Consider the following 57,671-nt stretch of genomic DNA (forward strand, 5'->3'; position numbering starts at 1 on the left):
GCTTGGTTAGCAGCGCTTTGCTTATCATTTACATCCTTTTGAGCATTAGTAACTGCTTGGTGTGCATTGGTTTGGTTAGCTTTAGCCGTATTTAATTCAGTATTAGCATCATCAAGCGCCTTTTTAGCACCTTGAGTGTCCATAGCTTGACTAGCTTGATTAATTGCTTGCTGATCTTGATTGACTTGGTCCTGTGCAGACTTAGCATTTGCTTGGGCATTGTTAAGATCAGTTTGCGCCTGGTTTACAGTTTGTTGCGCATCGTTAACATTTGCTTGGGCATTATTAACGGCTTGATTGGCTTGACTAGCAGCTTGACTGGCGTCGTTAATATTTTGTGATGTCGCATCGTGTGCAGTATGTTCAGCGTTAGTTAATGTGTTTTGTGCAGCATTTACAGCTTGATTAGCTTGAGATTCTTGTTGGTTAGCATTATTAGACTCGTCTTGTGCTTTTTGCTTAGCATCACTAGCTTGATTCAGTGCAGTTTGAGTAGCATTGGCTTGATTTTGCGCTTGGTTCAAGTTGCCTTGAGCAGTGTTCAAATCGTTTTTGGCTTGAACATACTTATCTTGAGCTTGCTGTTGTGCATTTTCAACTTGTGGCTGTTGAACAGTACTTGATTGTTGAGCTTCAGTAGAAACTGTATCAGCATGAGCAGTATTAGCATTAATAGCTACAGCACCTGCTGTTACTGCTGCCATAGCAGCTGTGGTTGTAATAATCTTCTTTTTATTAGTCATAATATTTTGTCTCCTTTTATTAGATTAGTACTTCTTGTTAGTAGCAGCTAATCCAAACATAGAAATCAAAGTAGCGATTCCTAATCCGACTAAACCAGCCTGGTTATGATTACCAGTTTGTGGCAAAGTCTTAGCATTAGTGTTGTTCTTGTTGTTTTGACTAGCCCGGTATTGTTCACGAGTCATGGTTGTAGCACTGGCAACTGGTGCAGTTGTGTTAACTGAAGCAGTAGTTGCACTGTTGTTTGTAGCAACGATTGTGCCGTTTTCAACCTTTAAGCCTGGGATGACTTGACCTTGAGCATTAACAACTTGACCATCTACAATATGAGCATCACTTGGAAGAGTAGTGTTCGTGGTTGTATCAGTCTTGGTGTTATCCTTTGGTGTAGTGACGTGTGAATTGTCACTTGGCTTGTTAGTGTCAGTTTGGTGACCATCACTTGGCTTGGATGGAGTTGTTGGGTTAACTGGCTTGGTAGGGTCAGTCTTGCCTTGACTATCCTTGTTGTGATCAGTAGGCGTGGTTGGCGTCGTTGGGTTAGTTGGCGTTGTCGCATGACTGTCGCCATCCTTGTGGTCATCAGTCTTGCCCTGATCTGGCTTAGATGGCGTTACTGGAGTCTCACCATGGTCGTCAGTCTTACCTTGGTCTGGCTTGGATGGCGTTACTGGAGCAGTACCATGATCGTCAGTCTTACCGTTATCTGGCTTGGATGGTGTTACTGGAGCAGTACCATGGTCGTCAGTCTTACCGTTATCTGGCTTAGATGGAGTTACTGGAGTCTTACCATGGTCATCGGTCTTACCGTGATCTGGCTTTTCTGGATTAGTTGGAGTTACTGGAGTTTCAGCGTCGAGAACAACTAGTGGAACATTAAGTGTCATGGTTGAACCATCTGGGAAGGTAACAGTGGCGCCTTCTTGGTGGTTGCCGACGATTTGAGCGTCATTAGCAAGCTGAGTTGGGTTACTCCATGCAGCAGTAGTACCAGTTGGAATGGTATCAAGCTTAGAAGCAGCAAGCTTTAGATAAGCGCCCATAACGAGATTTTGGGTTGGATCTGCAGCTGTTGGGTTAGCAATTTCTGGAGCTGGAACATTTTCACCCTTGTGAATGGTAACCGGCTTGATTGAAACTGAGTCGTGGTAAACCTTGGCATCTGTGATCAGGGCTTCCTTGGCATTGGCTAATGCCTTAGCAGTAGCGTCAGCATGAGCTTGGGCTTTAGCTAAGTTGTCTTGGGCAGCCTTAACAGCGTTCTTAGCTTCGCTTAATTTCTTAGCTGAAGTGTCGTGGTTACTCTTAGCAACTTGCAGTGCAGCCTTAGCAGCGTCAAGCTTAGCTTGAGCATCCTCGACCTTCTTGTTGGCACCAAGAATAGCGTTTAACTTGTCGTTAGCTTGCTTAAGGGCAACTTGAGTATTAGCTGCCTTGGTCTTAGCACCAGCCAAGGTGTTTTCAGCTTGATCAAGGGCACGATCGGCATTAGTCTTAGTAGCTTGAGCATTTTCAAGAGCCTTTTGTGCATTTTGCGCCATTTGCTTAGCACTAGCCAGCTTGTTTTGAGCGGCAGTTAATTTAGCTTGAGCATCGTCCACACTAGGAGTTTCTGCTTGTACCTGTTGTAAGTTAGCCTGAGCTTGTGCAAGCTTGCTTTGAGCTGAAGCTTGTAAGCTCTTAGCTTGATCCAGTGTACGTTGAGCTTGTGCTAAAGCAGTCTGTGCTGAGTCATAAGCAGATTGAGCGTTGTTAACTGCGGTTTGAGCTGACTTAATTGCGCTAGTTTGATCAGTAGCAGTTGGAACAGCAATTTCTTGACGCCATTGACTTTGACGATACTTTTCGTTACCAGTTTCTGGGTGTTCAACATGTTGTTCAACAACCTTGGCGTAAGCACTGTCTGGATCCCATTCAGAAATGAAATGAAGCTGACCTGGATGAAGTAATTTTAATCCGCCCAGTTGGCTTGGTGTGTTGCTTGTGTCGTAATCAAAACTAACACCTAGGTAAACTTCACCATAGTTCATGTAGTAGTTACCATTGTCATCTTTATCTGAGCTGTTTGGTGTGTTATATTCAGCTGGATAACGAGTTGCTAATACATCTGTGGTGTGTCCGTAGTCATGAAGGCTATCGTTGAATAGGAGTTCGGTGATTGCTTCATATACGCTTCTTTGAAGATCGTCTCGAGTATATCCTTGATAGTCATTAACTTGCGTGTTAGTGTCAATGTCGTAATCAGATGCTGATGAGTCGCCTGATAATGATTCAGAAATAGTGGTATTCCATGCTTGTTGAACTTTATTAAGGCCATCATGATCATGTCCGTGATTATAAATGTTAAGATTGTCAGCACGGTATTGTTTGGCAACGTCCCGAGCAATTGCAATTGAACCAGTGTTGATCTTAACAAGAGGTGAACCAATTTGTGACCGAATTTCATTGATCAATTGGGCTGCATATTGAGTAGCATAGATAGTATCGGCTTCAGAAAGTACACCGTTTGAATCAAAATTAACTGCAACAGTCTTGGCTGCTGGGTCAGATTGATACTTGTTTTGACGTTTGAGTTCGTGGGATGCAGCATCTAGTGCTGTATCATTTGAAATGATTTGTTGACCACGGTGCTTCTTTAATTCGTTAATGTAGGTATCATTAACGGTGATGTGGTTTTCAACTGGAGCGTTCTTTTGAACATTGTCAAGGGCAGTCTTGGCATTGTCCAAGTTAGTCTTAGCGCTGTTGGCTGTGCTTTGCTTGGAATTGAAATCATTTTGAGCGTTGTTGACGTTAGTGTCGGCAGCGTCTTTTTGACTTTGTGCAGAAGTTACAGCTTGCTGTGCGTCAGATAAAGCTTGTTGATGGCTCTTAGCATTGTTCAAGTCAGTTTGAGCTTGGCTAACAGCGTCAGATGCGGTCTTGACGTTGTTGTTAGCTTGGGTTACTTGATCTTGTGCTTGGTTAACGCTAGCTTGAGCCTTACCAGCTTGATCTTGAGCCGTCTTAACATTCTCACTAGCCTGATTCAAATCAGCTTGTGCTTGTGAGTTTGCTTGAGAAGCTGCATTAGCGTCACTTTGAGCCTTGTCTACGGCAGCTGGATCACTAGCCGTCTTAGCAGCGTCAGATTGGGCCTGTGCTAAGGCGTCACTGGCAGCATTAACTGAATCTTGTGCGTTTTGTTGGGCGATAGCGTCTTGAGCCTCTTGTGCACTAGCGGCAGTCTGTTGGTTTTCAGCGTCAACATTAGCACTCTTAGCATTGTTCAAGTCAGCTTGTGCAGTGTCGTTAGCTGACTTAGCATCAGCATACTTTTGCCGACTTTGGTCTTGTGCCGTCTTTAAGTCGGATTGACCTTGTGTCGTTTGTGTATTGGTATTAGTGTTTACATTTGGATTTACTTGGTCAGCATGTGCAGTAGTAGCAGCTGCACCGGTTGTTACCGCCGCAGCCATGGTAGCGGTAGTAATAATTACTTTTTTCTTAGTATCCATTAGGAAATCCTCCCGAATTATAAATTTTATAACAGAAATTGACACCTACATTTTAATACTGCAATCCTAAAATGTCACTATTATCTATATAGTATAACCTTATGGGTCCTTATATTATAATCACCAATAAAAAGGAATCGTAAAAAATGGACAACATAAGTAAAAACATAATCAAATACAGAAAGTTAGCTAAACTTAGTCAAGAAAAATTAGCAGAAAGATCAGAAATTTCTGTTGGATATTTATCAAAACTAGAGCGATCAATTATTGAAAATGTAAGTGTGACAGTACTGTTGCGTATTGCTAAATCGCTTGACGTGACACTGAATGATTTAGTAAGCAACACCAACAAAACAACAGAACATCCCCGCCCAAATCAAAACGAATTAAACAAGCTATTAGATAATATGAGTTTCCAAACCAGTAAGCAATTATCACTCAACATTATTAATTCAATCAAATTACTCAAACAGTAATCGTCTCTTTTTGATGACAATATAAACAAAAGAAAAACCTCGACACGATTTCATGCCGGGGTTTAATTTTTTTAGTTATTAATTGGATCCGACGTTAGTGAAGGGTTAGTGTATTTAACTATTCCGTAATAGTATGGCTAGGAAGTTCAACCATCGCGTGACAGTTTAGATATCTACAACGACGATAACGTGGCATTCAATCACTCCTTTTGTAAATAATCAAATAGATCTTCAAGTGTCCAATGTAAGCATTGTTGAAGTTCGTCTACTGATATAAATCCCGATCGAGATTTTCTAACAAAATATTAATACCGTTGCGATACTGGTTCTATGCTGATTTACCTAATTTCATATTTTGTAATGTTTGCTCCTCCCATCTGTCTTTATTATTAATTATTTAATTCGTCATCACTAACCAATGCATCACTAGGAACTTCATTCTGATCATCTAAATTGTCATCAAAATGTGACAAAGCACTATTAAACGAACTTAAAAGATTTTTCGTTGTATTTGTCATCTTCTTCATTGACTGCTGATTTAATGACAATTGGGCTGATTGTATATACGTAATCGTCTTAAGTGAGTCGTCAATACTACGTAGATACTTTGCAATTTCTTCATTCTTCATAGTTATCCATCCTTTCTTACTTAGTAAATAATTAATGCCCTAACAACAAAAACGATTAAGTCAAACACCATCACCGCAATTAACGGTGAGAACAACGATTAACTAGCTAATCGTTGCTCCGGCTGAAATCCTGACAATAGCAAGAATGACGGAATAAATCACAGCTGGTGAGAACAAATCTAAGGTTGATTGTGAATTCATACTAGTTATCAGTTCTTTCTTCGGGTCGTCCTCAAGCTGAAGAAACATAAAAAAAGCCCGATGAAGGAGTCGCACCTTCACATTGTCAAGAAAGGACTGAAAAAGTGACAATATGTACTGACTCGGACATATAGTGAAGTCGTTGTGACTTCACATATAGATTTAGGTAGAAAGTAAAAATGGTCTCTTATAGTTATGATGTGACACCAACAAATTATCGCTTAGGTTGAGGCCACGGTATTTATAACGTACAAATAATAGAAATCAGAGAGGGATGAAATTAATCTTGTAGCGGATCATCATATAAGTAGTTAATACCCGTCACACGATGATCATTTAGAGTAAACACTTCGAGACGATGTCCGCTCATAGTAAAACCTCTATCTAATTCATATTTATCATTTGGCTTAATCGTTGAGCATTGGTACAGCATGACGCCATCATCATTACTGCCAACTTGACGAATTAAATTCTTGTGAAAATGGCCAGACAGAGCAACTCTTGCGGTTGAATCTGCCCACATCTTGGGCTCTTCAGTACTCATCAGGTTGGCGATCTTATTTAGTGCTTGGTCTCCGTGAAGTACAGCCAACATCACGTGGCCAGTTTGAAAATATTGACGTGTTCCAGTCGTCAGGTGAAAATTAGCGAACTTTTGCCACTTGATACTCATGGCGTACATCCACAAATATTGCTTGTCGTAATCATGATTACCGCCAACGGCCAAAACGTCAATGTGTTGCGTGTGTCGGTTAACAGTACGAATCAAATCGTCGAAAAAGTTGGTCGCATCACTTAGAGCCTGCTTGTTGTCGACGTGGTCAAGTTGTGCATTTTTTGTGGTTTGGGTTTTGTTCATAAAATTAGAATGGAACGTGTCGCCGCCAAAAATTAACACAACATTTTTATATTGCTTGTCACTGATTAAATCTTGCACGTTGCAAAGATACGTATAAGCAACCTCTAAATTTGTAACACCGAAATGCAAATCGAAAAGAGGAAGAACCAAGCTTTGATCTGTTATGTTGGTTGACGTTTGACGTTGAAAACGAGACGGAACAACAGGCTCAACTTTATTATTAATAACATTAATAAAATCATTAGTTGTGACAGTATCAGCAACCGGCGAAATATTAATCTTAGCGCTAACCAACGGCTGGCCTGTTGTTTTATCTTTACCCCACATCGAATATGTAAATGAGTTAAGATTGAATTTCTTAGCATCATATCCAAAAATTTGCAAAATATCTTTATCATCAAGGCTTTGTGCTGAATTAAATGTGAGAATCTTACTCGCAGTAACTGACCCATCACTCTTTTTTGTTACCGAACTAAACTCAAATTGCTTATCGGTCTTAGTTTCCGGCTGTGAATTCGTACGGTATCCATCATGGAGCACTCGGTAAATATAACGAATCTGTGTTCGTGTCAGTTCATACTTATTCATCAAATCGCTCTGTGTCAAACCTTTTTCACGGTCATGTCGAACCTCGTCTAAAAATTCTGTACTGTACTTCATAATTAAATCAATCCTTTGCTTTAAAATAGAAAAAGCAGAAGTTCAAATCGAACGACTGCTTTAAGTCCATCACTAATTCTTATCTACTTATCTATTCTCTCATCATATATATAGTAACATTAACATATACGTAGTGAGTGCCATCATTATGACAACTTTGTGACAAACTAAATAATATTAATTATAAGGCGTTTTGTCGTTGTCTTGTCACTTCCGGTCATAACGCCAAAGTAGAAAATGAGTGTGAAATCTTGATATATAAAGGTTTGGTCATATGTACGTAATTTTTGATAAAAGTATTTTACTATAGTGATTGTATATATAACTATTTTCTTAAAGTTATGACCAAATGACCAATACAGAATGAAAACATTAATATATCAGCCTTCAAAGGCTGGTCACAGTATTTTTAGGTTATGACCAAGTGACAAGACCAAATCGACACAAAAAAACGGATAGAATTCATATTCTACCCGTTATTATGATTATTTTATGCTGTCACTTTGCCATTTGTCATCCTGTCGAGCAGTTCGCCCATATTATAACAATACGCAAAGTCCAACAGTGCGCGCTTTCGAAGCCGAAAGACTGAGCGAGTGGACACACAGAGCGTCAATGCTGTTTTAGTTGTGCTCCATCCCTTAATATATAATGATTCAAGAACTGTTGCCTCGTCTGTGTCCATCAGCTTAAACGCCGACTTAATTAATGCTTGGCGTTGTTTTGCTTCACTGTATGCAATCATTTTATTTTCCGAATCGTTGCTATTACTACTACCAGGCAGTACATCCATCCGAACGCTTGAAATACTGATCGCACTGCGGATTAGCATTGTATCACGCCGAACGTCACGACTGAAAAACTGCTCAACTGCCTTAATAATTTTTTTGTCACTATTCATAATTATTTCACCGTGTGCCTTCACCTAATCACTTAATCAGCGAACAAATCGTCTAAAGCCTGTTTTTTTTCTTCTTCTGTAATGTTTGGATTATTTAACATCTGCTTTGCCTTATTTCGTTTGTCTTCGTCATCGTCGGCGTATGCGGCATGTGCAAAAGACTGTGCGACTGTTGGTTTTGTGGTTGTGATAGGGTCCGGCCATTTGACATCTGAGCGGTCGATTGTGCGCTTGTTACCGTAGCTGGATGGGTTGAGCTCAATAAAGTTTTTAAGTTGGTCACGTACTGTGTCTGTTGTTTGTGTTGGCTGGTCTGCCGTAAAGATTGCTCCGTCTTTCTTTGCAAATTTTACTAAATGGTCATTATCATATTTCTTTGATGTACTCTTTAACCAGCCTCGATATGAGCCGATATTGAGAGTTACATTGTACCCCTCATGGCCGATAATTGGCATTAGTCCGAGGCCCAACCAGACGCGAAGACTTTTTTGTCGTCCTTCACAAAGAATTTGACTGATGGAATCATGGAAGCTGCGTTTTGTTGCAACATTTCGCATACCTTCGCTTCGTGCCCAATCACGGTATAAATTATATAAGTCTGTCTTGGTAATGTATGAGGTTGGGTCGAAGACTAAACGAATTTCAGAAAAGATTTGCTTAGCAATGATTGCATTATTTGCCATTGGGTGAGCATCGATTCCATCTTCCAAGTATCGTAATGTTTCATCGTTGCTAAGCATTGAATCAATAACAATTTGCATTGCTTCACTTTGAGAATATAGAACATCATAAATGAAGGCGAGGCTTGAGTTTGCGCTGTATTGATATTTATTCCGTGCTTTAACTACTGGAATAGGATATGGACGTAATGGGTCTTGGAAAATGACTTCATCAATATCACCATTTTTTCGTGCTGTTGCTGCCGCTTGAGCTGCTTGTTGCCGCTTTTGTGTTGCTTTAATTGAACCTTGTACTAACCAATTCAAAATTCCTTCCATATTCTTTGTTTTTGCTAATTGACTTTCAATTTGTGGATTATCTTCTAGTCCGTTTGGTTTAATACGGTGACTAAAAGGCACGATTATCAACCGGTCCATGATTGCTTGGCTAGCGCTACTTTTTGGAACATCATTTGCGGCGATCCAAATACTAAACTGAGAATATAGTGTGAATGCTGATGAGTACAGATTACGAACTTTCATCGTATCACTCTTACCAGTTAATGACTTGATGAGCCCTTCGTCCAATTGGTCGCCTTTACCTGGCTCCGTTGGCGTTACAAAACGCACACCATCTAAACCAGCTAAGTCAGGGGACGCAACAGCTCCGGAAGCGCTACGTTTTTTTAGAAAAGTCGAAATGTCAGCAGTATCAGCAAATCCTGATCTATCTTGACTATCGCCACCAAGGACATGACGGATTGCAGAAAGAGCAACAGACTTACCATCGTGACCTTGACCAAAAACGATGTATAAGTGTCGGTCGGTATTGACACCAGATAGAGCAGAATCGCCGGTTGCAATCTGAAAATAATCAATCATAGACTGGTTATTCTGGAACGTTACATTTAAGAAATCATCCCATAAATTACTGTGAGCCTTTGGGTTATAGCGATAAGGAACAATTTTAGTAAATAGGTGTTTTTTATCGTGTTTTTGAAGTTCACCAGTTTGAATATTAACCTCACCATTAATAGTGTTAATTAAGTAGTTATAACTGTTGTATCTTACGTTACTTACACCTAGCAAATCTTCGGTTTGGGCTAACTTCAAAATTTGAATCATCTTTGGTTGTGTAGCTAATCCTTCGATTTTCTTTTTAATGTCTTCAAAACCGGATGGAAACCTGAGCTGGGCTTCGGTGAGTATACAACTCAAAACTTCACGTGTAAGTTGTGTTAATTGGTTTAGACTCGAATTAATCCAAACCCAACGTTGAGAATTCCATGCGCGCCATTCGTCGCGGTCCGAGTCATAAGCAACATGGCCCTCACACATATCAGCTAATCGCTGAGCCGCACCGATTTGGTCGAAGCTATGCTCTTCAAAATCCTTGAAATCATAAGTCCATGTTGATGTTAGTCCACCAATCTTAAGTGATACAGTCTGTGAAGTCTTACTATCGCTCTTCTTGTCATCGTCTTGCTTCTTTTCTTGATCTTTAGTGTCACCACGCAAAGCACTAACAAAGTCTTTAAACTGTTGTAGCACTTCAGCACTTGCAGCGCCTGCGTTTAGGCGAATGTGACCACTAACGAAAGCTTGCGCGATGGTAAAGACTTGCGCTGCAGTCGACTTTGCGGTTAAAGTGTATGTTTTAACGTTATTGTTAAGAATCGTTTGATTATCTACATTTTCAGCCATCTTTAGGCCGTCCTTTCTATCTATAAATCCGATCAGACGGCCATTTTATGTTATAATAAATATGACCTATCTGATATTTTAGTTATGGTGAAATCAAGCTAAATTTTCGGTTGGGTTTGAGTTGAGTTTGAGTTGATTGAGTTGGCATTAACTTGATTGACTCTTTTTTTATATCGTTGAGCCCACACGACATCATGAGCACATCTCCTTTCTTCTGTAAATTTTCCGGTATGATTTTACTTTATGTATTACTTATTGTTGTGTGTTCGTTCGTACATCTCTTCGTTTATTTCGTCGACTGCGTCACTTGCTTTTCAATAATCGTCGAAGTTGTTAAAGCTGTCCAGCCATTCGTCGACATATCCACCGGTGATAGCGTCCGTAGCTGCTCGCTTAAAAGTTGTGAATGATTCGTCTGTGTAGATCATAAAATCACCTCATCTTTCTAGTTCTCGTTATCATTGACGTGACGTTGTACTCTGTGCTCGTTGACATAGCGCATATCAACGTTTGTTTGCTCGTCGATGTGTGACTGGCTGTTCTTCAGCTGAGACAAATTCTGATAAACTTGCAAATTGATTAAATTATTAATAATTCTCTGATTGACGGTTCACCTTGGCTTCGTCGAGACGGTCATCAACCGCATCCTTCAGCATTTGCTTGAGGACGGTTCGATATTCATAGCTAGTATCAAAATTTGGTGTATTTTCACTGTCGACGTAAGTATACATAAAGTAATTCGTGAGATCGTTGGCTGCTGCATCACTCATGTCACCATGTTTTCTGATTTTTGCTTCGATGTGCGGAATGATGAACTGTAAATATGTATTAACGGATAACGGCTCTCTTTGCTGATTTGTCTTACCTTCCAAATTCTTTAAGTTGTGAGGGTCATAGCTTAAAATCTGCTCTAAGTTATAAAGCTTACGTTGAACAAACATCTCGATAAAATGTTTAATGTCTTTGTTATCGACGAGGTCCATAGCCATTTTAACGTCTTTGTCAATTGAAATTTGCTTCTTTTTATCATTGATTTTCACTTCGTTATAAATGCCATCGACAAGATATGAGCCAATTCGTGTATCGACTTTGTGATATTGGCAGTCGTCGGTTTGAATAACCGGAGTCACTGATAAAATCTTATGTGTTGACTGAACGATCGTCATTGCATCGCTGATTAGTTGATAATCGTCGAGTAATCGTTCATATGAGTGATTAACTGAAGTCTCAACGAATCCCCATGATGTATACAAATCATCAATAATTTGTTTAACATCATCATCTGCCAGTCCTTGACGCTCAAAACCTTGTACGTTTTCAACTCGTTCATTTTTGTGCCCATATCGCTTATTTAAAACATCGCGTTGAATTGTTCGAATTAAAAATGGGTCTGATAATAGCTTTTTGTTTTGTTCTGTCTTCTTCGTCTTAAAACTCCATTTGACATCCATTATGTATCAATCCTTTCTAGTATTCTTAATTACACTGTAACTTCTGTTCAAGCATGGCATCGTCCCTCTTACGCAGGAAATTCGTGATAAATCGAAATAATCACGGATTATATCATTGGCAAGTTGTACGAGTTACTCATCAGTTAAAGTTTGTTTTTCATTCATTTTTATTAAGTTCTTTCTATTTTAATTGTGAACAATTTAACAATATGTTAGCTCAAAAAAATCATAAGTCATGCATATATATAATTTTATGCATTGCTATTTTTTCATTTCTATAACTCATCTTCATTTTAATTTACATATTAAGTATACATCAGATTTTAATCAATTCAACTAAAAATGCTGATATGTCGGTGGTCTACGTGTGAAAGCATTATCCAATATCGTACATCTTTTATAGTTTGAAATTAAATCGAACAAGAAAAAATCAATATTATTTTCATGTATAATTTCTCTGGTTCTCTCTGCTTTTCTCCGTGTTTTTCTTGTTTATCGTTTCACATGAAACTATAAAGAAAAGGCTCAGCCCAATATCGGGCTGAGCTCATATATTGAATTATCCAACATATAGGCTTAATGTTTTTGGCTCTGGAGCCATCCAGTCGATCTCCTGACGATGACTATAAAGCCACGCCATAGCATGGTTTCGGCTGATCACATATATACGTTTACCTGATCCGGCAGGCCGTGTGATCCATCCCCCATTATCTGTGAAAATTTCAGGATATCGATCAAAGATATAATACCTGATCCATTCACGAGATTTACCATTAAAAATGGTCTTTTGGGCAATCGTGAACGGCACACAGCAGTCATTAATAGACAATAAGTCAAAGTTTGGTAATTCGTTAGTATTTTTAGGCATAGTAACATTAATCCTTTCGTGTTTGGATTTTGTTACGTGTCATATTGCTGTTACTACAATACAACAAGAAGTCTGTCTAACTTCGCTCAAAATACTAACAACCGTCGTCACAGGCGGCTTCTTATATTATACTACATCCTATATAATGAACACAAAGGACGTGATAACATATGTCGGTTAATCAACGTGGCAAAAAATGGGAGGCACGAGTTCGCTGGCGTCTTCCAAATGGCAAAGAAACAGGTGTGAGTCAAACATTTGCAAGAAAAAAAGATGCGAAAGATTGGGAACTTCAACAAAAAATAAAACACAAACAAGGGATGATCAAACAGATCACAACTTTTGTTTATGTTTTTGATAAATATTATGATACTTACAAAAAACCACATTTACGTGAAAACACACAAAAAAGCTGGAAATTTGCTAGAAAACACGCTATTTCATATTTTGGAGAACATAAGGCTATTCAGAAAATAAATAGTGATGATTACCAACAGTTTATGAACTCGTTAGATAATCTAGCGCACAGCTCAGTTCGTCTTATTAATCAGTGTTGCTCTGCTGTTTTTGAGTATGCTATACAAAAAGGCTACATTAATCGAAACCCAGCAAAGCTAGTACACGCCGGAGGCAAAAAAGAACGGCAAGTCGAATATCTCAACCTAACTCAAATTAAGCAGGTTTTGAAATATTGCAGAAACTACCACACAAGAAAAAGAGAGCATAAAAATGTTGCCGTTGGTACTCCCACATTGATTGAAGCCGCAATCTTAACGGGAGCTAGGCTGGGCGAATTGGCAGGTCTAACATGGGATAACGTGGATGATGAACACAACATATTACACATTACACGACAATTAGACACACACAGCCGCAAAGACCCAACACCACGGTTTAGATCAACCAAAACCGACAACTCAGTTCGTGACATACCCGTTCCTTCGTATCTTATAGATGATATGAAAAGGTTACGGGATGACGGGGATGTTCTCGTGTTCTATACTCAGAAAAATAAGCCGGTTAACACATCTTCAGCGAGTCGTTATACTCACCGAATGCTTAAAAAATTGGGTATCAACAATAAGAACTTTCACTTTCACAGTTTCCGACACTCTCACGTTGCCCTCCTACTATCTCAAAGCGTAGACATATACGCAATATCACGAAGATTGGGGCACAATAACATCAGAACGACTTTACAGATTTGCTCTTATTTGTTAACAGAAAAAGAAGACGAGGAAAACAAGAAGATCCTTAAAGTGTTAAATAATCTGTGATTGTGTCTCTGTGTCTCAAACGTGTCTCAACTTTCTGCTTTCTTCTGTGTTTCTCTGTGTTATTTAATAATTATTCACAAAGTGTATACTGATTTTAATTCTACAAATGTTAGCTAAACGCTGTTATATCAACGTTTATGATCGTCTCATATTAACGACAATTCACAATTTTATTATACAGTATACAGTGACATATTAGCCGTGATTAAACTCCCACTCCTTTTCTTTGCCTCGACAACCAAAACCACTTCGCTTAAACCTGCAATAATTCGGTTTCGCTCCGGGAAGTGATAAGCCACAGGTGGTTCACCCCGCCCATATTCAGAAATTACTAATCCTTGTCTGGCTACCTCATCTTGAAGGACTTGGTGATTTCGGGGGTAAGCTTGATCTAAACCCGTCCCAATCACTCCGATAGTAAGGCCACCATGTTTTAACGCCAGTTCATGGCTAAAACCATCTACTCCTTGAGCTAAACCACTGATTACTACTATCTGCCGCTTAATTACTGGTGGCAGCAATCCTCGTAAAGCGCTCTGTCCATAATTAGTTATCTGCCTAGTACCAACAACACCAATTGAAGGCTGATGGAGCAAGCTCAGATTACCACGATAAAACAATACCAAGGGCGGACAGTACGTTTCTTTCAAGGTCATCGGGTATAACGGATCCGCAATCGTAATAAATTGTTCCTGACTGTTTAAGGCCACTGCTTGATCAAGCTCTGGACTTGTCCAGTTATTTTTTAATGAAGATGCACTTCGTAAGCTAACATTTGCATGGTCAATCAAATAGTCAATATTATTAAAGCATCGCGCCTGTTGAGCACACCCCCATAGACGATATTTTGAAACTAAGCCAATTCCGCGACACAAACTTAACCGTAATAGAAAATCGTTTACTTGTAACATAAAAAAGCCTCCCTATATTTATATACGAAAGCTTTTTGAAAATGCATTTTTTAATTTAAATATTTTGGAACAGGATTAAAAGAACGCCGATGAATAGGAGTTGCCCCCATTTTTTCTAAGCCGGCTAAATGTTCTTTGGTTCCATAACCCATATTTTGTGCAAAGCCATACCCTGGATAAACATAATCATAGTCTCGCATTAAATGATCCCGGTATTCCTTTGCGACAATACTAGCTGCAGCAACGCTAATACTCTTTTGATCCCCCTTGATCAAAGTCGTCTGGGGAATATTAATTGCTAATGGGACAGCATCAACAATCAGATGATCTGGTCGATGGTGAAGGTGATTAACTGCCCGAATCATTGCATCCTGGGTAGCAGCATAAATATTCATTTGATCAATCACTGGCGCATCATTTACCGCAATGCTAACTTCAACCGCCTCTTTAACAATCCGTAAATACAAATTTTCCCGTTCATGCCTAGTTAATTGTTTGGAGTCTGTTACCCCTATCAGGTCAAAATCTGCATTTAAAATTACTGCACAAGTAACCACCGGCCCAGCCAAGGGTCCTCTTCCTACTTCATCCATTCCTGCAACATACTGACATCCCTTTTCCCAGTAGTACTTTTCATATTTAAACCGGTTATTGAACGCCTCTTTAGCTTCCTTCTCCCGTGCAAGCCGCCGCTCAAATTGCTGAATTGCCGTTTGAACACCTTTTCGCGAATCATCACGAATAGTTTGCAAGTAAGGATCAGTTGTATCTGTGATAGTTTGTAAACGGGCCTTAATTTGACTAATGGTTTCCTTATTCATTTAGTCCATCCTCATTTAGGTCAGCGGGTACTTCCAAAGTGATTGGTCCTAATTTCCCCTTTCGCAAGTCAAAAATCAACCGTTCGCTAGCCCGGTCATAATCATCACGAAAGCCCATTTTAGCAGTAATCGTTAATAGTAAATCTGGATTGGTAACCGATTCGTCCAGATCTGCATCAGTTAAGTGGTAACGTTGCTTTAACACCTCTGGCTGATGTTGCCGCAAGTAATCAAGGGCAAACAACGCTACATCATCCTTGGCGTATAAGCTATCTTTAATTGCTCCTGTTAAAGCCAGCATTATCCCCTGCTTAGGAGTAGCAAATTTATGCCAAAGGACACCAGGAGTATCGAGTAATTCCAATTCTGCTGATGACCGTAACCATTGCTGTCCGGTAGTGACTCCTGGACGATTTCCAGTAGCCGCAACGTTCTTTTTTACCAGGTGATTTAAAAGGGTTGATTTTCCTACATTGGGAACACCAACACACATTGCTCGAATTGGCCTCTTTTTCATTCCCTTGGCTTTTTCTTCTGCCAATTTATCTTTTAATATCTCTTTACTTTTAGCCGTTACAACTTTTGCCACGTTATTTTGGCGTGAATCGAGGGCAAGAACTGGTTGATTATGCTGCTCAAAGTATTTAATCCATTCATTTAATCGTTTTTGATCTGCTAGGTCCGTTTTTGTCATAATTAAAAGTTTGGGCTTTTCTCCTGCAGCTAGTGCCACTTCTGGATTTTGTGACGAATAAGGGACACGAGCATCTACTAGCTCAAATAAAATATCTACTGGTGGCATTTGTTCACGAATTTGGCGTAATGCTTTTGCCATGTGTCCTGGGAACCATTGAATTGTTGCCATTTGACTTTCTCCTTTCTTTTCTAATTCATTGCATCAATATACCGTTGCCAAGCTTCATCAAAAATTGTCATTGATGGCAAATAGTCAGCATTTTCTTCTAAATAATGCGAAATTTCATCAAAATCCTCTGAATGCTTAGGAAAAGTAGTATCCAAAAAAGCGTTGTTTGCAAACTGTTGAACTTCATCTGCACTATTCGGGTTTCGTTGAGTCATTAAAAACTGATAAAAACTCATTCTCATTTTGATTTCCTCCAATATTTATTCATTGCTTGTTGGGACCGTGATTAAAAACTTAAACCGTCCTTCTTGCATGTTAATTTCCTGAGCCGAGTACTTAAGAGAACGGTGCTTGCTATAACGGTTAAGGTCTAATAAAACTGTCTTCTTTTGTGGATTAATTGTTACCCATTTAGGAATATTATAATTCTTTGCAATATAACCCATCACAAATTTGATCGGGATATTTAACCGGCCAACCGAAAGTCCCTTAGCCCGCAACAAGACATTTCCGTTACTTAACCGTTCAGGAATAAAGTTAATGGCAAATCGCACTTTAGCCCCTAGAAACTTAGTATTCCCTGTCAGGGTAGCATACTGATCGCCAACAATAAAATCATAACGGATCTTTTGCCCTTTTAGAAACTGATTCAGGTAGTTAGCAGCTAAAGCATTCACCTGTTTTTTATTCAATTCAACCGTTACTGATGAATCGCTTGGCTTTACTGCTTTGCTAGTTGTAGTAGCAGGAGTCGGTGCAGTCGCCTTGTTCAATACAACCCCGCAACTAATTACAATCAGCGCGACTAAGCAAAAAAAGGCCCACTTCCACCAATTAATCTTTTTTTCTTCAGAATTTTTCATTTTTACCTCCGTGTGAATTCCCAGCTATCATGTTTTTGCATTACCTTAAATAATTGGTCAGCAATTTTGACATATCCCGTATGATTAGGATGGAAATTATCTTCTGTTGAAATATATTTATTAAGGTTCTTATCCTTATGATTCATAATTTCAATGACCCGCTTTTGACTGACCTGCCCTTGGTTAGCCTTTTCTTCTTCCTTGATCAGCTGTTGTTGCTGACTCTTAGTCTGATATTGACCGTATGACATCAGCTTATTAATGTTCACAAAATACATTGACTTATAATTATTCATTGTGTCTTGCGTAGTTTGGTTCCACTGATTAATTGACTTGTTGATAATTGTTACATCTGGGAAATAGGTATAGAAGGGATTATAAATACTCATCACAAAAATAGGGGCCTTAGGATTTTCCTTTCGAACTGCATTAAATAGCTTAATCAATTTTTGTTGATAAGTTTTTTCGCCGCTTTCAACACTACTGGTGACTTGCCGTTCAGAGCCCATTACGTTTTTTTCCAGGATTTGCATCAGATCATTTCCACCAACAGTCATTGTAATCACATCCGCGCTCCGTAAGTCACTACGCAATTGAGACTGCTGGTTTAACCGATCAAGAATTTGGTCGGAGCGGTCCCCTGTTACCCCGTAATTGACTGTTGTCACCTTGGTTTGGTGATAATGATGTTCAATTTTTTCCTTAATTACCCCAACGTACCCACCATTATTAGTTTCATCCCCTTGACCGTGAGTAAGGGAATCGCCTAGTGCCACCAGCTTTACATTTTTCTTTTCAACATATTTTGGTTTAACAACTTTTGAACTATTACTGGTTAAATTTGTAAAGTGGTTAACAGTATACCATCCCCCACCAATAATCAGAATAGCCAAAAGTGATAATAATAGCCATTTAGTCCACTTTTTCATCTATCTATAGTCCTTTATTTTAAAATTTTAAGAAGATAGAGGCTGGGAAAAATTTTCATTTTTCTCAGCCTCCACTTATTTTTATCAAAGATTATTCTGTATAGTATAGCAAACAACAAGCACCCATTCCAGTGTGGGTTGCAATAATTGGCACTGTCTCTCGAACAGTAACCTCGATTTCTGGATAAAGTTCTTTTAGTTTTGCTAATAAGCGTTCTACTTCTTTGCCAGCATCGACATGAGAAATTCCAATTCGCTTAACTTTCGGTCCCCGTGCCATCTCATCTAAAATCTTATCCCATTCTTTATGCATTGATTTAATGCCCCGGCCTTTTGATTCAATATGAATCTGACCATCATATATTTGAAGCATTACCTTAATATTTAATAAATTAGAAACTGCTCCTGCAAATTTACTAATTCGGCCACCAGCTACCAAATTATCAAGGTTGTCAATTGCTAAGTACAATTTTGATTTAGAAAGAACCTCTTTCATCTTAGCAATTGCATCCTCAATGCTGCCACCGTCTTCAATCACTTGGGCGGCTTCAAGGATTTCAAAGCCCATTACTTGATCGGTTGACTGGGAATCGTAGACTGTAACTTTTGTCTTTGTCATTCCAGCCGCTTGTTCAGCCGCATGGACGGTCCCACTAATTGATTCCATCATTGTAACGCATAATACTTCACTACCATCTTCGCCTAGCTTATCAAACGCATCGACAAACTTTCCAATTGGTGGTTGGGAAGTCTTTGGTAGTGACTTAGCATTCTTCATCATTTCAGGGAACTGTTCGTTTGTAATTGTTTCACGCTCAACGTATACCGTCCCATCGATCATTACACTTAATGGTATAATTGTAATGTCATATTTTTTAATTTCTTCATCAGTTAATCCTGCTGATGAGTCACAAACAATTTTTATCTTTGCCATGAAACTTACCACTCTTCCTGAACAATTTGTGCTATAATTATCTAGTATTGAGAACTAGATAATTTATTTCAAGTACTATTATACTCAATTTTATCTAATTTTGTAGGATCAATTACTATTTATTTAGTATAACAAAAATATTTTAAAAATTCATTGGTCTTTGGAAAGGGGTTTTTTGATGGATACACAAAAAGAGACAAGAGATCGGCGCACTTTATTAATAGAAATCGGTAATGCGGTTACTCATGGGATCGGGGCAGGACTATCGATCGCTGGCTTGATCTTGTTGATTATCAGAGCTGTTCATACTGGTAGTCCCATGCGGATTGTTACCTTTACTATTTACGGAAGTGCTTTAATTCTTTTTTACCTTTCGTCAACCTTATTTCATGCCTTGATCTTTACACGAGCCAAACGGGTTTTTCAAATTCTCGACCATTCAATGATCTTTGTGCTTATTGCCGCGACTTATACCCCCTATTGCTTAGTTAGTATCCGCGGCTGGTTAGGTTGGACAATTTTCGGCGTGATTTGGGGCTTATCCGTTATTGGAATTGTGTATAAATGTATTTGGTTAAAACATAAAAGTAAATATTCAACCATTATTTACATTCTTATGGGTTGGCTATGTCTAGTCGCCTTCATGCCTCTCTGGCGTGCTCTTGGGCCAGTTGGCTTCGGCTTGCTTTTACTAGGAGGACTTTCCTTTACTCTTGGCGCCCTCTTTTACAGCCGGCCAACGGCATATACCCATTTGATTTGGCATATTTTTGTCCTCATCGGCACGATATTAATGTATTTTTCAATTCTTTTATACGTTTAGTTCCCATTCTTCAAAACAACAAATCAGCTGGTCATCTTTTTCATAATTATTGTGAGTTACTAAGTGCCAACGGTCATAATCGATCGTTGGCATTTTTGTATCTCCAACAATCTGCTTATTTATCACCGTTCGTGTTAGCTTTGTCGCCATTGGGAGTAATTGCTGATAGATCGTTGCCCCGCCAATTACAAAATATTCGTTTGGATTTGCTTTAAGATACTCTTTAAGGGCAGCTAAAGAATGAACGACCTTCACTCCTTCAATATCTATGTTCTGACTGGTAAGCACAATATTTTCTCGCTTAGGCAATGGTTTATTGCCAAGAGAAGCAAAAGTTTTTCGCCCCATTATAATTGGGTGACCAGTAGTTTTTGTCTTAAAATGCTTCATATCAGCCGAAACATGCCATGGAATTGTATTATCTTTGCCAATCCAGCCATTTAAATCTTCGGCCCAGATTAAATTCAGCTCACTCATTTCGAACCACTCCTTTTAAACTGCTACGGGAGCCTTGATTGCCGGCTCATGAGTATAGCCTTCTAACTTAATATCAGTCATTTCATATTGATCGATTGGTTTTGGTTCAGCAGGTAAAATCAATTTAGGAGCTTCATGAGGTGTTCTTGTCAGCTGTTCTTTAACTTGATCAAGGTGGTTCAGATAAATGTGAGCATCCCCTAATGTATGAACAAACTCGCCAGGTTCTAGACCGCATTGATGAGCAATCATATGCGTCAATAAGGCATAACTAGCGATATTGAATGGAACCCCTAAAAAGATGTCGGCGCTCCGTTGATAGAGCTGACAACTAAGCTTTCCATCATTAACATAAAATTGGAACATTATGTGACACGGAGGAAGAGCCATGGAAGGAACATCTTCTGGATTCCAAGCTGAAACAATCATCCGCCGTGAATCTGGAGTAGTTTTAATCTGCTGGATAACGTTAGCGATTTGATCAATTGTGTCGCCTTGACTCGTCTTCCATTTTCGCCACTGACTTCCATAAACAAGCCCTAAATCGCCATACTTTTGGGCAAAATCATCATCTTCAAGAATTCGCTGACAAAATGCCTTCTTTTCTTGAAGATAGACCTGCTTAAACTCTGGATCTTTAAGCCAGCGGTGACCAAAGTCTGTCATATCTGGGCCTTGATATTCAGCACTTTCCACCCACTTCTTAAATGCCCATTCATCCCAAATATGATTCTTGTGTTGAAGTAAGAAGCGAATGTTGGTATCACCGCGTAAAAACCATAATAATTCACTCTTAATCAAGCCAAATGGGACTTTCTTGGTCGTTAAAATAGGAAAACCTTTACTTAGGTCAAATCGCATCTGATATCCGAAAACAGATTTAGTACCTGTTCCTGTCCGATCACCCTTTTGATGTCCATTTGTCAAAACATAACGAATTAAGTCTAAGTATTGTTCTTCATTTACATTTGTTGCCATCCTTATGCTCCCTTCCTTTACTCGTCAACGTATGTGCTTAAATACTCCCAACGAGCTGTCTTTTCATCAATTTTTTCTTGTATTTCATTTAGCTGCTTCTGTAACTTAGCAATTTTCGTATAATCACTTGCCGCTTCAGCCATTTCATTTTCTAATTGCTGATGCTGTTGATCAAGGGCATCTAATTCTTCATCAATATGATCCCACTCGAGTTGTTCAGCATAAGTGAGTTTTGTTTTTTCTTTCTTAGCTGGTTCTTGCTTACTTACCTGCTTTTTTGCAAGGGCTTTTTGATCATTTTTAAGCTCTTTATCCTTATCTGCCTCTTCCTTTTTAGCAGTTAAATAATCAGTAAAGCGTCCCGTATAACGTTCAATATCTCCATTCCCGTTGAAGATTAGCAAATTGTCGGCCACTTTATCTAAGAAATAGCGATCATGAGAAACCGTAATTACAGTTCCCGCAAAATTATCTAGGTAATCTTCAAGAACTGTTAATGTTCCAATATCAAGGTCGTTAGTTGGCTCATCGAGTAGTAAGACATTGGGCTGCTGCATTAAGATCTTTAAGAGGTATAACCGTCGCTTTTCACCCCCAGAAAGCTTGCGGATCAAAGTACCATGCATAAAACGAGGGAATAAGAAACGTTCTAATAATTGGGTAACGCTAAGCTTATTACCATCTTTATCAGTAACATTATCTGCAATTTCAGACAAGAAACTAATCATCCGCTTATCATTGTCAATTCCTTCTGTTTGCTGGGTATAATACCCTAACTTAACGGTTTCACCAATCTTAAGGACACCACTATCTAGGGGGATACGTTGGGCAATCACGTTTAATAAACTCGTCTTACCCGCCCCGTTTTCACCAGTAATTCCAATTCGATCACCTGCCTGAACAAGCCAATTGAAGTCATGGAGGATTTGGTGATTATCAAATTTTAAGTTAGCATCCTTAAATTGAATAACATCTTTCCCTAGACGTTGTGATCCGAGATTGATATCAATATCTTCATCGGTTTTAAGATTACCGATTTTTCCTTCTAATTCGTGGAACCGATTGATCCGTCCCTTTTGTTTTGTGGAACGGGCTTTTGCACCTGTCCGCATCCAGGCTAATTCTTTTTTATACAGCTGTTGATTCTTTTTCTCAGTATCTTTAGCCAACTCTACTCGTTCCGCCTTTTTTGCTACAAAGTCCTGATAATTTCCCTCGTAGTGATAAAGTTTACCAAAAGATAGTTCCCAGATATGATTTGTAATTTGATCAAGGAAGTACCGATCATGGGTAACAACGAGGACGGCACCCTTATAACTGCGAAGGAAATCCTGGAGCCAAACTACCGAATCAAGGTCTAAGTGGTTAGTCGGTTCATCGAGTAATAAGAGGTCTGGCTGTTGAATTAAGACTTGCGCTAACCCAACCCGTTTTCTTTGTCCTCCAGAAAGTTGAGCAATCTTTTGACTTACATCTTTTATCTTTAACTGGGTCAGAATCGTCTTCACCCGACTATCTGCTTCCCATGCATCTTCTTGGTCCATCCGTGCCTGCATTTTTGTGTAACGGTCAATTGCTTGTGGATCTTCTGGGTGTTTTGTGAAGCGTTCAAGAGCCAACTCATATTGGCGAATCGTTTCAAAGACTGGTTGTTTACCTTCAAAAACAGCTTCCATGATTGTTTTGTTTTCGTCAAGTTCGGGCTGCTGCTTTAAATAACCGATCGTGTAATCATTCGGTTTAGTGATCTGCCCGCCGCCTTCTGGGTTTACTTCCCCACTAATTACATTAAGAAGACTGGTTTTTCCACTTCCATTAACACCAATCAGTCCAATTCGATCATTTTCATTGATAATAAACGAAATATCATCAAATAAGGTCTTTTCACCGTATGTGCTGGTTAGACCCTCTGCACGCATTGTTTGCATATTATCCCTCTTTCGTTATCTCTTCTACTTTTTCTAATAAGACTGTTGCATCGTTAGCTATCTCACCATTTACCACTGCCAGCGTTAATTGCTGAAGAATCTTCCCCATCAATGGTCCCGGTTTTACCCCCGCTTCAGTAATTAATATTCGACCATCAATTGCTAATTCTTTAGCGTTTTTAATTGGTAACTTTTGATAAGCTTTTTGCAATTCTTCATCATCAATTGCCCATCCATATAACTTAGCTACTTGGTTAGCATCATGGAGGGCTGTTTCACCGGTATTAAACATTAGTGTTGGTGTAAGCGCACGTTGACGAATTGCTTGGACTGCTGGAACTACTTTTTTGACCTGCGCAATTAAATCATTTGCTGTTTTCCACTTCTTTAAGAATTTACCAATTTCTTTTTGATCAAGCTGGAGTTGTAAGCTTAAAACTGACCATAATTGAGCCTCATTTTCTAAATGCCATTGGTTAAGGATTAATAAAGCCGATAAAGCAGCTTGCGCATTTTCCAAACCTGGACAATATTGGTACAATCCAGTCGCAATAAAATCTTTTAAGCCCGCTACTGGATTTTGGCCTAGCAATAGTTTTTCTAGTTCAACCCGGATTCGTTCAACTGCAATTTTTTCTAATAATGGTGCATTTTCTTTAATCCCTTTTAATGTTGCAGTATCAATGACAAAATCAAGCTTACTTGCAAAACGCACGGCCCGCATCATCCGTAAAGCATCTTCATGAAAACGTTCATTAGGGTTGCCAACTGCTTTAATAAGATGTTTTTGCAAGTCTTCTAATCCGTCAAACAGATCAATAACTTCCCCATCTTCACGTAAGGCGAGGGCATTAATCGTAAAGTCTCGACGCTGGAGATCTTCACTTAATGAACGAACAAAAGTCACTTTATCAGGACGGCGGTAGTCTTGGTAACCTGACTCGGTTCTAAAAGTAGTTGTTTCATATCCCGTTCCATGGTCGAGAATCATAACTGTACCATGTTCAATTCCGGTATCAACAGTATGGTTAAAAATCGCCTTTATTTCACTAGGGTAAGCACTCGTTGCTATATCTATATCATGAATCTCATCATGCAAGATAGTGTCACGGACACAACCGCCAACAAAATATGCTTCGTAGCCAGCCTCCTCTATTTTTTGTAAGACAGGGCGTGCTGGTTCAAATATAGCTGGTAATTGTTTTATTTTCATTTAATCATGTCCTCATTTTGATAATCAAAGTTGATTATAACAAATTAAGTTACTACTAAAAAGAGACAGGAAGAGTAAAGAACGGCTAAAAGCGTTAACATTTCCTGTCTCATTTAAATTAAAAATTATTTGTAATCTTCATATTGGTCATAAAGATCTTGCATTTCAGTGTCTGTTGGGACTAACCGGAGATAGTGTTCCAATTCATCCATTAACTTATCAGTTTCACCATTTTCGCGGTAGTAATTAATTAGTTCTTTTAAGAATGTTGGATTTTCACTGTATGCCGGCAAAGCAGCTTCATAATATTTTCCGGCTAATTCAAGCTGATCAGTTCGTTGATATGAACGCGCTAGATTCCAATATAATTGTGGATCTGTTTCATCTTCTTTTACCAATGGACTCAGGAGCTTAATATTTGCCTCATCATCGTGTTGGTGAAGCAAGAAATTACTATATTGCAAGGTGATCGTCATATTCTCTGGAGCAAGTTCATGCGCCTTTACCAAGTATTTCTTCATTAACTTTTGATCGCCAAGGTGGCTGGTAATTTCAGCTGCTAGTGAATAGAGGTATTCATTGTATTGATCAACACTGAGCCCTTCTTGGACAACTCGTAACGCCTGCTGATACTTATTTTCCTTTTCATATGCCTTTGCTAGTTCAGGATAAGCAGACGCATATTGGTTATCATCATTGATAAGATCCTCTAAAGTTTTTATTGCCTTTTCCGTATCTCCTAATTGAAGTTGGGTCAGCCCCTTTTGGAAACGAATATCACTAGTCTGATATTCCGGTTTAACCTGATTGAAGTATCCTAAAGCCTTCTTAAACTGACCGCTCTGAGCGTAACAGATACCTAGACGTCCAGCGATATCAACTTTCGCAAAGTCAGTATATCCGTTTTTAATTAGTTGGAAGTAATATTGGATTGCTTCAGAATATTGGCCAACCATAAAGTAAAATTCACCAAGCGCAAATTCAACAGCTGGTTCATCGGGAGCCAACGCGTAAGCTTCTTTTAACTTTTCCTCTGTCACTTCAAATTCTTCTTCAGTCTGATATAAATCCGCGGCAACCAGTAATGATTGAACATAAGCTGGCGAGTCTGGTTTAATCTGGGCTAAGTATGATAAAGCTTCGTCATTATGTCCTTCATCAATCGCAATCGTCGCTAAATTAGTCTTTAATTCATCTTCATCTGGATAACGATCTAATAATTTTAAGTAAATCGTTCGTGCCTGTTGAAGAAAGCCCAATGCATACAATTCCTCCGCAAGGCTAAATAACATATCATCATCATCATTAATTAGTGCGAGTTTAAATGAATTTTGGGCTTCTTTTAACTTTCCTGCTTCTAATTGATCAAGCATTTGTTCTGAGTAGGTCATATTATGCCCTCCTTTTACTATCACTTTTAAATATATCACAATCGATGATTTTAAGCATTGAACAGGCCTTTAAAAAGAAAAGAGACTGGGAAGAGTAATTCTTTCCTAGTCTCTTTTTAACATTTAACTGTTAATTACTTAACAGCGTCCTTTAAAGCTTTACCAGGCTTGAATGCTGGTACCTTGCTTGCAGGAATGTTGATTTCTTCTCCAGTTTGTGGGTTGCGGCCCTTACGTGCAGCACGTTGACGTACTTCGAAGTTACCGAAGCCGATCAATTGAACCTTTTCACCCTTAGCTAAAGATGCTTGAATTGAACTGAAAACAGCATCTACAGCTGCAGTAGCATCCTTCTTGGTTAAGCCAGTTGCAGTAGCAACATTGCTTACTAATTCTGCTTTGTTTGCCATGTTGTTTCACCTCCCACAAATAACGAGAGTGTTAAACTCACGTCTGTGAATGTTAATTTTGAGTGGTCCAAAATTAACGAAATAACTACGAGAAGTTCGTATCATTTCATTGTTAAGATTAGCATAGTGAAAGCCTGCTGACAAGCGGTTTTCTCAACTTCTAGCCGCATTTTTAATGTTTTTTCATTTTACAATGAATTCTTTAACTTTTACTGCCGTTGACGCTTGATTAAATGGATCGGTGTACCAGAAAAGTCAAAGGCCTTCCGAATTTGATTTTCCAAATAACGCTCATAGGAGAAGTGCATTAACTCTGGATCATTAACAAAGATAACAAATGTTGGTGGTTCGGTTGCAACCTGTGTCCCATAGTATACTCGCAAACGCCGACCATTTTGTGTTGGAGTCGGATTGGCAGCAATTGCATCCATTAAAACATCATTTAAGACTGCCGATTGGATCCGTTGACGGTGATGTTGATATACTTCTTCGATCAATCCCGGTAATTGATTTAACCGTTGCTTTGTCTTCGCCGAAACGAAAATAATTGGTGCATAACTGAGGTACTGGAATTCTTGCCGAATCAGATTAGTAAAATCTGTCATCGTTCGGTGGTCTTTTTCTTTTAATGTATCCCACTTATTAACGACGATAATAACCCCACATCCTGCTTCATGAGCATATCCAGCAATGTGCTTATCTAATTCACGAATACCTTCTTCTGCATTTAGGACAACAAGTACAACATCACTATCATCAATTGCCCGCATGGAACGCATTAATGAATAACGCTCAGTGTTCTCATAAATTTTTCCTTTTTTACGAATTCCAGCAGTATCAACCATTGTAAATTTTTGTCCATCCGCTGTTTCAAATTGAGTATTAATGGCATCACGGGTAGTGCCGGCAACGTTAGATACAATTACCCGGTTCTCACCTAAAATTGCGTTAACCAGTGATGATTTCCCCACATTAGGCCGCCCGATAAAGCTGAAGTGAATGGAGTCATCTTCATCATTAGCGGCGTTATCAGGAAATTTTTTAATAACAGCATCCAAAAGGTCACCCATTCCAATGCCGTGAACACTTGAAACTGCATATGGCTCCCCTAAACCAAGAGAATAGTAATCATAAATATCACTCCGCCGTTCTGGATTATCGACTTTATTAACAGCTAGAACTACTGGTTTATTAGAGCGATATAAAATTCGTGCTACTTGCTCATCAGCATCAGTCACTCCGTTCTCTACATCGGCAACGAAGATTATTACATCTGCTTCATCAATAGCAATTTCTGCTTGTTGACGAATCTGTGTCAATAATGGTTGATCTGATATTTCAATCCCACCAGTATCAATCATGCTAAAATGTTTTCCTAACCATTCAGCATGAGCATAAATACGGTCTCGAGTAACTCCAGGAGTATCTTCAACAATTGAAATCCGTTCTCCTGCAATACGATTGAATAATGTTGATTTTCCAACGTTTGGACGACCAACAACTGCTACGATTGGATTTGCCAATCTTTCCACCTTCTTTCATTTTATTTTAAATGATTAAAGAGGGAGTGGGAAAGAAGTCGCTTGCGACTTCGTCTTCCCACCCCCGCAAGGATGGCTAGGCGTTCCAGCCGTTGATTTATCAACGTTCGGAATCCAGCCAGCTACCGCGCTACTGTATAAATACCTTTAAAAAAGTAAAGAGACTGAGTTAATTCCCAGCCTCCCCTTAAAAGATAATTAATTTAAGAAACTAGTTCCGTAGGTCCTTAAGCTTGTCACCAATTAAGTCACCCATTGAGAAGCCACTTTCTTCTTCTGGAGCATTGTTCATGAAGCTCCGGTTGTTATTGTTACGACGTGAACGACGACGACCACGGTAGTTTTCACCGTTGTTATTGTTGTTTTCGTCTTCCTTTGGACGTTCTTCAAGAGCCTTCATTGATAAGCCAAGACGTTGGTGTTCAGGATCAACATTGATTACCTTAACTTGTACTTCTTGACCTGGCTTAAGAACATCTGCAGGTGTAGCAATGTGCTTGTGTGAGATTTGTGAAATGTGAACTAAACCTTCAACACCAGGGAATACTTCAACGAAAGCACCAAAGCTAGTCAAACGCTTAACAGTACCAGTTAATACGCTGTCAACTGGAGCCTTTTCTTCAATATCATCCCATGGTCCTGGTAAAGTTTGCTTAATGGATAATGAAATCCGTTCACGTTCAGGGTCAACGCTTAATACCTTAACCTTAACATCTTGACCAGCAGTCAATACATCAGAAGGCTTGTCAACGTGATCGTATGAAATTTCAGAAACGTGAACTAATCCATCAACGCCGCCAAGGTCAATAAATGCACCGAAGTTGGTCATCCGTGCAACTTTACCTTCAACAACATCACCTGGTTGTAATTCAGCAAATACCTTTTCAGCAGCCTTTTCGTGTTGAGCTTGAATAATTTCCTTGTGTGAAAGAATCAAACGGTTTTCGCTTGGTTCGATTTCAACAATCTTAAATTCAAGTTCTTGACCCTTAAATTGATTAAGGTCTTCAACATAGTGATCAGTAATCATTGAAGCAGGGACGAAGCCACGAACTCCAGCATCAACGACTAATCCACCCTTAACAGCTTGAGTGACTTTGGCGGTAATGTGTTCACCTTCATCAAATTTCTTTTGAATGTCATCCCATACCTTACGGGCTTCAAGACGACGGTGAGAAAGAAGGTAGCTACCATTTTCCTTATCGTTACCGATTTTAGAAATGACAACTAAGTCTAATTCGTCACCTACTTTTACAGCATCATTGATGTCTTCAACTGGCTTGGTTGATAATTCCTTAGCAGGGACGACACCTTCAACCCCTGCATCTTTAATACCAACGATAGCTTGACGATCGTCATCGATTGCCAAAACTTCACCCTTGACAACATCGCCCACCTTAACTTGTTCAATGCTATCAAGCGCTTCTAACATATCGTTTTTATTTTCGTTGTTTTCAGCCATTAAAAAAAATCCTCCTTGCAACAATCAACTCTAAAAGATATTTTACTAAAATTTGTTTCACATTTCCAGTATTTAGGCTAATTCATCTTGTGTTTTTTTAATTATTTTACTGATTTCACTCACAACTTCATCAATTGTCATATTTGTTGTATCTAATTTGATTGCATCGGGTGCTTGTGTAAGAGGTGAAACTTTTCGCGTTGAGTCTTTTTTATCTCTTAATTCAATTGCTTTTTGTAATTCTTCAAGCGACGTTGTATTAATCCCTTTTGCCTGGTTTTCAGCATATCGCCGTCGTGCCCGTTCATAGGCACTCGCTACCATAAATATCTTTACAGGTGCTTGTGGTAAAACAGTTGTACCAATATCCCGTCCATCCATCACGATTCCACCATTTTCAGCAATTTGCCGCTGTTGCTTAGTCATCTCTTCACGAACAGCTGGAACTGCCGCTACAGCAGATACATTTGCCGCTACTTTCGGCAACCGGATATCATGAGTCACCTCTTTGCCATCCAAGAAAACTCTTTGTTCAATTTCACCAGGTTCAAAGTCAATTTTTATTTGCCGAGCAATTTCAGCAACCTTTTTATCATCTTTTGGATCAATGCCCTGATTTAATACTGCTAAAGTAACAGCTCGATACATTGCGCCAGTATCACAATAGACATAATTAAACTTTTTTGCTACTAATTTAGCGACCGTACTCTTTCCTGCTGAGGCCGGACCATCAATTGCTACTTGCAATCCCTTACACATTATTAGTTATTCACTCCTCTATTTTCAATCCAATACACTACTTTATCAGAAAATTGCTGCTAATACTCTATTTTTAACGATAACGGTTTGTATTTTCTGTATTATTATTGTAGCGATTATAGGTTTGGTTATTGTTATAACGCTGCTGATAACTACTGTAGCGATTAGGAGTAGTCCGGTTTTGATACCCATTACCATAACGATAACTACTACTATATCGATAATAGCTACTACTGCTTTGCGGAGCACTATAACTTTGGCTGGTTTGCGTCGAACTTGATCCCTCAATACTTGAAGAAGAGGATTCACTACTACTTACACTAGATTCCTTCTTTGAATGCTCACTAGAGGTACTCGAACTGTGAGATTCTTTTTTTTTACTATTTTCAGAACTAGCAGCTACTTGTTCAGTTCTCACCGGATGATTAAAGGACTGTTTATTATTAATCCAATAAATAAGTGGTGTAGCGGCGAGAACGATAATTAACACGATTAAGATCGTAGTAATCATTGAATTATGCGATCGTTGCTTACGGTGTTCTGTTCGTGATAAATGGCCATCACTATCAAGGTCTTCGTTATCTGTAAACTTTTTATCCCATAATTCATCATTAGCTCGTCGGCTCTCTTTCCGTTCCTCACTCAAAGTAATCATGCCTCCTTATTTTGAGAATTAACATTCTGATTGTATCGCAAACTTTTGATGATTGTCTAGCAACAACATGAAACTTTAACTTTCGGTAATATTTAATAAGGCTTTTAAGCGGTCTTCCCATCCTACTTTATTATTTTCAGAAAGCGGCTGAATTACCGGCAAAATCAGTTTAGTTGCCCAATCTGAAAGCTCATAATCACAACAAAATTCATTTGAACCATCAAATTGCTCACCAAAGTATGTTAAAAGATATTCTCGTTTACAACCATTCTCTTTGATATAAGCAACCATTTCTTGCAATTCTTTTTCGGTTTGAATTTTACGTCGTTCGAACATCGTAATTATTTGCTGCGGTGTAAAAGAATGTTCAAGATAAAACTCAAATAAAGATGCTTGCTCCCCCAAAACACTTGCTGATAACTTACCATTCTTAATCTGCTCTAGGACTGTAACTAGTGGGACATCCACGCTTGTTAATTGCCGTTGAATCATTTCATCCCCATTTGCATATAGAAGAACTGCCAAACTCTGCTTGCCATCACGCCCAGCCCGACCGATTTCCTGTAAATAATTTTCTAAATTACTTGGCAAATGATAATGAATAACGTAACGAATATCATTTTTGTCAATTCCCATCCCAAAGGCACTCGTTGCACAAATTACCTGTAATTCATTATTCATAAATTGATTTTGAATTCGAAATCGTTCAATTGGAGCAACGCCAGCATGATAAGCTGCCACATTTAAATCAGTTTGGTTTTCAAGCCATTCTGCCATCTGAGAAGCCAGCTTACGACTTGCAAAGTAAATAATCCCGGGACCAGTGAATTTTTGAACTAGTTTCAGAAGTTCACCATCCTTTTCCTTTTGAGTAGCGATGGACTTAACAGCTAAAAAAATGTTAGGACGGTCAACAGATTTAATTACCTGATAAGCAGTCGCCATCCCCATTTTTTTCAAAATATCCTGTCGAATACGAGGGGTAGCAGTTGCCGTCAACAGCAATGTTGTCGGCGATCCTAATTGCTGCCGAACTTCCTTTAGCAATAAATATTCAGGACGAAAATCAGGACCCCACTGTGAGATACAATGGGCCTCATCAATAACCATTAACGCAATCTTATTTTTCTTAAGCGCGGTTAAAACTTGCTGGTTATCAAGCATTTCCGGAGAAGTAAATATAAATTTAAATGATTTCAAATTACGGAGAACACTTGCTCGCTCTTTTCCGACAAGCTGGCCGCTTAACATAATGACTCGTTTTTCTCCCTGGTGATGAAGACGGTCAACCTGATCCTGCATTAGTGAAATCAACGGTGAAACAATGAGGATCGTTCCTGGTAATAAATAAGCTGGCAATTGATATAAAAGGGATTTCCCGGCACCAGTGGGAAGAATCGATAAAGTGTCTTTTCCTTCCAGTAAGGCGTTAATTGTCTCTTCTTGGCCTGGACGAAAATCCTCAAAGCCAAAATGATTTTGTAAAACATCTAGAATTTCTTGCTTATTTTTCATTTGTTATTCCTTGAAATATTTGATATAGGCGGTATTCATAAAAACTGGCAATTTGCTCGTCAAATTTCCATGCGGTCGGTTCGCCCTTATAGAATCGACTAAGTTCGTCACGCTTACTTTCTGGCAAAAGGATATCCCAATCTAGCTTGTCAGGAATAAGAATTGCCGCTTCCAAGAGATGCTCCCTAATTGTATTTTCTTTCAACCGTCGCTCTTGAGCAATCAGTTCAATTGGCTCTCCCTGGGTATATAAGTCAAACGTTACTTGGGCACTCCGGTTTAGTGGACTCTCATTGATCAGCGGAAGGAGCAATTGTTGCAGTGGACCAGGAAAATTACGAGCATAAGCGCTAACCGCTAACATCTCGTCATGACGTAAGTACTGGATATCGTCGATTTTTATTTTCAATTCTTGAGCTGCTTGATTAATTGTCCATCCTGATCGCTGATAACCAATCATGACATTAAAAAGGTCTGTTGTCATTCGTGGATCTTCACTTTCCAACGCGTTGCCAAACCGATGGAGATCAGTATAGAGAGTCTTAACCAGATCGTGATGATAATTTTGTCGAAACCACTGCTTCACCGCAACCATTTCACCATATGAAATCGCCAATGGAACATACTTTCTTTGATGATAAGAGAATTCTGATACAACTTGAATAGCTAAAAAAAGTCGTCGGATTATTCGTTGCGTATTGGTTAACCAGTACCAGTCGTAAAACGATGGGATGTAGAAACTCTCTTCTTCGTTTTTTAAAACTTTCGCGCCCTCTTCTGTAAGAATTGCTTGGGATTGATCATCAATCGCTAATAGTTTATCAGCAACAAGTTGATTAATAAGCTGATCATATTCTTGCCGATTCAGTGTTCGATCTGCCCCTAACCATTCTAAGATTCCATATTGTCGCGCCCAAAAGAGGGTTGCGACTGTTCGCCGGCTTCGCAGAGTGTTTTCAATTACACGAATTCGCCGTGGCTGGTGATAGCTAAAAAAGCGCAATAATTTATTCACGGATTTCACCCCCTATATATTTATATACGTAATTTATTTAAAAATTCTACCATAAAAAATAAAAGGCCAAGAAAAATCTCAGCCTCTTAATTTATCTTTTTAGATCATTCTATGCTGATCTAGCCATGAACGTAACCGACCCGCAATAATTGTATATACAATTGTAACAACCAAACCCTTAATAATGTTAAAAGGCAACACACCAATCGCCACTAACTGGGATACTGGTAATGTCGACTTCCAGTTCCAAACCGCCATATATAAAGGCGTAAGGATCCACAAGTTCAACAGAGACATTAAGACAGTCAATATTACTGTTCCCAAAACAATTCCAGTAATCGCTTGTCTTTTCTTACTCCAGTTATGATGACGCCATACCCAGCAGAACGGAAGCAGAAGAGCGAGGGATGAAATGAAATCGCTGGTAACTCCAATTAATTCAGCTGGAGAAAAGCCGTGAATCATTCCATGAATTAAACATTTAATTGCGGCGATAATAATTCCACCAACTGGCCCATAGATATATCCCCCTAGCAAAACAGGGACATCAGAAAAGTCCAGTTTAAGGTAGGGCGCCATCGGCAAAACTGGAAACTCAAAAAACATTAAAATAAATGCTAAGGCACCCAAACATGCTATACCTACCAATCGTTGAATACGTTGATGCGTTACTGTCATTAATAACAACCTCCATTTGAGATTGTCTCCATTTGGCATCCTGTATTAAAAAGCGTTGCTGACTTAACATTTGTTTGTCAGCAACGCAAATAAACCATTTAAAGATTATTTAATACAGAAATCTTCTTTATACCAGACTGTACTGTCGGCTCTGGAATTACACCAGATCAACCATTAACAATGGGTTGCGGGCTGTCACCGCCGGTCGGGAATTTCACCACGCCTTGAAGACAAACGTTTTATATTTTTACAAGTCCTATTCTAATAGGCTTTTATTGTCATGTCAACGTTTATAGTTTGGCTCTTTTTCCGTAAAATCCAAGAAGTTTGCCCCATAGCCGCCCCCCTCAGATCATTTCACAAATCCAATTTTACTTCTTTAGCAACTGCACTTCTTCAGGCTTTAATGCACGGAATTCACCCGGCTGAAGACCATACAAATTTAATGGTCCATATGTTTCACGATGAAGTTTAGTTACCGGATGTCCTACTGCTTTAAACATATTCTTAACTTGATGGTTTCGTCCTTCATGGATTGTTAATTGAACAAGACTTGTCTTCTTGGCACGGTCAACATTCAAGAGCTTCGATTTAGCCGGTTTTGTCTTTCGACCATCGACGACCACCCCTAAACGTAATTGTTTTAACTCATCATTTTTGACGATTCCTTCAACCTTAGCAACATAAGTTTTTTCAACTTCATATTTAGGATGCATCAGTTTATTTGCCAAAGCACCATCATTTGTTAGGAGAAGAATTCCGGTTGTGTCATAGTCTAATCGGCCAACTGGATAAATGCGTTCATCAATATCAGCATCATGAATAATGTCAACGACTGTTCGCCGTCCCTTATCATCATGAGCACTTGAGATAACTCCCCGCGGTTTATTTAGCAAGTAGTAAACGTGTTGTTCATGATGAATTGGAACCCCGTTTACTACAATCTCATCGTGAACGCCAACTTTGGTCCCAAGTTCAGTCACAATCTTGCCATTAACTGCAACTTTCCCTTGAAGGATAAGTTTTTCTGATGCCCGACGAGAAGCTACTCCTGCTTCCGCCATCGCCTTTTGTAATCGTTCCATTAATTATCGTCCTTTCGTTCTTCTCGCGCTTGTAACGCTTCGAGGAAAATATCACCATTAATATTACTCATTTCTAATTCATCTTGATCAGGTAGCGGTGGAAGTTCATCCAAATCGCTTAACCCGAAATAGTTTAAGAAAGCCGGAGTTGTTGAATATAAAAATGGCCGGCCAGGTGCATCCAAGCGTCCATGAGTGTCAACTAAACCACGAACCATTAATTTTTGTAATGATCCTGAACTTTGCACTCCCCGAATATCGTCAATTTCTAGCCGCGTAATTGGTTGCCGGTAAGCAACAATGGCCAATACTTCTAGTAATGCTTTAGTTAATGGCACCGTTAATGGAACTTCAAAGTAATGTTTAATGACCTCTGCTAATTGGGGCTTGGTTGCTAAACGATAGGTCTGATCACTTTCAAGCAAGATAAAAGCAGACGTGGGATCATCTTCATACTTCTTTTTTAGCTCTTGTAATATTGCTAGAACAGCCGGTTTCATAAAACCAGAAATTTTTGCTAAATCGCCTAGGGTAATTCCTTCATCCCCACTAATAAAAAGTAATCCTTCAATCTGCGCTTGGTTGGTTAGTTTCGTATTCGTCACTCTTAGGTCCCTCCGCTAAAATTATTGGTTCAAATAAGCCACCTTGGTTAATAGTAATTGCTTGATGCTTTGCCAGTTCAAGAATTGCTAAAAAAGTTGTGACTAAGCTATCACGAGTATGTAAATTTTCAAATAAGTCTTCAAATCTAACCGGACCATCATGAATAATTTCAATCACGTGGTTCATTTGTTGACCAACGCTTACTTTTTCAGCTGCAACCGTTTCAACTAATGGAGTAGCTAATTGTTGGCGGCGAAGAACTGCTGCAAAAGCTTGTTGCAAATCCGTTAATTTGATGCCCGGCTCCACATGAGACTTTACCATTTCACGAGGAACCTGCATTGCTGGCCGAGTATACTCCTGTTGACGCAGATTTTCTTTATCTTTTAATCGATCTGCCGCTTTTTTATAACGCTGATATTCTAAAAGTTGTTCCACTAATTCCTGCCGGGGATCAATCTCCTCTACTTCTAGTTCATCATCCAATACTGGCGGCGTAGGTAACAGCATCTGACTTTTAATATCCATCAGAGTCGCAGCCATTACAAAATATTCACCCGCGACTTCTAATTGGTGGCTTTGCATCTGGTGAAGGTAATCAAAGTATTGGCTTGTAATTTGTGAAATCTGAATATCATAAATATCCATTTCAGATTGTTTTATTAAATGAAGTAATAAATCTAGTGGCCCTTCAAAGTCATGAACCTTTATGACTGGTTGAAATGGATTTTGTGGTTGCACTTGCTTATTCATTATTTCTCTCCCACATGCTAATTATTGGTTGGGTTGCTAAGGTTCCCATGAGGCGTTTATGAGGATATTGATCGTGAACGCCATCTAATAAGGAAAAAATATTATGCCCCGTTCGTTCGCTTGGCGTAAATGATAGGCGGCGAACCAGTACGTAACAATCTCCCATTTCTAGAATCACAATTCCAATAAAGTGGCTATCATCCATGTCTTTCCACAAAAAGATTGGCCAATCATTAGCAAGTGCCCAGTCCATCTCCTCCATAAAGCGATTATCTTTTCGAAGGTCTTTTACTAAGGACAATAAACCTAGGGCGATTTTTTGGTAATCTTTTCGATAACGAACTAACATCGTATTTTCCTTTCTATGCGCGCGGATGATATTTCATGTAGTTAGCAGATAACTGTTGCGGCGAAACCTGTAAATATGGTTGGAGAGCCTTCATCGCGTTATAACCAAGGATTTCTTGGATTAATTGAACATCGGCGCCATTTTCTATTAAATGAACAGCAAAAGAATAGCGCATGGTTTGAGGAGTAACTTCTTTTGTGATTTTAGCCTCACTGACCCATTCCTTCATTTTTTTCCAAATTCCTTGCCGCGTCAAAGGATAACCATGAGCATTTAAGAACACCCGCGTTTCGTGATCATCTCTGAGCAAACGTGGTCGACCACGGTCTAGGTAACCGGTAAGCCACTTGACTGCTGGTTGACTTAAGGGAATCATCCGCTCACGTTCATTCTTTCCTGTTAGTTGTAGAAGCTTAACGTCGAGATGAAGTGCTGTCAGATCCAAGGCAATTACTTCACTAACCCTCATTCCCGTTGCATCCATAATCTCTAACAACGCTCGATCACGAAGACCAATTGGGGTTGAAACATCCGGGACTGCCAGCAGTTGTTCAATTTCTTTTTCAGTTAAAATTACCGGTGCAGGTGGTTGGTTAAAGGTATACTGGTGATCAATCATTTCCATTGGATTAATGGTTAGGTTATGGTGACGAATCATGTATTTATAAAATTGCCGTAAACTTGAAATCACACGGTTAATTGTTGAATTAGCTTTTCCCTGCTGACGAAGACTATTAAGGAGGTCAATTAGCAAATAGTGGTCCACCTGTTGCCAATCATCAATTCCTCGATCTTCTAAATAAGTCACAGTTTGTTCTAAGTCCCGTTGATAACTCATCAAGGTATTATCGCTTAATTGTCGTTTATCTTTTAAAAAAGCTAAAAACGCAGCCACTTCATTATTCATTAATCTTGATTCTCTTTTACTAGGATTAATTGACCGTTTTCTTGTTTTACTAATTTCTCTTTAAGCAAATGCCCAATAGCACGTTTAAACTGCCCCTTGCTTATTCCAAAGACATCGCGAATGATCGATGGATCCGTCTTATCAGTGTATGGCAAGCGGTGATTTATATCATGTTCTAACATTGTCAAAATCATTTGTGCATCTTCACCAATAGCTTGGTAGGCCCGAGGCTTAAGGGAGAGATTAAGACTACCATGTGATGAAATCCCAATAACCCGCGCTTTAACCCGTTGACCTAATCGCGGTTCTTGGTCTCGTTCACTTGGATGGATGAATCCTAAACGATAATCATCAGTAATCACAAAGGTTCCACTCATCTTAAGGCGGTAAACTGTAGCATAAGTATCATGGTTGAGCAAGCGTTTATCTGGAGCTGCTGAAATAGTTTGATAGATTTGGTCATCTGCTAATTTACCCCATAGACGGTCCTTATCATCAACTTGAAGGGACATTAATAAACGGTCACCTGGTTGTGGCCATAAGTGTTTCAAGCTTGGCAAATCATCTAAAGAGACGACAATATCCTTATTGGGAAGACCGATATCAACAAAAACCCCTAAATCACGACGAACATTAACTACTGTACCATAATCGTAATGGTCAACCTGGATCGTTGGAATGTGCTTACAGGTCATCTGTAGTTGGTGGTCCTCATTTTCATAAACAAAGCCGCGTACCTGTCCACCAATATGTAATTCTTGAGGACTTTCGCTTTTCGGTAATCGATACGTTTGCCCATTACGATCTGGTTGAACAAAATAATCGGTATCATTTTCATCAATCATTACCGCTGTAACAACTTTTCCTAATGCTGAATTCATTTTTATCACTTATCCTTTTTTATTCTATATCGATTTTACACGGTAAAGGCTTATTTTGCTAGTAAGATCAATGATTATCATTGGTATAAAAAAAGACCGGTTACTAATGACCGATCTTTTCGCAGACAATATTATAAAATATTAGTCGATAGTCTTAACACGCATCATGTTAGTTGCACCTGGTACACCCAAAGGAACACCAGCAACGATGATGATCTTGTCGCCCTTCTTAGCAAAGCCAAGTTCAACAGCCTTCTTAGCAGCTAAGTCGAACATTGTATCAGTGTTCTTCATTTCATCAACAACGTATGGTTGAACACCCCAGTTGATCATAAGTCCACGTTCTACACGTTCGTTTGGAGTTAATGCAACGATATCAGCATTAGGACGGTACTTAGAAATCATCTTAGCAGTGTAACCTGAAGCAGTGTAAGCAACAATTGTGTGAATATCTAAGTCTTTAGCTGCGTTAGCAACAGCAGAACCGATAGTTTCAGTTACGTCAGACTTGTCCCAATCGAACTTTTCAGTACCGAATTCCCAAAGGTGGTTTTCAGCCTTGATGTCAATGTCGTTCATCATTGCAACAGATTCAACTGGGTAGTCACCATTAGCACTTTCACCAGAAAGCATAGTAGCATCAGTACCGTCAAATACGGCGTTAGCAACGTCTGATACTTCGGCACGGGTTGGACGTGGGTTTTCTTGCATTGAGTCAAGCATTTGGGTAGCAGTAATAACTGGCTTACCTAATTCGTTACAACGCTTGATCATGTGCTTTTGAACAATTGGCACATTTTGGGCAGGAATTTCAACACCCATGTCACCACGAGGTACCATTAAACCGTCAGAAACAGCAATGATTTCTTCAAAGTTGTCGATACCTTCTTGAGATTCAATTTTAGGGAAAATTTGAACATCTTCCATGTTCTTTTCCTTAAGTAATTCGCGAATGTCAAGAACATCTTGAGCCTTACGAACGAAGGATGCAGCAATGTAGTTGATCTTGTTTTCCAAACCAAAACGAATATCGCTACTGTCCTTTTCAGTAATACCTGGTAAGTTGATTGATACACCAGGGGCGTTAACACCCTTCCGAGAACCAAGAACACCACGGTTTAAGACGTGACATACAAGTTCCTTGTTTGCATCGTCTTTTTCATCAATAACCATGTCAATTAAACCATCATCAAAAAGAACATGGCCACCAACATGAGTATCATCGTATAAGCCTGGGTAGGTAACAGCAATCTTGTCATGAGTACCTTCAATTGAAGGATCCATTGAAATGCGAACCTTGTCGCCAATTTCAAAGTTGATCTTACCTTCTTTTTGAACAGTAGTCCGAATTTCGGCACCCTTAGTATCAAGCATAAGACCAACGTGCTTGCCAGTAATTTCTTCAGCCTTGTGTACGTTTTCGATCCGACCCAAGTGTTCTGGGTGGTCACCGTGTGAGAAGTTGAAACGGAAAATGTTAGCTCCCGCATTGATCAACTTAACGATCGTATCAACATCAGTACTTGCAGGACCAAGTGTACTTACAATCTTGGTTTTCTTCATAAATGAATCTCTCCTTTTGCATCTATAGCATCAATCACAATCTGTAATTGTATGCCTCATTTGCACACTGTTATGATAGCACTTTTCAAATAGCGTGTCTTTATTTTTTATGCAAAAGGTTTTAAAAAAGCGCTATCATTCTAAAATTAGTTGTTTTTTCTAACTGTTATTTAATTTTATAGCTTTCAGTGATTACTATTAAGCTGTTGCAAGACAACGTTTTCTTGGCCAAGAACGGCGACAAGCGCCTTTTTTGCTTTCTGAGAATTTTCTAACCATCGTTTTTGATCAAGTAGGATCTTCTTATCGTTTACTGGATAAAACAACAAGACAGGAATTGAACCATGGTATTCATTAAAAATATTATTTAACTCTCGATGCACCATCTCAGTGTCTAATGACGGTAAGATTCGTAAAACCCATCGTTGACTAGGGCGCTCCTGTTGAACTTTTTTAACATCCTGCAATTGATTAGCAACTAATTGTAGGCCTCGTCCCTCCCGATATTCTACTCGACCTCTGACAATTAAGATCTTATTTGTTTCTAGTTGCTCTTTGAACTGCTGATATTGTTTAGGAAAGACAGTAATCTCAACTGCTCCGGTCTCATCTGTTCCATTAACAAAGGCCATTTCCCGATGTTCACGTTTAGTATAAATAGTCTTAACGTGATTTGTAAGGACAATTATTGTCGCTTCTGAATTCGGATATAAATCATCAATTTTAGTTGCATGGAGCTGCTGTCCTAATTGATAATATTGAGTAACCGGGTGGCCAGAAAGATATACTCCTAAGTATTCATTCTCCTTCGTTAAACGGGTCAACAGAGGGAATTCGTTTCGTTGGTCGATTGCCGTTTGGAGCGTAGGATCGTCAAAATTAGCAAAACCGGCAAACAACTCAATCCCGGAAATTAATTTAGGAAGGGCATCAATCATCTCGGCTCGATTGTACCCCATATTATCAAAGGCCCCACTATAGATTAATGGTTCGATTAATTCCTGCTTTTGCCAACGTTCTGGAATGCGGGTAATAAAATTACGAAGATCTGTAAATTTGCCATTTTCCTGCCGTTCTTCAAGAATTGCGGCGACAAAATCACGACGTACTCCTTTAATAGCAGAAAAGCCAAAGTAAACTGTCCCATCATGTAATAGAAAACTACTCTCACTTATATTGATTCGCGGGCCACTAATCTTGACGCCAAATTGCTTTGTATCCCCCACATGACGCTTCAATTTCTCAATATTAGTTTCTGCATTCATTAGGGCTGTAAAAAAAGCTGCAGGGTAATGAACTTTCAAATATGCCATCTCAAACGCCATCATAGAATAAGCAACTGCATGCGAACGATTGAACCCATAATTAGCAAAGCGATCAATATATTCAAATACCTGGTGAGCGACTTGTGCTGAATAGCCGTGTTCTGTTGCGCCGGCAATAAACTTTGTCCGCATATCCTCCATTGTGGCCTTTTTCTTCTTACTCATTGCCCGGCGTAAAAGATCCGCTTCTCCTAAGGTAAAACCTGCCATTACAGAAGCCAACTGCATTACCTGCTCTTGATAGACCAAAATACCGTAAGTTGGTCCCAGAATTTTTTCAAGTGAAGGAGCAGGATAAGTAATTTTCTCTTTTCCGGCTTTGCGGGCGGTAAAATGAGGAATATTTTCCATTGGGCCCGGACGATAAAGTGCATTCACTGCCACAATATCTTCAAAATTCGTTGGGTGAAGATTGACCAATACATTTCTGATCCCATTTGATTCAAATTGAAAAATCCCTTCAGTTTTTCCTCGCTGGAACAGTTGAAGAGTTAACGGATCATTAAAGTTAATTTTTTGCAAATCAAAATTAGGGTCTTCTTGCCGAATCATTTGAAGGGTGTTATCCATGATTGAAAGGTTCTTCAATCCCAAGAAATCCATTTTTAATAGCCCCAGCGCTTCTACTGTGTCTTTGGCAAGCTGCGTCATTAATAAGCCATCACTACCATCTTGTAATGGCACAACTTCATGTAATGGCTGCTCAGAAAGGACAATGCCTGCCGCGTGAATTGAATAATGACGCGGCAATCCCTCTAATTGCTGTGCAACTTGAATCAGCAAACGAAATTTAGGATTATCGTCAAGAAGGTTTTTTAATTGTTGCGACTCATTTAATGCATCTTTGAGTGTCACGTAAAGGCCATGCGGTAATGCATCGATTAACCTTTGTATATCGTAACGGGGTAAGTTAAAGACCCGACTCACATCACGAACGACCTGTTTAGCAGCCAAGGTCCCAAAAGTAATAATTTGGGCTACGCGTTGGTGACCATATTTTTGATGCACATACTGCAAGACTTCATCACGCCGATTATCAGGAATATCTAAGTCAATATCGGGCATTTGAGCTCGTTCTGGATTCAGAAAGCGTTCAAATAATAAGTCATATTGCAAAGGATCAACCTCTGTAATAGCTAAAGCATAGGCAACTAATGATCCCGCAGCTGATCCCCGTCCAGGGTCGGTCGTAATCTTTTGCTGGTGAGCAAAATTCATTACATCCCATACAATTAAGAAATAATCATCAAAGCCCATTTCATGAATTACTTTTAATTCCATCGCTAAACGTTCTTGGTACTGTTGAATAGTTTTTCCTGGTGCAACTCGCCTTTTTTTCAATCCTTGAATACATAGGGAACGTAAATATTGTTGCGATGATACCCCTGCTTGATTTTTAAAATGAGGAAGGACCGGGGCCCTAAATTGAAGTTCAACGTTGCACAGGGCTGCTACTTCAACTGTCTTTTGTGCGGCTGCACTAAGCCCCTTTGCCTTGTAATCTTGGACAACCTGTTCTTTCAAATGGAGATAATGTTGTCCTCTTCGCCCCGCTTCTATCGTCGGATCTTTTAACTCAACGCCGGCATCAATTGCTTGTAAAACCCGACTAGCAAAAAGGTCATTAGCATTTAAATAATCAACTGGAGACGTCCCTACTAATGGCAAAGATAATTGTTTTGATAATTGTTGCAAGGTATCTATTTGAACGTCATCTAACCGCGAATTTACTCCTAACAGAACGCTATCATCATCCCCCAGATTAGCAAGCTCAGTTAAAATTGATGTTGGCTGAGCAAGCACACTAAAAACCGTACTTTGAGGAGGAATAATTATAAATAAATCATCCAATAAAGGACTAATTTGCGCAACCGTTAAAGGTACTTTTTTATCTTTTCGTGTTTGCTGAAGCGTCGATAGGTCCATCAGATGCTGATACCCTCGTTGATTCTTAGCTAGAAATACTAAATCTAGCTTGGTACCATCCGTCTCATTTAATGCAACTACCAGCCGCAAGCCGAGGATGGGTTTAATTCCTGCTTTTTTAGCTGCATTATAAAATTCGACAGCCCCATATAAAACATTTTCGTCTGTTAACGCTAATGCCTTATACCCTCGTTCCTTAGCCGTTGTAACTAGGTCAGAAATCCGGGTTGGACTTTTTAGCAAACTATAACTACTCTTAACATCTAAGGGCGTAAAATCCACTTCATTTCACCTCTCAATAAAATTATATCAAATCAAACTAAATAGAGAAATTAACCCAGCCCTTTCAAAAGCATTAATAAATATGCTAGAATATGGTATGACTTCAAAGGGGATGACCAACATGAACTTTTTATCAAAGAATATCGTGGCTGGTATTTGGGCACTTATTCTGGGTGAGGTCCTAGCTTACATCACAAGTCAACTAGAATCGATGACACCAGACTACACCCTTGTCGGCTGGTGTTCTGTAATTATGGGATTAGTCGTTATCAATTGTGTGGATAAAATTACCGCAGATGCAAATCCTAGCAAAAATGAAGATTAATTAAAAAGGATTGAGTCCAAAATGGCTCGATCCTTTTTAATTTATTTATCTTCTTCCGCAGTCAACCGCACAATCTCAAGCAGGGTGTCCAATGCGCGTTCCATTGTTTGCAGTGATACATATTCAAAACGCGAATGCATATTTTCTCCACCAGCAAAAAGATTAGGAGTTGGTAAGCCCTTATAAGAAATTGTTGAACCATCCGTCCCGCCACGAACTGGATAGATATCAGGTTTAATGTCTAGATTTTCCATAGCTTTCTTCGCAATTTCAACAACTTCCATGTGATCTTTAAGCGCATCTTTTAAGTTGTAGTATTGGTCATAAAGATTCATCGTTACTAGGCCTGCACCAAGTTCATCATTTAGGCCAGCAACAACCCGTTCGAGTAAATGCTTCCGTTCAATAAATGTTTGCTTATCATGATCACGAATTAAATATGTCATTGAAGCATGATCAACAGTTCCATCAAACTTGTATAAGTGATAGAATCCTTGCCGTCCATCTGTTCGTTCAGCTCGATCATGTGCTGGCAAGCTATTCTGCAAGTCAATTGCAACCTGAATAGCATTGATCATTGTTCCCTTAGCAACCCCAGTGTGAACATCTTTTCCTTGAATCTCAATTTCTGCCTGAGCTGCATTAAATGTTTCATATTCCAATTCGCCAAGTGGACCACCATCAACCGTATAGGCAAAATCAGCCCCAAAATCCTTAACATCAAAATGATCAGCCCCGGTGCCGATTTCCTCATCAGGTCCTAAACCAATCTTAATTGTTCCGTGCTTGATTTCAGGATGAGCCATCAGGTAAGCAGCCATTGTAACAATCTCCGCTACTCCTGACTTGTCATCAGCCCCAAGCAAAGTAGACCCATCAGTAGTAATTAAAGTATTGTCCTGATATTTTTTCAATGATGGAAATTCAGTAGTAGTTAAGACATATTGGCCATCTTTATCAAGCTTAATATCTGACTTGCCATCGTAATCTTTGACAATCTGTGGATTAACATTATGAGCATTAAAATCTGCAGTGTCGATATGGGCAATGAAGCCAACCGTTGGCACATCCTTATCAATATTACTTGGAATTGTGGCTACCAAATATGAACTTTGTGGATTAATATGAACATCACTCAACCCTAAAGATATCAATTCAGCTTTTAATTCATTTAAAAATGCAGTTTCTTTAGGATCAGAAGGAATTGTTTTTGAATCTGGATTTGACCTTGTTTCAGTTTTAACATACTTCAAAAAACGTGGTAATAACCCCTCATACTTTTCCTCACTCATGATTAGCATCTCCTTATCTAAAACCTATTTAGTAATAAAAGTAAACGGCTCTGTATTAACTCTACTCTCTAGCACCTCAAACTGCCAATTATTTTCATTCTTCCACTGGGTGATTAAGTTAGCAAACTGGTGGGTAGCTACCACTTCAATATGATGTCCAGGATCAATAACAACAAGGTGATTAGCAATCATATCGTGCGCAAAGTGGTAACTTACATCTCCAGTGACATAAGCATCAGCTCCAGCTTCAAGAGCTTGTTGATAAAAATCTTGACCAGCACCACCAAGTACTGCAACACGTTTAATCTCTCTCTTTTGGTCAAGTGGGTTGACAATTAACCGTAATCCGCGGATGGCAAAAATATCCATACAATAATTTGCAAATTTTTGCGGTGTTAATGGTTCATTCAGCTCACCAACACGCCCCATTCCAACTGGTTTACCGCTTATTGGATCATTTCCTGCTGGCACTAAAGGTACAGTATTAGTTAGGTGAAGTTGATCTGCTAACCAGTCATTCATTCCGCCATTAGCAGTATCCAAATTAGTATGAGCTGCATAAACAGTAATATTATTCGCCAAAAGTTTAGCGTACATTGCATTTTGCGGATCCCGCGTATCTAGATCTTTTGCTGGGTGAAACATAATGGGATGATGAGCAAAAATAAAGTCAACATTTTGCTCAATTGCTTCAGCAACCACTTCCGGGCGAACATCAAGGGTGGTCATTAGTCGAGTAATTGGGAGATCTGGATTGCCAACTTGCAGGCCGACATGATCCCATTTTTCTGCTAGTTGCGGATTAGCAAATTTTTCAAAACGCGCAATTAATTGGTTACCGGTTGTCATCGGCGATCGCTTCCTTTACTTGTGATAAAAACTGGTTTATCTCATTAATCTTTTTTAATGGTGGCTGTTGAGCCTTTTGCATCTGATCAATAACATGGGCTTCACGTTGAAGATATTCTTGCCATTTTTTCCTAAAAACAGGCCCTTTGTTTTCCAATAAAAATGGTCCAAAATCAAGCTCATACTTACTGTATCTAAATGGGACAACTGATGGCTCAGCAACGATAATCTCATAAATATGATTGTCCTCTTCAATTATTTTTTCGTTCATTATTTGGTAATGATTATTCATTAACCATTCACGCAACTGACTTTCCCCTACATTCGGTTGCAGGACAAGTCGTTTAATTCCTGTTAACTTATTCTTGTCTTTCTCTAAAATCGAAGCAATCAAACTCCCACCCATTCCGGCAATCGTAATTGTATCGACTTTATCTGCCGGTTCAATCGCTGCTAAGCCGTCTGCCAACCGTGGGATAACCTTGCCTTCTAATTGGTGGTCTTTTATTTCATGAACAGCATTTTCATAAGGACCCTTTACTACTTCGCCAGCAATTGCAAAATCAATTTTACCATCTAACACTAATGCTGCTGGTAAATACGCATGGTCAGAACCAATATCAGCCACCCGCGCACCTGCTGGAACAAGGGAAGCAACACATGCTAAACGTGCTGATAAGTGCTTTTCATCCACAAAAATCATTCCTTTATCTATTTAATAAATTAATTATAACAAAAAGAGGAAGCAAGATAGCACCCACTTAGGAGTCCTATTCCTACTTCCTTATAATTTACGCAAGATGGTCTAAAAATTCACCAATCCGTTTAATGGCTTCTGTTAGGTTTTCATCAGAGGAGGCATATGACAGACGAACATAACCATCGCCACCCTTACCAAATGCACTACCTGGTGTTACTCCAACTTTTGCTTCTTTAGCAAGCTGCTTTGCAAAGGCAACATCGTCAGTTCCAAATTGAGCTGGAATCTTAGCAAACAGGTAAAAGGCCCCTTCAGGAGTTAACATTTCAAAGCCTAATTTCTTAAGACCGGCAACGAGTAAATCACGGCGATGCTGGTAAATCTTTCGAAATTCTAATGGATCATTTAAACCATTTGTCAGTGCTTCAGCTGCTGCAACTTGAACGTTATTAGTTACTGTTGTGACTAAGAAAGCATGCATCTTTGAAATATTAGCCATGATCTTAGCTGGAGCAGCAACATATCCTAAACGGTAACCAGTCATTGCGTGAGATTTTGAGAGTCCAGAGATGAAAATCGTCCGCTCTGGAATCATGGTAGCAATTGAATAGTGCTCTACCCCATAGACTAGTTCGCTATAGATTTCATCAGCAATCGCATATAAATGATGCTTCTTAATTACTTCAGCTAATCCTGCTAGAACTTCCTGAGGATATTCACGACCAGTTGGGTTACTTGGGTAGTTAAGGATAACAGCTTTGACGCCTTTCCCCTCTTCTTCAAGAACTTCTTCAAGCTTTTCTGGAGTCAAAACAAAATTATCTGCTGAAGTATCAACCTGAACAACTGTTGCTCCTGTCATTTCAATTAATGGGAAATATAGAGAGAAAATCGGGGTAGGAACCACAACTTTGTCTCCAGTATTAAGAATTGCAAATAAAGTTGCATCGAGGGCTTCGGTTGCTCCTACAGTCGCAATTATTTCTGTTTGTGGGTCATAGTGCACATCACGAGTATTCTGAATATAATCACTGATTGCTTCAAGTAATTCCGACTTTCCCATTTGTGGAGCATAGTGAGAATCATCTTCCTCAATACTTCTAATGGCTGCTTGCTTAACATGTTCAGGAGTTGCCATGTCTGGTTCTCCTAATGTTAATTTAATAATTCCCGGAATCTTTGAAACTTCTTTGTTGAATTCACGGATACCTGATGGCTGTAAAGCATCTAACTTATGACTAACAGTTCCATATAAATCAGCAGATAGTTCTGGCATCGTTCGATCTCTCCTTAATTTTTATTTATAATAGATTTAAAAAACGCTTTATAAAAATTTTACCCGAACAATTGAATGTTTTCAATATAAAAATAAGATTTCTCTCATTTATTTTAAATAAAATTAAAAAGTAGCTTAAGATAATTAATTAACTCAAACTACTTTTTAGTGTAAATCCATCTTTTTTACGTATATATTAAATAAAGAATATTTTTATTCTAAGAAATCTTTTAATTGCTTAGAACGTGATGGGTGGCGTAATTTTCGGAGCGCCTTAGCTTCAATCTGACGAATCCGTTCCCGCGTTACCCCGAAGACTTTTCCGACTTCTTCAAGGGTCCGTGTTCGACCATCATCTAAGCCAAAACGAAGCCGAAGAACGTTCTCTTCACGATCGGTTAACGTATCCAAAACATTTTCAAGTTGCTTCTTCATCATTTCATAAGCAGCATGGTCAGCTGGACTTGTTGCATCTTGATCTTCAATAAAGTCTCCTAAATGAGAATCGTCCTCTTCACCAATAGGCGTTTCAAGTGAAACTGGTTCTTGGGCAATTTTAAGAATATTCCGCACTTTCTCAGTTGGCATATCCATTTCTGCACCAATTTCTTCTGGTAACGGTTCACGACCTAAATCTTGAAGTAATTGCCGTTGAATCCGGATCAATTTGTTAATAGTTTCAACCATATGAACCGGAATCCGAATTGTCCGGGCTTGATCAGCAATTGCCCGTGTAATAGCCTGACGAATCCACCAGGTAGCATAAGTAGAGAACTTAAATCCCCGCCGATAATCGAATTTTTCAACGGCCTTCATAAGTCCCATGTTACCTTCCTGGATTAAGTCAAGAAACTGCATCCCACGGCCAACATAACGCTTTGCAATTGAAACAACTAACCGTAAGTTAGCCTCAGCTAATTCTTGTTTAGCTACTTCATCACCTTTTTCAATCCGTAAAGCAAGCTGAACTTCTTCATCAGCCGTCAAAAGATTTACACGACCAATTTCCTTCAAATACATCCGCACAGGATCATTAATTTTAACTCCAGTTGGAGCCGATGTATCCTTCATAGCAGATTGTGAGAATTTTTCAGTAGCTTTTAAAGCACGAGGATCTGGATCCCCATTTTCATCGACAACACTAATTCCGGCATCTTCAATATTTTGAAGTAAATTGTCAATTCCGTCAGCGTTCAATTCAAATGGTTTAGCAATTTTAGTAGTTAATTCATCGTACTCAATCTGCTTTTGCTTCTTGTAATTACGAATTAACTTACCAACTGCGGTGTCATATTCTTGTTGGTCAAAATCGGCGCTGTTAGAAATAACAATGTCTTTTTTCTTGCTTTTTGCCATATTAATTAGTCTCCTCCGTTTTTAAGCGTTGCTGCTGCTTTAATAATTTTACCAGTTCAATCGTTAATTGCGTAGCTAATTCTGTATTATGCAATGAATTAGCTTCTTTTAACTGGGCTTGCTTATCTGCAATTTGCGCAGCTAACGGTGTTTGTTCTGCGATCATATGGATACAATCATCAATTGCCCGCATATCCACTTCTTGGTCAACATTTAAATTTTCAATTTGCCCAAGAGTACCTTGTAAACTACTTTCATCTAAATAATCAAGAAAGTCAGCAGTTGAATACGAGCCGTTTTCAGAAAAATAACTTGCTGCTAATAAATACAAGGTTTGATATTTTTCATGCGCAAAATGAAAATCGTGGTCTGATGTTACATGCATCCATACTTCACGATCATATAGCATATACCTTAGTAAGATCTGTTCCGCTAATTCAGTCCTACTAAGTTTAACTTTTCGATGTTCTTCTTCACTAGTTTGTTGAAACTGTTGATGACGCACTAGTGAAGGCTGTTGCTTAATCCATGGCTGATTATGAATTCCTAGTTGCTGTCGCACTTGATCTAACTGCGTCTTTAAGGTTTGCCGATCTAAATTGAACTCACTTGCTAACCGTTGCAAGTACATATCTTCTTCTAAGGGAGCCTGAACCTGAGCAATTACCTTCAGTGCTTGGTTAAGATATTGCATCAGTTCATTCTGATTATCTAAATTCTTCCCATTTCTTAAAAAGCGCAGGTAAAATTCTGTTGTTGTTTCTTCCTTATTAGTAAGATAGGCGTTAAATTGCTGTGGACCATACTTTTGAACATATTCATCTGGATCAATCCCAGCTGGTAATTGGACAACCTTCACCTGCAACTGATTAGGTCGATGATCGTTAACGAGGCTAATTGCACGATCAATTGCATTTTGTCCCGGTTGATCTCCATCATAACAAATATCTAATTGCTTTGTAGCACGACCAATAATCGCTACTTGCTCTTCAGTAAAACTGGTTCCCATTGAAGCAATTCCATTTTCAATTCCTGCAGCAAAGGCAGAGATCACATCCATAAATCCTTCAAATAAGTATAATCGACCATCTTTACGGGCTGCTTTTCGTGCAACGTCAAAATTAAATAATATCCGTCGCTTATTGAAAATCGGTGTCTCAGGACTATTTAAATATTTAGGTAAATTTGTTTTACTAGCATCAATTAATCGCCCAGAAAAAGCAATTACCTGCCCTTGACCATTTTTTATTGGATACATTATCCGTTCAATAAACCGGTCTCGCAACTCTCCTTGTTGATCTTCACTAAAAAGTCCACTTTTTCTTAGCAATTGATAATCAACTTTTTGCTGCTGGAAGAACGGCTTTAAGATTCGCTGATCAGGAGCATAGCCTAAGCCAAATTGCTCAATCAGTTCTTCACTCATTCCCCGTTTTTTTAAATAATTAAGTGCAACTTGCCCAGCCGGTGTATTTACCAATATATGGTGATAAAGTTTAGCCGCTTTATCATGAAGATCAAACAGCTGTCGATTCTCGTTATTTAATGGTTTAGCCGGAACGCTAACATATTGTTCAGGAATCTTGATATTACTATCGTTAGCGATCTCCTTAACTGCATCGACAAAATCGATATGCTTTAACTCAATCAAAAATTGAAATACATTTCCGCTCCGGTGACATCCAAAACAATAGAAAAATTGTTTTTCCTCATTCACTGAAAAAGAGGGGGTCTTTTCATCATGAAAGGGACATAACCCAATTAGATTTTTTCCAGCCTGATGCAGTTGGACATAGCGCCCAATTACATCACCAATATCAACTGAATTTCGTATTTCATCAATTACATTACGCGGTATCTTTGCCATTGATCCACCTCACTTAGTAAGCGAACAGCAACGAAATGAAAGGTCGCAACCTAACGGAATGCGACCTCCACCTATTTTTACATTTAACTAGTATCTATAATACCACAAGTTAGCAGCAATACAATTAAAACGTCTTATTTTACAATCAAGTTATCCAAGTTACCAATTAATGATGCTTGATTAGCCAAAATACTTAATTGGGCCAAACGATTATTACGAATATCTTCATTCTTATCCATAATCATATTTTCATCAAAATATTCACTAATTATTGGTGTTAAAGTCCGTAAGGCTGCAAAGTTTTCACTTACTGTCTGTTGATTTTCCTTAATCAATTCTGAAACAGCAGTATGCATCTTAGCCTCAGATGGGTTCTCAAATAAATTAGGATCTACTACAAGCTCACTAACTGGACGTTTATCCTTCTTTGCAATCCGTAATACCCGGGTAAGAGCTTCAATATCTTCTTTAAAGTTATCATCATCCTTATGATCGTCGATAGTTTGAATAGCTTCAAGGATATTAGCAATATCATTTTGACGAGTATCGGTAGCTGCATCAATGATATCGTGACGAACCTTTTGACCATGGAATAATTGCTTAATCCGGTCCAAGAAGAACGAACGGACTTCATCACTATTTTTATTCAAATCAAAGGAAACATTGATTTCAGCGTTTTCAAAGGCAGGGGCAATTTCTAATTGAATACTTAATAATGGAAGGTTCCAACCACGATCGGCGATGATCCGGACAATTCCAAATGCCTGCCGACGTAAAGCATAAGGGTCATTTGAACCGCTTGGAATCATATCAACTGCAAAGAAACTCATGATACTGTCAAGTTTATCGGCAATTGCTAAGATCGCTCCAATCTTAGTTTGTGGCAATTCCCCTTCTGCAGAGATTGGCATGTAGTGTTCACGAATAGCTGTGGCAACATCATCTTTTTCACCGAATAGCTTAGCATAAATTTCACCCATAATTCCTTGCAACTCAGCGAATTCACCCACCATTTGCGTAGTAAGGTCAAATTTATAAATATGTGCTGCTCGATCAAGGTCTGCTAGTTCTTCATCTGAAAGATTTAGTTGCTTACCGAGAACATTCGCAATCACTGCGACCCGCTGCATTTTGTCATACATTGAACTAATCTTATCATGGAAGCTAACTTTCTTAAGTCGTTCCACATATTCATCAATTGTCAACTTCTGATCTTCTTGATAGAAGAATTGAGCATCTTCAAGCCGAGGAACAAGAACCCGTTCATTTCCTTTAATAACATTATCAAGGTAGTCTGTGTTACCGTTGCGAACAGAAATAAAGTGCGATAAGAGGTTACCATCTTTATCCCGTACACAGAAGAATCGTTGGTTATCCTTCATGGAAGTAATTAGGACCGGGTCAGGTAATGCTAAGTACTTCTCATCAAAAGATCCAGCAAAGGCAGTTGGCCATTCAACTAGGTTATTAACTTCTTCTAGTAAGTCCTCATCCCAATCAACTTGCCAGTTGTTTTCACTGATAATTTTAGTAATTTGGTCCTTAATTAAGTTCTTTCGCTTTGTTTGATCAGCAATAACGAAATCATTATTTAAGGTTTCTTCATAATCATCAGCCTTGGCAATTTCAACTGGATGACCTAAGAACCGGTGACCTTGTGTTTCTCGACCAGCTTCAACGTCCAAAATATTAAATGGAACGACTTCACCATTTAATAATGAAACTAGCCACCGGATCGGACGAATAAATTGTAAGTTATTGTAGCCCCACTTCATCAAGGTTGGGAATGTCATCGAAGTAATAACTGCTGGCAATCCTTGAAGAACTTCAGCAACAGTTTTCCCAGCAATATGCTTTTCAACAAAAACATATTCAACGCCTTTTACTTCTTTGAATTCAATATCTTCAACAGAGGCACCTTGTCCCCGGGTAAAACCAATTGCAGCTTTGGTCCAATTACCATCAGCATCTTGCGCAATCTTTTTTGCAGGACCCTTAACTGATTCATCAATATCAGGTTGCTTATCACTTAAGCCATGGATTAGTAATGCCATCCGTCGTGGAGTAGCGAATTCTTGAATATCATCAAAAGTAATCCGTTGTTCTTTAAGGTACTTTGCTACTCGTTCGTGTAACTGTTTAATACTTGGTGTTACAACGTGAGCAGGCATTTCTTCAACACCGACTTCTAATAAGTATGTATTTGCCATCTTACTTTTCCCCCTTTTGTGCTTTCTTAGCTGCTTGCTTTGCGGCCCGTTCCTTTGCTTTTTCCGCTTTTTTTGTATATTCTTCAACTGTCTTTTGGCGAACTGCTTCGTCATGAATCAGTGGGAAGCCACGTTTACGCCGCTCTTCAACAAAGGCTTTGGCAATTGATTTTGCCATAATTCGAATACGGTGAAGATAACCAGCACGTTCGGTAACCGAAACAGCACCACGAGCATCTAGCAAGTTAAAGGTATGACTACACTTTAAAACATAATCATAAGCTGGGTGAACCAATCCAAGCTTAATTAAACGTTTAGCTTCTTTTTCGTAATCATTAAAGTCTTGCAGAAGCATATCTTGGTTACTTTCTTCAAACGCATACTTAGAATGTTCATATTCAGGTTCTTGGAAGATATCACCATACAGAACACCATCCGCCCACTCTAAGTCATAAACTGAGTCAACGTTTTGAATATATTCAGCCAACCGTTCAAGTCCATAAGTAACTTCGGCGGCCACTGGGCTCATTGGCAACTCTCCAACGACTTGGAAGTAAGTAAATTGAGTAACTTCCATTCCATCAAGCCAAACTTCCCAACCAACACCGGCACAGCCCATTGAAGGGTTTTCCCAGTTATCTTCAACAAACCGGATATCATGCTCTAAAGGATCGATTCCTAACTTTTTCAAACTTCCTAAGTATAATTCTTGAATATTATCAGGAGAAGGCTTCATTAATACCTGGAATTGGTGGTGTTGGTAAAGCCGGTTTGGGTTTTCACCATAACGACCATCAGCAGGCCGCCGTGAAGGTTCAACATAAGCCACATTCCATGGTTCAGGACCAATTGCCCGCAAGAAAGTATAAGGACTCATTGTCCCCGCACCCTTTTCGTTATCATAAGCCTGCATTAACATACAGCCTTGATCTGCCCAATATTGTTCCAATGTAAAGATAATATCTTGCACGGTTAGTTTTTTCGTCATACTTTACTTCTCCTTTCAATGAAAAAGTCCCTACAGTATCAAATAATCGATACTGTAGGGACGAAGTTAATCGCGGTTCCACCCTACTTTTTTACATCTCTGTAAAACAGCTTAGTTTAAGCGGCTGTTAGAGTGCCAAGGATAAATAAATTACAAGGCTTGCACTATCCCCTGATCGCTGATTTGGTTTATCCATAATCTCTGTCATTGCCAATATTCAATTAAACACGCTCTTATAATAGAAAAATATTTTACAAATGTCAATCGTTCATTGATAACTTTCCAATATTTTGTTCCCACTTATTCATTTGTTTAATGAACCGTTTTGCCTTCAAATTTAGTCCGACCTCGTTATCATAAAGAGTATCCAAGACTTGTTGGAGGCGTCGTTTAGTAGCTGGATTAATCCGAATAGAATTCAATTTTTGCAAGTTAATTGTGGCAAACTGTTGGAGATAATAAGCAGTTTTACGGTCAAGATAAAGACGGTGTTCATCAAGTGACCAGTGATTCTGACAAAGCATCCCCCCATATTGTTCAGAGAAGTCTAAAGCCAGATCATTGCGGCCACATACCACACACCGGTCCCAAACTGGTGCTACACCAAAAGCAACTAACAGCTGTGTTTCAATAACGTTTGTAATTATTTGCTCATCTAATCCTTTTTCGATTAAGTCTAACGCTGCAGCAACCTGCTTAAACCAACCACCAATGCTTCGGCCATCATTAAAAGCACTGTCAACTAATGCCAAGATATACGTAACATATGCATTTTTGCTAATGTCACTTGCAATCTTCTTATATTGGCTAGTATCGCTAGCGGTATTAATAAAACTTAAGCCGTTCTCATCAAGTGAGCCAATATATGTCCCATGGGTGAATGGCAGGATATCAGCAGTCATCCGAAAACCACGTTTTTTAGCATTCTTCACAAAAAACATTGCCGGCCCGATCTTATCAGTAAGCATTTTTACTAATAGGTCGCGTTCACGATAATCCTGTCGGTACATAATGATCCCAGTAAATTGTGTGGTTACGCGTGCCATGTAACCATCATCCTTTTAATAGTCTTTATTCCGATAACCATAGTCTTTTAGCATTGCAGACTTATCACGCCAGTCAGGAACAACCTTTACCCATAGTTGAAGAAATACCTTGTCACCAAGTAATTTTTCAATATCTTGCCGGGCCATTGTCCCAATCTTTTTCAGCATTTTTCCACCCTTGCCAATAATAATTCCTTTTTGGCCCGGACGTTCAACAATAATATTGGCCGAGATATGAATATGATTTTCATCCTCACGCTTTATCGATGTTACATCAACAGCTACTGAATGCGGTACTTCTTGTCTCGTCAGCAAAAAGACCTTTTCACGGATCATTTCTGCAATCACAAAACGTTCAGGGTGGTCACTTACTTGATCAGCTGGGTAATACTGCGGGCCATTAGGAAGGATCTTAATAATGTCATTGATTAAGTTATTCACATTATTTCCCTGCAAAGCCGAAATTGGGACAATCCCCTTAAATGGAAGGGTATCTTTATACTGATCAACAATTTCAGGCAGGTCATTGGGATTGATTTGATCGATCTTATTAACAACTAAAAAGATTGGCTGATTAACTTTCTTTAAGCGTTCAATAATAAAGTCATCACCGGGGCCGCGCTTCTCAGTTGCACTCACAACAAATAAGACAGCATCCACTTCATCTAATGCTGACATTGCTGATTTTTCCATAAAATCACCTAATTTAGTAGATGGTTTATGAATTCCTGGCGTATCAATAAAAATAATCTGGGCTTCTGGGCTTGTATAAATTCCTTGAATCTTATTACGCGTTGTCTGTGCAACATTACTCATAATTGCTACCTTTTGCCCAACAACATAATTCAATAAAGTTGATTTTCCAACATTTGGGCGCCCAATAATTGCCACAAAGCCAGACTTATAATTTGGATTATCCATATTAAAACTTCCTATCTAATAATTGCTAATATACGGGGGATAAAAATAATTAGCCCCACCAAGACTGAAAATATCGCTGAAATCAGTACCCCACCGGCAGCCACGTCTTTAGCTTTTTTTACATTTAATTCATAATGGTGGTCAACAATCAAATCTGTAACAGCTTCGGTAACCGTATTAAGAAATTCAGATGTAAAAACAACAAAGATTGCCAATAAAATCCATAACCATTCCATTGCTGAAATATGCAATAAGATCGACATGATAATGGCTAAGCAGGCCGCTAAAAGGTGGTACCGCATATTACGCTCTTCACGTAACACTTGGATAATTCCATCGATTGCGTGACACATTGCTTGAATTAAGTGATGATTTTTCTCAGTTTGATGTTTATCGCGTGAGTCCATAACCGTCTAGTATCTCCCGTTGTAATTTAAACATTTTTTCTTCATCTGCCGGCTCTTCATGATCATATCCATTTAAGTGAAGGAAGCCATGAACAGCTAAAAATCCTAACTCTCGATCAACTGAATGGCCCAAAAACTTTGCTTGTTCTGCTACCTTATCGATGGAAATAAATAAGTCACCTAAGTTAACAGGAATTTCAGCAGCCATTTCAGGATCCATAATGATTGGTGTTTCATCTCCCGCCTCTTCTGCGGCAAAACTTAAAACATCAGTTGCCCGATCAACATTACGATACTGGGCATTTAATTTTTTTATCTCCGGATTATTTACAAATGTTAAGGACATTTCAGTATTTTCTGATAAGGAAAGTTCTTTAGCAGCATACTGTAATAAGTCCCTTACCATCTCCAATTGTTCATTTGGAAGCTGTGCTGTTGTTTGATCGAAAATTTCCAAGTCCATCATTTTTCCTCTTTTTTCTCTTTATCTTTTTCTGCTAATTGTTTTGATGTTTGGTCCTCATAAGCAGTAATAATCCGTGCTACAACCGGGTGACGAACAACATCTTCTGCACTAAATTTAACAAACTTAATTGACTTAATATTATTCAGAATTCGTTGCGCGTTTACAAGACCACTGCGAGTCCCATGAGGAAGATCGAT

At 39.0% G+C, this 57,671-nt stretch carries 53 protein-coding genes and 1 riboswitch (1 of these 54 running past the window's edge); of the genes, 4 read left to right on the forward strand and 49 right to left on the reverse strand.

What is annotated here, in order from left to right:
- Both AACL61_RS00380 and AACL61_RS00385 read right to left on the reverse strand, forming a co-directional pair.
- Positions 1-743: coiled-coil domain-containing protein (locus AACL61_RS00380; RefSeq protein ID WP_423245868.1), on the reverse strand; the 743-nt coding region annotated here is incomplete at its 3' end.
- Between the two features lie 24 nt (positions 744-767).
- Positions 768-4,241, reverse strand: a complete 3,474-nt coding sequence (locus AACL61_RS00385) for an SEC10/PgrA surface exclusion domain-containing protein (RefSeq protein ID WP_339110809.1) — start codon at positions 4,239-4,241, stop codon at positions 768-770.
- A gap of 146 nt (positions 4,242-4,387) precedes the next feature.
- Between AACL61_RS00385 and AACL61_RS00390 the strand changes: the two genes are divergently transcribed.
- Positions 4,388-4,717, forward strand: a complete 330-nt coding sequence (locus tag AACL61_RS00390; protein ID WP_339110810.1) for a helix-turn-helix domain-containing protein — start codon at positions 4,388-4,390, stop codon at positions 4,715-4,717.
- A 389-nt stretch (positions 4,718-5,106) separates the two neighbouring features.
- Here the strand turns inward: AACL61_RS00390 and AACL61_RS00395 are convergent, their stop codons facing one another.
- From AACL61_RS00395 to AACL61_RS00420, 6 genes are all read right to left on the reverse strand, one after another.
- Entirely contained in the window at positions 5,107-5,346 is a 240-nt protein-coding gene (locus AACL61_RS00395) for a hypothetical protein (protein ID WP_072575037.1), read from the reverse strand.
- Between the two features lie 481 nt (positions 5,347-5,827).
- The gene (locus AACL61_RS00400) at positions 5,828-7,066 is read right to left on the reverse strand and encodes a metallophosphoesterase (protein WP_339110811.1); all 1,239 of its coding nucleotides are present in this window, start codon (positions 7,064-7,066) and stop codon (positions 5,828-5,830) included.
- Between the two features lie 490 nt (positions 7,067-7,556).
- Positions 7,557-7,967: an ArpU family phage packaging/lysis transcriptional regulator gene (locus AACL61_RS00405; RefSeq protein ID WP_072575039.1), complete on the reverse strand. Its 411-nt coding sequence runs from the start codon at positions 7,965-7,967 to the stop codon at positions 7,557-7,559.
- 32 nt (positions 7,968-7,999) lie between these two features.
- Positions 8,000-10,330: a DNA primase family protein gene (locus AACL61_RS00410; protein WP_072575040.1), complete on the reverse strand. Its 2,331-nt coding sequence runs from the start codon at positions 10,328-10,330 to the stop codon at positions 8,000-8,002.
- 587 nt (positions 10,331-10,917) lie between these two features.
- Positions 10,918-11,781, reverse strand: a complete 864-nt coding sequence (locus AACL61_RS00415; RefSeq protein ID WP_339110812.1) for a hypothetical protein — start codon at positions 11,779-11,781, stop codon at positions 10,918-10,920.
- Between the two features lie 559 nt (positions 11,782-12,340).
- Positions 12,341-12,649, reverse strand: a complete 309-nt coding sequence (locus AACL61_RS00420) for a hypothetical protein (RefSeq protein ID WP_339110813.1) — start codon at positions 12,647-12,649, stop codon at positions 12,341-12,343.
- Between the two features lie 170 nt (positions 12,650-12,819).
- On the opposite strand from AACL61_RS00420, the gene AACL61_RS00425 reads away from it, so the two are divergent.
- Complete coding sequence (locus AACL61_RS00425) at positions 12,820-13,926, forward strand: tyrosine-type recombinase/integrase (RefSeq protein ID WP_339110814.1); 1,107 nt, start codon at positions 12,820-12,822, stop codon at positions 13,924-13,926.
- Positions 13,927-14,099: 173 nt separating this feature from the next.
- On the opposite strand, the gene dprA is transcribed toward AACL61_RS00425, so the two are convergent.
- The 7 genes from dprA to AACL61_RS00460 all read right to left on the reverse strand — a co-directional run bounded on the left by dprA (position 14,100) and on the right by AACL61_RS00460 (position 19,249).
- Positions 14,100-14,837 (reverse strand): DNA-processing protein DprA, encoded by a 738-nt coding sequence (dprA, locus tag AACL61_RS00430; RefSeq protein WP_339110815.1) that lies wholly within the window; start codon positions 14,835-14,837, stop codon positions 14,100-14,102.
- 50 nt (positions 14,838-14,887) lie between these two features.
- Positions 14,888-15,658 (reverse strand): ribonuclease HII, encoded by a 771-nt coding sequence (locus tag AACL61_RS00435; RefSeq protein ID WP_339110816.1) that lies wholly within the window; start codon positions 15,656-15,658, stop codon positions 14,888-14,890.
- Positions 15,651-16,523, reverse strand: coding sequence for a ribosome biogenesis GTPase YlqF (gene ylqF, locus AACL61_RS00440; RefSeq protein ID WP_339110817.1), 873 nt, complete (start codon positions 16,521-16,523; stop codon positions 15,651-15,653). Before ylqF ends, AACL61_RS00435 begins: the two co-directional genes overlap by 8 nt.
- Before the next feature lie 20 nt (positions 16,524-16,543).
- Positions 16,544-16,765 carry a YozE family protein gene (locus AACL61_RS00445; protein WP_003670906.1) on the reverse strand — a complete coding sequence of 74 codons (222 nt, stop codon included), beginning with the start codon at positions 16,763-16,765 and terminating at the stop codon, positions 16,544-16,546.
- A gap of 18 nt (positions 16,766-16,783) precedes the next feature.
- A complete protein-coding gene (locus AACL61_RS00450) occupies positions 16,784-17,386 on the reverse strand; it encodes a YpmS family protein (protein WP_003668094.1) in 603 nt (200 codons plus the stop codon).
- A gap of 2 nt (positions 17,387-17,388) precedes the next feature.
- Positions 17,389-18,315 (reverse strand): SGNH/GDSL hydrolase family protein, encoded by a 927-nt coding sequence (locus AACL61_RS00455; protein WP_339110818.1) that lies wholly within the window; start codon positions 18,313-18,315, stop codon positions 17,389-17,391.
- Positions 18,316-18,406: 91 nt separating this feature from the next.
- Positions 18,407-19,249 (reverse strand): DegV family protein, encoded by an 843-nt coding sequence (locus AACL61_RS00460; protein ID WP_339110819.1) that lies wholly within the window; start codon positions 19,247-19,249, stop codon positions 18,407-18,409.
- Between the two features lie 178 nt (positions 19,250-19,427).
- Between AACL61_RS00460 and trhA the strand changes: the two genes are divergently transcribed.
- Positions 19,428-20,072, forward strand: a complete 645-nt coding sequence (trhA, locus tag AACL61_RS00465) for a PAQR family membrane homeostasis protein TrhA (protein WP_003666062.1) — start codon at positions 19,428-19,430, stop codon at positions 20,070-20,072.
- Here trhA and AACL61_RS00470 read toward each other — a convergent pair.
- From AACL61_RS00470 to dnaE, 21 genes are all read right to left on the reverse strand, one after another.
- Positions 20,061-20,549, reverse strand: coding sequence for a dihydrofolate reductase (locus tag AACL61_RS00470; protein WP_339110820.1), 489 nt, complete (start codon positions 20,547-20,549; stop codon positions 20,061-20,063). The two genes, trhA and AACL61_RS00470, sit on opposite strands and share 12 nt — an antisense overlap.
- Positions 20,550-20,564: 15 nt before the next feature.
- Positions 20,565-21,527, reverse strand: a complete 963-nt coding sequence (locus AACL61_RS00475; protein WP_339110821.1) for a thymidylate synthase — start codon at positions 21,525-21,527, stop codon at positions 20,565-20,567.
- A 17-nt stretch (positions 21,528-21,544) separates the two neighbouring features.
- The gene (locus tag AACL61_RS00480; RefSeq protein WP_339110822.1) at positions 21,545-23,455 is read right to left on the reverse strand and encodes an ABC-F family ATP-binding cassette domain-containing protein; all 1,911 of its coding nucleotides are present in this window, start codon (positions 23,453-23,455) and stop codon (positions 21,545-21,547) included.
- 1 nt (position 23,456) lies between these two features.
- Positions 23,457-24,668: a CCA tRNA nucleotidyltransferase gene (locus AACL61_RS00485; RefSeq protein ID WP_339110823.1), complete on the reverse strand. Its 1,212-nt coding sequence runs from the start codon at positions 24,666-24,668 to the stop codon at positions 23,457-23,459.
- Between the two features lie 125 nt (positions 24,669-24,793).
- Positions 24,794-26,059, reverse strand: a complete 1,266-nt coding sequence (locus AACL61_RS00490) for a tetratricopeptide repeat protein (RefSeq protein WP_339110824.1) — start codon at positions 26,057-26,059, stop codon at positions 24,794-24,796.
- Positions 26,060-26,193: 134 nt separating this feature from the next.
- Positions 26,194-26,469 carry an HU family DNA-binding protein gene (locus tag AACL61_RS00495; protein WP_003666054.1) on the reverse strand — a complete coding sequence of 92 codons (276 nt, stop codon included), beginning with the start codon at positions 26,467-26,469 and terminating at the stop codon, positions 26,194-26,196.
- A 209-nt stretch (positions 26,470-26,678) separates the two neighbouring features.
- Positions 26,679-27,992, reverse strand: coding sequence for a ribosome biogenesis GTPase Der (der, locus tag AACL61_RS00500; RefSeq protein WP_339110825.1), 1,314 nt, complete (start codon positions 27,990-27,992; stop codon positions 26,679-26,681).
- Positions 27,993-28,221: 229 nt separating this feature from the next.
- On the reverse strand, positions 28,222-29,472 hold the full coding sequence (rpsA, locus tag AACL61_RS00505) for a 30S ribosomal protein S1 (RefSeq protein WP_003666049.1): 1,251 nt from the start codon (positions 29,470-29,472) through the stop codon (positions 28,222-28,224).
- Positions 29,473-29,544: 72 nt separating this feature from the next.
- A complete protein-coding gene (gene cmk, locus AACL61_RS00510) occupies positions 29,545-30,231 on the reverse strand; it encodes a (d)CMP kinase (RefSeq protein WP_003668107.1) in 687 nt (228 codons plus the stop codon).
- A 73-nt stretch (positions 30,232-30,304) separates the two neighbouring features.
- A complete protein-coding gene (locus tag AACL61_RS00515; protein WP_102816119.1) occupies positions 30,305-30,877 on the reverse strand; it encodes a peptidoglycan-binding protein LysM in 573 nt (190 codons plus the stop codon).
- 84 nt (positions 30,878-30,961) lie between these two features.
- Entirely contained in the window at positions 30,962-32,401 is a 1,440-nt protein-coding gene (locus AACL61_RS00520) for a RecQ family ATP-dependent DNA helicase (protein ID WP_339110826.1), read from the reverse strand.
- Positions 32,391-33,416 carry a helix-turn-helix domain-containing protein gene (locus tag AACL61_RS00525; protein WP_102816117.1) on the reverse strand — a complete coding sequence of 342 codons (1,026 nt, stop codon included), beginning with the start codon at positions 33,414-33,416 and terminating at the stop codon, positions 32,391-32,393. The genes AACL61_RS00520 and AACL61_RS00525 overlap by 11 nt, the downstream gene beginning before the upstream one ends.
- Before the next feature lie 99 nt (positions 33,417-33,515).
- Positions 33,516-34,094: an ECF transporter S component gene (locus AACL61_RS00530; RefSeq protein ID WP_165928984.1), complete on the reverse strand. Its 579-nt coding sequence runs from the start codon at positions 34,092-34,094 to the stop codon at positions 33,516-33,518.
- A gap of 116 nt (positions 34,095-34,210) precedes the next feature.
- Positions 34,211-34,330, reverse strand: a riboswitch (FMN riboswitch).
- Between the two features lie 135 nt (positions 34,331-34,465).
- Positions 34,466-35,179 carry a pseudouridine synthase gene (locus AACL61_RS00535; protein WP_102816115.1) on the reverse strand — a complete coding sequence of 238 codons (714 nt, stop codon included), beginning with the start codon at positions 35,177-35,179 and terminating at the stop codon, positions 34,466-34,468.
- Positions 35,179-35,784 carry an SMC-Scp complex subunit ScpB gene (gene scpB, locus AACL61_RS00540; RefSeq protein WP_003674249.1) on the reverse strand — a complete coding sequence of 202 codons (606 nt, stop codon included), beginning with the start codon at positions 35,782-35,784 and terminating at the stop codon, positions 35,179-35,181. Before scpB ends, AACL61_RS00535 begins: the two co-directional genes overlap by 1 nt.
- Complete coding sequence (locus AACL61_RS00545) at positions 35,747-36,538, reverse strand: segregation and condensation protein A (protein ID WP_339110827.1); 792 nt, start codon at positions 36,536-36,538, stop codon at positions 35,747-35,749. Before AACL61_RS00545 ends, scpB begins: the two co-directional genes overlap by 38 nt.
- Positions 36,531-36,887, reverse strand: a complete 357-nt coding sequence (locus AACL61_RS00550) for a reductase (RefSeq protein ID WP_102816113.1) — start codon at positions 36,885-36,887, stop codon at positions 36,531-36,533. The genes AACL61_RS00545 and AACL61_RS00550 overlap by 8 nt, the downstream gene beginning before the upstream one ends.
- A gap of 13 nt (positions 36,888-36,900) precedes the next feature.
- On the reverse strand, positions 36,901-37,794 hold the full coding sequence (locus AACL61_RS00555) for a tyrosine-type recombinase/integrase (protein WP_102816112.1): 894 nt from the start codon (positions 37,792-37,794) through the stop codon (positions 36,901-36,903).
- Positions 37,794-38,675 carry a CvfB family protein gene (locus AACL61_RS00560; RefSeq protein ID WP_035157754.1) on the reverse strand — a complete coding sequence of 294 codons (882 nt, stop codon included), beginning with the start codon at positions 38,673-38,675 and terminating at the stop codon, positions 37,794-37,796. Before AACL61_RS00560 ends, AACL61_RS00555 begins: the two co-directional genes overlap by 1 nt.
- A 141-nt stretch (positions 38,676-38,816) precedes the next feature.
- The gene (gene pyk, locus AACL61_RS00565) at positions 38,817-40,238 is read right to left on the reverse strand and encodes a pyruvate kinase (protein ID WP_102816111.1); all 1,422 of its coding nucleotides are present in this window, start codon (positions 40,236-40,238) and stop codon (positions 38,817-38,819) included.
- A gap of 185 nt (positions 40,239-40,423) precedes the next feature.
- Positions 40,424-43,771, reverse strand: a complete 3,348-nt coding sequence (dnaE, locus tag AACL61_RS00570; protein ID WP_339110828.1) for a DNA polymerase III subunit alpha — start codon at positions 43,769-43,771, stop codon at positions 40,424-40,426.
- An 82-nt stretch (positions 43,772-43,853) separates the two neighbouring features.
- Between dnaE and AACL61_RS00575 the strand changes: the two genes are divergently transcribed.
- On the forward strand, positions 43,854-44,096 hold the full coding sequence (locus AACL61_RS00575) for a YjzD family protein (protein ID WP_019253448.1): 243 nt from the start codon (positions 43,854-43,856) through the stop codon (positions 44,094-44,096).
- Between the two features lie 41 nt (positions 44,097-44,137).
- On the opposite strand, the gene pepT is transcribed toward AACL61_RS00575, so the two are convergent.
- The 13 genes from pepT to AACL61_RS00640 form a co-directional block, all read right to left on the reverse strand.
- The gene (gene pepT / locus AACL61_RS00580) at positions 44,138-45,388 is read right to left on the reverse strand and encodes a peptidase T (protein ID WP_102816109.1); all 1,251 of its coding nucleotides are present in this window, start codon (positions 45,386-45,388) and stop codon (positions 44,138-44,140) included.
- A gap of 24 nt (positions 45,389-45,412) precedes the next feature.
- Complete coding sequence (locus tag AACL61_RS00585; protein ID WP_339110829.1) at positions 45,413-46,237, reverse strand: Nif3-like dinuclear metal center hexameric protein; 825 nt, start codon at positions 46,235-46,237, stop codon at positions 45,413-45,415.
- Positions 46,224-46,931 carry a tRNA (adenine(22)-N(1))-methyltransferase gene (locus AACL61_RS00590; RefSeq protein WP_331232030.1) on the reverse strand — a complete coding sequence of 236 codons (708 nt, stop codon included), beginning with the start codon at positions 46,929-46,931 and terminating at the stop codon, positions 46,224-46,226. The genes AACL61_RS00585 and AACL61_RS00590 overlap by 14 nt, the downstream gene beginning before the upstream one ends.
- A gap of 97 nt (positions 46,932-47,028) precedes the next feature.
- Positions 47,029-48,213 (reverse strand): aminotransferase class I/II-fold pyridoxal phosphate-dependent enzyme, encoded by a 1,185-nt coding sequence (locus AACL61_RS00595; protein WP_102816106.1) that lies wholly within the window; start codon positions 48,211-48,213, stop codon positions 47,029-47,031.
- Positions 48,214-48,426: 213 nt separating this feature from the next.
- Entirely contained in the window at positions 48,427-49,569 is a 1,143-nt protein-coding gene (gene rpoD / locus AACL61_RS00600) for an RNA polymerase sigma factor RpoD (protein WP_003668124.1), read from the reverse strand.
- Between the two features lies 1 nt (position 49,570).
- Positions 49,571-51,436, reverse strand: a complete 1,866-nt coding sequence (gene dnaG, locus AACL61_RS00605) for a DNA primase (protein ID WP_339110830.1) — start codon at positions 51,434-51,436, stop codon at positions 49,571-49,573.
- 134 nt (positions 51,437-51,570) lie between these two features.
- Positions 51,571-53,646: a glycine--tRNA ligase subunit beta gene (gene glyS / locus AACL61_RS00610; RefSeq protein WP_102816261.1), complete on the reverse strand. Its 2,076-nt coding sequence runs from the start codon at positions 53,644-53,646 to the stop codon at positions 51,571-51,573.
- A 1-nt stretch (position 53,647) separates the two neighbouring features.
- Complete coding sequence (gene glyQ / locus AACL61_RS00615; protein WP_003665860.1) at positions 53,648-54,634, reverse strand: glycine--tRNA ligase subunit alpha; 987 nt, start codon at positions 54,632-54,634, stop codon at positions 53,648-53,650.
- 260 nt (positions 54,635-54,894) lie between these two features.
- Positions 54,895-55,680 carry a DNA repair protein RecO gene (gene recO, locus AACL61_RS00620; RefSeq protein WP_003668128.1) on the reverse strand — a complete coding sequence of 262 codons (786 nt, stop codon included), beginning with the start codon at positions 55,678-55,680 and terminating at the stop codon, positions 54,895-54,897.
- 15 nt (positions 55,681-55,695) lie between these two features.
- On the reverse strand, positions 55,696-56,601 hold the full coding sequence (gene era, locus AACL61_RS00625; protein WP_003671073.1) for a GTPase Era: 906 nt from the start codon (positions 56,599-56,601) through the stop codon (positions 55,696-55,698).
- 11 nt (positions 56,602-56,612) lie between these two features.
- Positions 56,613-57,008, reverse strand: coding sequence for a diacylglycerol kinase family protein (locus AACL61_RS00630; RefSeq protein WP_003665857.1), 396 nt, complete (start codon positions 57,006-57,008; stop codon positions 56,613-56,615).
- The gene (gene ybeY, locus AACL61_RS00635) at positions 56,992-57,471 is read right to left on the reverse strand and encodes an rRNA maturation RNase YbeY (RefSeq protein ID WP_003665856.1); all 480 of its coding nucleotides are present in this window, start codon (positions 57,469-57,471) and stop codon (positions 56,992-56,994) included. Before ybeY ends, AACL61_RS00630 begins: the two co-directional genes overlap by 17 nt.
- Positions 57,471-57,671, reverse strand: partial view of a PhoH family protein gene (locus AACL61_RS00640; RefSeq protein WP_122481316.1) — the end only. The gene runs 807 nt beyond the window's last position; only the last 201 of its 1,008 coding nucleotides appear in the window; the start codon falls outside the window, past its right edge; it ends in the stop codon at positions 57,471-57,473. The genes ybeY and AACL61_RS00640 overlap by 1 nt, the downstream gene beginning before the upstream one ends.

Source organism: Limosilactobacillus reuteri subsp. porcinus, from assembly GCF_036621895.1.
Taxonomy (GTDB): domain Bacteria; phylum Bacillota; class Bacilli; order Lactobacillales; family Lactobacillaceae; genus Limosilactobacillus; species Limosilactobacillus reuteri_J.

Excerpts from the sequence above, each read along its gene's own strand:
- AACL61_RS00385 (WP_339110809.1), bottom strand. The coding sequence starts at position 4,241 with ATGGATACTAAGAAAAAAGTAATTATTACTACCGCTACCATGGCTGCG.
- AACL61_RS00390 (WP_339110810.1), top strand. The coding sequence starts at position 4,388 with ATGGACAACATAAGTAAAAACATAATCAAATACAGAAAGTTAGCTAAA.
- AACL61_RS00395 (WP_072575037.1), bottom strand. The coding sequence starts at position 5,346 with ATGAAGAATGAAGAAATTGCAAAGTATCTACGTAGTATTGACGACTCA.
- AACL61_RS00400 (WP_339110811.1), bottom strand. The coding sequence starts at position 7,066 with ATGAAGTACAGTACAGAATTTTTAGACGAGGTTCGACATGACCGTGAA.
- AACL61_RS00405 (WP_072575039.1), bottom strand. The coding sequence starts at position 7,967 with ATGAATAGTGACAAAAAAATTATTAAGGCAGTTGAGCAGTTTTTCAGT.
- AACL61_RS00410 (WP_072575040.1), bottom strand. The coding sequence starts at position 10,330 with ATGGCTGAAAATGTAGATAATCAAACGATTCTTAACAATAACGTTAAA.
- AACL61_RS00415 (WP_339110812.1), bottom strand. The coding sequence starts at position 11,781 with ATGGATGTCAAATGGAGTTTTAAGACGAAGAAGACAGAACAAAACAAA.
- AACL61_RS00420 (WP_339110813.1), bottom strand. The coding sequence starts at position 12,649 with ATGCCTAAAAATACTAACGAATTACCAAACTTTGACTTATTGTCTATT.
- AACL61_RS00425 (WP_339110814.1), top strand. The coding sequence starts at position 12,820 with ATGTCGGTTAATCAACGTGGCAAAAAATGGGAGGCACGAGTTCGCTGG.
- dprA (WP_339110815.1), bottom strand. The coding sequence starts at position 14,837 with ATGTTACAAGTAAACGATTTTCTATTACGGTTAAGTTTGTGTCGCGGA.
- AACL61_RS00435 (WP_339110816.1), bottom strand. The coding sequence starts at position 15,658 with ATGAATAAGGAAACCATTAGTCAAATTAAGGCCCGTTTACAAACTATC.
- ylqF (WP_339110817.1), bottom strand. The coding sequence starts at position 16,523 with ATGGCAACAATTCAATGGTTCCCAGGACACATGGCAAAAGCATTACGC.
- AACL61_RS00445 (WP_003670906.1), bottom strand. The coding sequence starts at position 16,765 with ATGAGAATGAGTTTTTATCAGTTTTTAATGACTCAACGAAACCCGAAT.
- AACL61_RS00450 (WP_003668094.1), bottom strand. The coding sequence starts at position 17,386 with ATGAAAAATTCTGAAGAAAAAAAGATTAATTGGTGGAAGTGGGCCTTT.
- AACL61_RS00455 (WP_339110818.1), bottom strand. The coding sequence starts at position 18,315 with ATGAAAAAGTGGACTAAATGGCTATTATTATCACTTTTGGCTATTCTG.
- AACL61_RS00460 (WP_339110819.1), bottom strand. The coding sequence starts at position 19,249 with ATGGCAAAGATAAAAATTGTTTGTGACTCATCAGCAGGATTAACTGAT.
- trhA (WP_003666062.1), top strand. The coding sequence starts at position 19,428 with ATGGATACACAAAAAGAGACAAGAGATCGGCGCACTTTATTAATAGAA.
- AACL61_RS00470 (WP_339110820.1), bottom strand. The coding sequence starts at position 20,549 with ATGAGTGAGCTGAATTTAATCTGGGCCGAAGATTTAAATGGCTGGATT.
- AACL61_RS00475 (WP_339110821.1), bottom strand. The coding sequence starts at position 21,527 with ATGGCAACAAATGTAAATGAAGAACAATACTTAGACTTAATTCGTTAT.
- AACL61_RS00480 (WP_339110822.1), bottom strand. The coding sequence starts at position 23,455 with ATGCAAACAATGCGTGCAGAGGGTCTAACCAGCACATACGGTGAAAAG.
- AACL61_RS00485 (WP_339110823.1), bottom strand. The coding sequence starts at position 24,668 with ATGAAAATAAAACAATTACCAGCTATATTTGAACCAGCACGCCCTGTC.
- AACL61_RS00490 (WP_339110824.1), bottom strand. The coding sequence starts at position 26,059 with ATGACCTACTCAGAACAAATGCTTGATCAATTAGAAGCAGGAAAGTTA.
- AACL61_RS00495 (WP_003666054.1), bottom strand. The coding sequence starts at position 26,469 with ATGGCAAACAAAGCAGAATTAGTAAGCAATGTTGCTACTGCAACTGGC.
- rpsA (WP_003666049.1), bottom strand. The coding sequence starts at position 29,472 with ATGGCTGAAAACAACGAAAATAAAAACGATATGTTAGAAGCGCTTGAT.
- cmk (WP_003668107.1), bottom strand. The coding sequence starts at position 30,231 with ATGTGTAAGGGATTGCAAGTAGCAATTGATGGTCCGGCCTCAGCAGGA.
- AACL61_RS00520 (WP_339110826.1), bottom strand. The coding sequence starts at position 32,401 with ATGAAAAATAAGCAAGAAATTCTAGATGTTTTACAAAATCATTTTGGC.
- AACL61_RS00530 (WP_165928984.1), bottom strand. The coding sequence starts at position 34,094 with ATGACAGTAACGCATCAACGTATTCAACGATTGGTAGGTATAGCATGT.
- AACL61_RS00535 (WP_102816115.1), bottom strand. The coding sequence starts at position 35,179 with ATGGAACGATTACAAAAGGCGATGGCGGAAGCAGGAGTAGCTTCTCGT.
- AACL61_RS00545 (WP_339110827.1), bottom strand. The coding sequence starts at position 36,538 with ATGAATAAGCAAGTGCAACCACAAAATCCATTTCAACCAGTCATAAAG.
- AACL61_RS00550 (WP_102816113.1), bottom strand. The coding sequence starts at position 36,887 with ATGTTAGTTCGTTATCGAAAAGATTACCAAAAAATCGCCCTAGGTTTA.
- AACL61_RS00555 (WP_102816112.1), bottom strand. The coding sequence starts at position 37,794 with ATGAATAATGAAGTGGCTGCGTTTTTAGCTTTTTTAAAAGATAAACGA.
- AACL61_RS00560 (WP_035157754.1), bottom strand. The coding sequence starts at position 38,675 with ATGAATTCAGCATTAGGAAAAGTTGTTACAGCGGTAATGATTGATGAA.
- pyk (WP_102816111.1), bottom strand. The coding sequence starts at position 40,238 with ATGAAGAAAACCAAGATTGTAAGTACACTTGGTCCTGCAAGTACTGAT.
- AACL61_RS00575 (WP_019253448.1), top strand. The coding sequence starts at position 43,854 with ATGCTAGAATATGGTATGACTTCAAAGGGGATGACCAACATGAACTTT.
- pepT (WP_102816109.1), bottom strand. The coding sequence starts at position 45,388 with ATGAGTGAGGAAAAGTATGAGGGGTTATTACCACGTTTTTTGAAGTAT.
- AACL61_RS00585 (WP_339110829.1), bottom strand. The coding sequence starts at position 46,237 with ATGACAACCGGTAACCAATTAATTGCGCGTTTTGAAAAATTTGCTAAT.
- AACL61_RS00595 (WP_102816106.1), bottom strand. The coding sequence starts at position 48,213 with ATGCCAGAACTATCTGCTGATTTATATGGAACTGTTAGTCATAAGTTA.
- rpoD (WP_003668124.1), bottom strand. The coding sequence starts at position 49,569 with ATGGCAAAAAGCAAGAAAAAAGACATTGTTATTTCTAACAGCGCCGAT.
- dnaG (WP_339110830.1), bottom strand. The coding sequence starts at position 51,436 with ATGGCAAAGATACCGCGTAATGTAATTGATGAAATACGAAATTCAGTT.
- glyS (WP_102816261.1), bottom strand. The coding sequence starts at position 53,646 with ATGGCAAATACATACTTATTAGAAGTCGGTGTTGAAGAAATGCCTGCT.
- glyQ (WP_003665860.1), bottom strand. The coding sequence starts at position 54,634 with ATGACGAAAAAACTAACCGTGCAAGATATTATCTTTACATTGGAACAA.
- recO (WP_003668128.1), bottom strand. The coding sequence starts at position 55,680 with ATGGCACGCGTAACCACACAATTTACTGGGATCATTATGTACCGACAG.
- era (WP_003671073.1), bottom strand. The coding sequence starts at position 56,601 with ATGGATAATCCAAATTATAAGTCTGGCTTTGTGGCAATTATTGGGCGC.
- AACL61_RS00630 (WP_003665857.1), bottom strand. The coding sequence starts at position 57,008 with ATGGACTCACGCGATAAACATCAAACTGAGAAAAATCATCACTTAATT.
- ybeY (WP_003665856.1), bottom strand. The coding sequence starts at position 57,471 with ATGGACTTGGAAATTTTCGATCAAACAACAGCACAGCTTCCAAATGAA.